The sequence below is a fragment of the Arthrobacter sp. Marseille-P9274 genome (genome assembly GCF_946892675.1).
GTDB lineage: Bacteria > Actinomycetota > Actinomycetes > Actinomycetales > Micrococcaceae > Crystallibacter.
In genome coordinates this window covers 1,829,353-1,887,023 of sequence record NZ_CAMPOV010000001.1, presented here as the reverse complement: position 1 = coordinate 1,887,023, position 57,671 = coordinate 1,829,353, and the positions used below count along the sequence as shown (strand labels likewise).

49 protein-coding genes and 2 tRNA genes (2 of these 51 only partly in view) are annotated in these 57,671 nt (G+C 69.1%); 35 read left to right on the top strand and 16 right to left on the bottom strand.

What is annotated here, in order from left to right; all coding sequences use genetic code 11:
* The 7 genes from OC550_RS08605 to metG form a co-directional block, all read left to right on the top strand.
* A protein-coding gene (locus OC550_RS08605; protein WP_262105162.1) for an acetolactate synthase large subunit crosses the window boundary here: on the top strand, positions 1 to 1,665 show its 3' portion. 237 nt of this gene lie to the left of the window's left edge; only the last 1,665 of its 1,902 coding nucleotides appear in the window; its start codon lies beyond the left edge, outside the window; its stop codon occupies positions 1,663 to 1,665.
* A gap of 3 nt (positions 1,666 to 1,668) precedes the next feature.
* The gene (gene ilvN / locus OC550_RS08600; protein ID WP_262105160.1) at positions 1,669 to 2,181 is read left to right on the top strand and encodes an acetolactate synthase small subunit; all 513 of its coding nucleotides are present in this window, start codon (positions 1,669 to 1,671) and stop codon (positions 2,179 to 2,181) included.
* 33 nt (positions 2,182 to 2,214) lie between these two features.
* Positions 2,215 to 3,240 carry a ketol-acid reductoisomerase gene (ilvC, locus tag OC550_RS08595; RefSeq protein WP_262105158.1) on the top strand — a complete coding sequence of 342 codons (1,026 nt, stop codon included), beginning with the start codon at positions 2,215 to 2,217 and terminating at the stop codon, positions 3,238 to 3,240.
* Positions 3,241 to 3,428: 188 nt separating this feature from the next.
* A complete protein-coding gene (serA, locus tag OC550_RS08590) occupies positions 3,429 to 5,018 on the top strand; it encodes a phosphoglycerate dehydrogenase (protein WP_262105156.1) in 1,590 nt (529 codons plus the stop codon).
* Between the two features lie 103 nt (positions 5,019 to 5,121).
* Entirely contained in the window at positions 5,122 to 7,929 is a 2,808-nt protein-coding gene (locus OC550_RS08585) for an ABC transporter permease (protein WP_262105155.1), read from the top strand.
* On the top strand, positions 7,926 to 8,630 hold the full coding sequence (locus OC550_RS08580) for an ABC transporter ATP-binding protein (protein ID WP_262105154.1): 705 nt from the start codon (positions 7,926 to 7,928) through the stop codon (positions 8,628 to 8,630). The genes OC550_RS08585 and OC550_RS08580 overlap by 4 nt, the downstream gene beginning before the upstream one ends.
* 52 nt (positions 8,631 to 8,682) lie before the next feature.
* A complete protein-coding gene (gene metG, locus OC550_RS08575) occupies positions 8,683 to 10,245 on the top strand; it encodes a methionine--tRNA ligase (protein ID WP_262105153.1) in 1,563 nt (520 codons plus the stop codon).
* 80 nt (positions 10,246 to 10,325) lie between these two features.
* Here the strand turns inward: metG and OC550_RS08570 are convergent, their stop codons facing one another.
* The 6 genes from OC550_RS08570 to OC550_RS08545 form a co-directional block, all read right to left on the bottom strand.
* Positions 10,326 to 10,838, bottom strand: coding sequence for a hypothetical protein (locus tag OC550_RS08570; RefSeq protein ID WP_262105152.1), 513 nt, complete (start codon positions 10,836 to 10,838; stop codon positions 10,326 to 10,328).
* A 134-nt stretch (positions 10,839 to 10,972) separates the two neighbouring features.
* On the bottom strand, positions 10,973 to 12,379 hold the full coding sequence (locus OC550_RS08565) for an APC family permease (RefSeq protein WP_262105151.1): 1,407 nt from the start codon (positions 12,377 to 12,379) through the stop codon (positions 10,973 to 10,975).
* A gap of 245 nt (positions 12,380 to 12,624) precedes the next feature.
* Positions 12,625 to 15,138 carry an ABC transporter permease gene (locus OC550_RS08560; RefSeq protein WP_262105150.1) on the bottom strand — a complete coding sequence of 838 codons (2,514 nt, stop codon included), beginning with the start codon at positions 15,136 to 15,138 and terminating at the stop codon, positions 12,625 to 12,627.
* A 3-nt stretch (positions 15,139 to 15,141) separates the two neighbouring features.
* Positions 15,142 to 15,999: an ABC transporter ATP-binding protein gene (locus OC550_RS08555; RefSeq protein ID WP_262105149.1), complete on the bottom strand. Its 858-nt coding sequence runs from the start codon at positions 15,997 to 15,999 to the stop codon at positions 15,142 to 15,144.
* Between the two features lie 124 nt (positions 16,000 to 16,123).
* Entirely contained in the window at positions 16,124 to 16,864 is a 741-nt protein-coding gene (locus OC550_RS08550; RefSeq protein ID WP_262105148.1) for a response regulator transcription factor, read from the bottom strand.
* A gap of 1 nt (position 16,865) precedes the next feature.
* A complete protein-coding gene (locus tag OC550_RS08545) occupies positions 16,866 to 18,074 on the bottom strand; it encodes a sensor histidine kinase (RefSeq protein WP_262105147.1) in 1,209 nt (402 codons plus the stop codon).
* Positions 18,075 to 18,247: 173 nt separating this feature from the next.
* On the opposite strand from OC550_RS08545, the gene OC550_RS08540 reads away from it, so the two are divergent.
* The 6 genes from OC550_RS08540 to OC550_RS08515 all read left to right on the top strand — a co-directional run bounded on the left by OC550_RS08540 (position 18,248) and on the right by OC550_RS08515 (position 24,210).
* Complete coding sequence (locus OC550_RS08540) at positions 18,248 to 19,315, top strand: 3-isopropylmalate dehydrogenase (RefSeq protein WP_262105146.1); 1,068 nt, start codon at positions 18,248 to 18,250, stop codon at positions 19,313 to 19,315.
* Between the two features lie 55 nt (positions 19,316 to 19,370).
* Positions 19,371 to 20,474: a branched-chain amino acid aminotransferase gene (locus OC550_RS08535; RefSeq protein ID WP_262105144.1), complete on the top strand. Its 1,104-nt coding sequence runs from the start codon at positions 19,371 to 19,373 to the stop codon at positions 20,472 to 20,474.
* Positions 20,475 to 20,861: 387 nt separating this feature from the next.
* Positions 20,862 to 21,893 (top strand): M14 family zinc carboxypeptidase, encoded by a 1,032-nt coding sequence (locus OC550_RS08530; protein ID WP_262105142.1) that lies wholly within the window; start codon positions 20,862 to 20,864, stop codon positions 21,891 to 21,893.
* A gap of 89 nt (positions 21,894 to 21,982) precedes the next feature.
* The gene (locus OC550_RS08525; protein ID WP_262105141.1) at positions 21,983 to 22,765 is read left to right on the top strand and encodes an MBL fold metallo-hydrolase; all 783 of its coding nucleotides are present in this window, start codon (positions 21,983 to 21,985) and stop codon (positions 22,763 to 22,765) included.
* 71 nt (positions 22,766 to 22,836) lie between these two features.
* On the top strand, positions 22,837 to 23,610 hold the full coding sequence (locus OC550_RS08520; RefSeq protein WP_262105139.1) for a fumarylacetoacetate hydrolase family protein: 774 nt from the start codon (positions 22,837 to 22,839) through the stop codon (positions 23,608 to 23,610).
* On the top strand, positions 23,611 to 24,210 hold the full coding sequence (locus OC550_RS08515; RefSeq protein WP_262105137.1) for a hypothetical protein: 600 nt from the start codon (positions 23,611 to 23,613) through the stop codon (positions 24,208 to 24,210).
* An 18-nt stretch (positions 24,211 to 24,228) separates the two neighbouring features.
* Here the strand turns inward: OC550_RS08515 and OC550_RS08510 are convergent, their stop codons facing one another.
* Complete coding sequence (locus OC550_RS08510; RefSeq protein WP_262105135.1) at positions 24,229 to 26,025, bottom strand: ABC transporter ATP-binding protein; 1,797 nt, start codon at positions 26,023 to 26,025, stop codon at positions 24,229 to 24,231.
* A gap of 134 nt (positions 26,026 to 26,159) precedes the next feature.
* Between OC550_RS08510 and OC550_RS08505 the strand changes: the two genes are divergently transcribed.
* The 6 genes from OC550_RS08505 to OC550_RS08480 all read left to right on the top strand — a co-directional run bounded on the left by OC550_RS08505 (position 26,160) and on the right by OC550_RS08480 (position 32,149).
* Positions 26,160 to 26,603 (top strand): MarR family winged helix-turn-helix transcriptional regulator, encoded by a 444-nt coding sequence (locus tag OC550_RS08505; RefSeq protein WP_262105133.1) that lies wholly within the window; start codon positions 26,160 to 26,162, stop codon positions 26,601 to 26,603.
* Between the two features lie 32 nt (positions 26,604 to 26,635).
* Positions 26,636 to 28,138, top strand: coding sequence for a glutamate--tRNA ligase (gene gltX, locus OC550_RS08500; protein WP_262105131.1), 1,503 nt, complete (start codon positions 26,636 to 26,638; stop codon positions 28,136 to 28,138).
* A 152-nt stretch (positions 28,139 to 28,290) separates the two neighbouring features.
* Positions 28,291 to 28,362, top strand: a tRNA-Gln gene (locus OC550_RS08495).
* 121 nt (positions 28,363 to 28,483) lie between these two features.
* Positions 28,484 to 28,556, top strand: a tRNA-Glu gene (locus OC550_RS08490).
* Between the two features lie 195 nt (positions 28,557 to 28,751).
* Positions 28,752 to 30,512: a dynamin family protein gene (locus tag OC550_RS08485; RefSeq protein ID WP_262106295.1), complete on the top strand. Its 1,761-nt coding sequence runs from the start codon at positions 28,752 to 28,754 to the stop codon at positions 30,510 to 30,512.
* Positions 30,509 to 32,149 carry a GTPase family protein gene (locus tag OC550_RS08480; RefSeq protein ID WP_262105129.1) on the top strand — a complete coding sequence of 547 codons (1,641 nt, stop codon included), beginning with the start codon at positions 30,509 to 30,511 and terminating at the stop codon, positions 32,147 to 32,149. The genes OC550_RS08485 and OC550_RS08480 overlap by 4 nt, the downstream gene beginning before the upstream one ends.
* Here the strand turns inward: OC550_RS08480 and OC550_RS08475 are convergent.
* A complete protein-coding gene (locus OC550_RS08475) occupies positions 32,142 to 32,669 on the bottom strand; it encodes a DUF1697 domain-containing protein (RefSeq protein WP_262105127.1) in 528 nt (175 codons plus the stop codon). The genes OC550_RS08480 and OC550_RS08475 overlap by 8 nt on opposite strands.
* Positions 32,670 to 32,830: 161 nt before the next feature.
* On the opposite strand from OC550_RS08475, the gene OC550_RS08470 reads away from it, so the two are divergent.
* Positions 32,831 to 33,829 carry a thiamine-phosphate kinase gene (locus OC550_RS08470; RefSeq protein ID WP_262105125.1) on the top strand — a complete coding sequence of 333 codons (999 nt, stop codon included), beginning with the start codon at positions 32,831 to 32,833 and terminating at the stop codon, positions 33,827 to 33,829.
* Between the two features lie 58 nt (positions 33,830 to 33,887).
* Here the strand turns inward: OC550_RS08470 and OC550_RS08465 are convergent, their stop codons facing one another.
* A complete protein-coding gene (locus tag OC550_RS08465) occupies positions 33,888 to 34,607 on the bottom strand; it encodes an IclR family transcriptional regulator (RefSeq protein ID WP_262105123.1) in 720 nt (239 codons plus the stop codon).
* 159 nt (positions 34,608 to 34,766) lie between these two features.
* On the opposite strand from OC550_RS08465, the gene leuC reads away from it, so the two are divergent.
* The 6 genes from leuC to OC550_RS08435 all read left to right on the top strand — a co-directional run bounded on the left by leuC (position 34,767) and on the right by OC550_RS08435 (position 41,238).
* Positions 34,767 to 36,233 carry a 3-isopropylmalate dehydratase large subunit gene (gene leuC / locus OC550_RS08460; RefSeq protein ID WP_262105121.1) on the top strand — a complete coding sequence of 489 codons (1,467 nt, stop codon included), beginning with the start codon at positions 34,767 to 34,769 and terminating at the stop codon, positions 36,231 to 36,233.
* Between the two features lie 15 nt (positions 36,234 to 36,248).
* Complete coding sequence (gene leuD, locus OC550_RS08455) at positions 36,249 to 36,848, top strand: 3-isopropylmalate dehydratase small subunit (protein ID WP_262105118.1); 600 nt, start codon at positions 36,249 to 36,251, stop codon at positions 36,846 to 36,848.
* Between the two features lie 113 nt (positions 36,849 to 36,961).
* Positions 36,962 to 38,278 (top strand): UDP-N-acetylglucosamine 1-carboxyvinyltransferase, encoded by a 1,317-nt coding sequence (gene murA / locus OC550_RS08450; protein ID WP_262105116.1) that lies wholly within the window; start codon positions 36,962 to 36,964, stop codon positions 38,276 to 38,278.
* A gap of 16 nt (positions 38,279 to 38,294) precedes the next feature.
* Positions 38,295 to 39,059 (top strand): 1-acyl-sn-glycerol-3-phosphate acyltransferase, encoded by a 765-nt coding sequence (locus tag OC550_RS08445; RefSeq protein ID WP_262105114.1) that lies wholly within the window; start codon positions 38,295 to 38,297, stop codon positions 39,057 to 39,059.
* The gene (locus OC550_RS08440; protein ID WP_262105112.1) at positions 39,056 to 40,093 is read left to right on the top strand and encodes an NAD(P)H-dependent glycerol-3-phosphate dehydrogenase; all 1,038 of its coding nucleotides are present in this window, start codon (positions 39,056 to 39,058) and stop codon (positions 40,091 to 40,093) included. The genes OC550_RS08445 and OC550_RS08440 overlap by 4 nt, the downstream gene beginning before the upstream one ends.
* On the top strand, positions 40,090 to 41,238 hold the full coding sequence (locus tag OC550_RS08435) for a D-alanine--D-alanine ligase family protein (RefSeq protein ID WP_262105110.1): 1,149 nt from the start codon (positions 40,090 to 40,092) through the stop codon (positions 41,236 to 41,238). Before OC550_RS08440 ends, OC550_RS08435 begins: the two co-directional genes overlap by 4 nt.
* Positions 41,239 to 41,345: 107 nt before the next feature.
* Here OC550_RS08435 and OC550_RS08430 read toward each other — a convergent pair whose 3' ends face one another.
* Positions 41,346 to 41,831, bottom strand: a complete 486-nt coding sequence (locus tag OC550_RS08430) for a DUF3515 domain-containing protein (RefSeq protein WP_262105108.1) — start codon at positions 41,829 to 41,831, stop codon at positions 41,346 to 41,348.
* Positions 41,832 to 42,030: 199 nt separating this feature from the next.
* On the opposite strand from OC550_RS08430, the gene OC550_RS08425 reads away from it, so the two are divergent.
* The 3 genes from OC550_RS08425 to rsmD are packed head-to-tail and all read left to right on the top strand — an operon-like array spanning position 42,031 to position 45,760.
* A complete protein-coding gene (locus tag OC550_RS08425) occupies positions 42,031 to 42,969 on the top strand; it encodes a DAK2 domain-containing protein (RefSeq protein ID WP_262106294.1) in 939 nt (312 codons plus the stop codon).
* Positions 42,962 to 45,169, top strand: a complete 2,208-nt coding sequence (locus OC550_RS08420) for an ATP-dependent DNA helicase RecG (protein WP_262105106.1) — start codon at positions 42,962 to 42,964, stop codon at positions 45,167 to 45,169. Before OC550_RS08425 ends, OC550_RS08420 begins: the two co-directional genes overlap by 8 nt.
* Positions 45,170 to 45,172: 3 nt before the next feature.
* Positions 45,173 to 45,760: a 16S rRNA (guanine(966)-N(2))-methyltransferase RsmD gene (gene rsmD / locus OC550_RS08415; RefSeq protein ID WP_262105104.1), complete on the top strand. Its 588-nt coding sequence runs from the start codon at positions 45,173 to 45,175 to the stop codon at positions 45,758 to 45,760.
* On the opposite strand, the gene OC550_RS08410 is transcribed toward rsmD, so the two are convergent.
* Together OC550_RS08410 and OC550_RS08405 are read right to left on the bottom strand one after the other, a co-directional pair.
* Positions 45,741 to 46,508, bottom strand: a complete 768-nt coding sequence (locus OC550_RS08410; protein WP_262105102.1) for a spermidine synthase — start codon at positions 46,506 to 46,508, stop codon at positions 45,741 to 45,743. The genes rsmD and OC550_RS08410 overlap by 20 nt on opposite strands.
* Positions 46,509 to 46,511: 3 nt before the next feature.
* Positions 46,512 to 47,753, bottom strand: a complete 1,242-nt coding sequence (locus OC550_RS08405; protein WP_262105100.1) for an aminotransferase class I/II-fold pyridoxal phosphate-dependent enzyme — start codon at positions 47,751 to 47,753, stop codon at positions 46,512 to 46,514.
* A gap of 73 nt (positions 47,754 to 47,826) precedes the next feature.
* On the opposite strand from OC550_RS08405, the gene coaD reads away from it, so the two are divergent.
* From coaD to mutM, 5 genes are all read left to right on the top strand, one after another.
* Complete coding sequence (gene coaD / locus OC550_RS08400; RefSeq protein ID WP_262105098.1) at positions 47,827 to 48,306, top strand: pantetheine-phosphate adenylyltransferase; 480 nt, start codon at positions 47,827 to 47,829, stop codon at positions 48,304 to 48,306.
* 90 nt (positions 48,307 to 48,396) lie between these two features.
* Positions 48,397 to 48,996, top strand: a complete 600-nt coding sequence (locus OC550_RS08395; protein WP_262105096.1) for a DUF177 domain-containing protein — start codon at positions 48,397 to 48,399, stop codon at positions 48,994 to 48,996.
* A 2-nt stretch (positions 48,997 to 48,998) separates the two neighbouring features.
* On the top strand, positions 48,999 to 49,202 hold the full coding sequence (gene rpmF, locus OC550_RS08390; protein WP_055240805.1) for a 50S ribosomal protein L32: 204 nt from the start codon (positions 48,999 to 49,001) through the stop codon (positions 49,200 to 49,202).
* 11 nt (positions 49,203 to 49,213) lie between these two features.
* Positions 49,214 to 49,909, top strand: coding sequence for a ribonuclease III (gene rnc, locus OC550_RS08385; RefSeq protein WP_262105089.1), 696 nt, complete (start codon positions 49,214 to 49,216; stop codon positions 49,907 to 49,909).
* Positions 49,910 to 49,917: 8 nt separating this feature from the next.
* Positions 49,918 to 50,910 (top strand): bifunctional DNA-formamidopyrimidine glycosylase/DNA-(apurinic or apyrimidinic site) lyase, encoded by a 993-nt coding sequence (gene mutM / locus OC550_RS08380; protein ID WP_262105087.1) that lies wholly within the window; start codon positions 49,918 to 49,920, stop codon positions 50,908 to 50,910.
* 76 nt (positions 50,911 to 50,986) lie between these two features.
* On the opposite strand, the gene OC550_RS08375 is transcribed toward mutM, so the two are convergent.
* Genes OC550_RS08375 through OC550_RS08360 form a run of 4 tightly spaced genes read right to left on the bottom strand, consistent with a single transcriptional unit; the run spans position 50,987 to position 56,593 of the window.
* Positions 50,987 to 51,802 (bottom strand): serine hydrolase, encoded by an 816-nt coding sequence (locus OC550_RS08375; RefSeq protein ID WP_262105084.1) that lies wholly within the window; start codon positions 51,800 to 51,802, stop codon positions 50,987 to 50,989.
* A gap of 11 nt (positions 51,803 to 51,813) precedes the next feature.
* A complete protein-coding gene (locus tag OC550_RS08370; RefSeq protein WP_262105082.1) occupies positions 51,814 to 52,896 on the bottom strand; it encodes an NAD(P)-dependent oxidoreductase in 1,083 nt (360 codons plus the stop codon).
* Complete coding sequence (locus OC550_RS08365) at positions 52,893 to 55,574, bottom strand: alpha/beta fold hydrolase (protein WP_262105080.1); 2,682 nt, start codon at positions 55,572 to 55,574, stop codon at positions 52,893 to 52,895. The genes OC550_RS08370 and OC550_RS08365 overlap by 4 nt, the downstream gene beginning before the upstream one ends.
* Positions 55,568 to 56,593, bottom strand: coding sequence for a 3-oxoacyl-ACP synthase III (locus OC550_RS08360; protein WP_262105078.1), 1,026 nt, complete (start codon positions 56,591 to 56,593; stop codon positions 55,568 to 55,570). The genes OC550_RS08365 and OC550_RS08360 overlap by 7 nt, the downstream gene beginning before the upstream one ends.
* 239 nt (positions 56,594 to 56,832) lie before the next feature.
* Here OC550_RS08360 and smc point away from each other — a divergent pair, with 239 nt between their 5' ends.
* Positions 56,833 to 57,671 carry the 5' portion of a chromosome segregation protein SMC gene (smc, locus tag OC550_RS08355; RefSeq protein WP_262105076.1) on the top strand. Its footprint extends 2,800 nt past the window's final position, so 839 of the gene's 3,639 nt are visible here — the first part of the coding sequence; the start codon lies at positions 56,833 to 56,835; the stop codon falls past the right edge of the window.

The window sequence follows — 57,671 nt, the reverse complement described above, 5'->3', positions numbered from 1 at the left end:
ATCCTCCCCACCTACGACCCGCTCATGGATTCCGCCAAGATCAACCACATCCTGGTGCGCCATGAACAGGGAGCAGGCCACGCCGCCCAAGGCTATGCGATGGTCACCGGCCGCGCCGGCGTCTGCATCGCCACTTCGGGCCCGGGCGCCACCAACCTGGTCACCGCCATCGCCGATGCCCACATGGACTCGGTGCCGATGGTGGCCATCACCGGCCAGGTCTCCAGCGCCGTGATCGGGTCCGATGCCTTCCAGGAGGCGGACATCGTCGGCATCACCATGCCCGTCACCAAGCATTCCTATCTGGTAACCAAGGCCGCCGATATTCCGCGGGTGCTGGCCGAAGCCTTCCACATTGCGACCACGGGCCGCCCCGGTCCCGTGCTGGTCGACATCACCAAGGATGCCCAGCAGAGCAAGATGACCTTCTCCTGGCCGCCGAAGATCGACCTCCCGGGCTACCGCACCGTGGTCCGCGGCCACTCCAAGCAGGTCCGGGAAGCAGCCAAGCTGATCGCCGCCGCGGAACGCCCGGTGTTCTATGTGGGCGGCGGCGTCGTCAAGGCACACGCCTCGGCCGAACTGCGCGAGCTGGCCGAGTTCGTCGGTGCCCCGGTCACCACGACGCTGATGGCCCGGGGCGTCTTCCCGGATTCGCATCCACAGCACGTGGGCATGCCGGGCATGCACGGTTCGGTGAGCGCGGTGACCGCGCTCCAGCAGGCGGACCTGCTGATCACCCTCGGCGCGCGCTTCGACGACCGCGTGACCGGCGTGCTGAGCAGCTTCGCCCCGGGCGCCAAGGTGATTCACGCGGACATCGATCCCGCGGAAATCTCCAAGAACCGCACGGCGGACGTGCCGATCGTGGGCTCGGTCAAGGAGATCCTGCCCGAGTTGATCCAGGCATGCCGCGAACGCTTCGCCGAGGAGGGCGCGCCGGACCTGACCGACTGGTGGACGCAGCTCAACCGGCTCAAGGAGACCTACCCGCTGGGCTTCACGGAACCGGAAGACGGCCTGATGGCGCCGCAGCGGGTCATCGAGCGGATCGGCGAACTGACCGGCCCTGAGGGCGTCTACGTGGCCGGCGTCGGCCAGCACCAGATGTGGAGCGCGCAGTTCATCAAGTACGAGCGTCCGCATGCCTGGCTCAATTCCGGCGGGCTGGGGACCATGGGCTACTCGGTGCCCGCGGCCATGGGCGCGAAGGTGGGAAACCCGGACCGCGTGGTCTGGTCCATCGACGGCGACGGGTGCTTCCAGATGACCAACCAGGAACTGGCGACGTGCGCGCTGAACAACATTCCGATCAAGGTCGCCGTCATCAACAACTCCTCGCTGGGCATGGTGCGGCAGTGGCAGACGCTGTTCTACGACGGCCGCTACTCGAACACGGACCTGCACACCGGCCATGAGACCGTCCGGATTCCGGACTTCGTCAAGATGGCCGACGCCTACGGCTGCGTCGGGCTGCGCTGCGAGCGTGCCGAGGACATCGACGCGACCATCAAGCAGGCCCTGGAGATCAACGACCGGCCAGTCGTCATCGACTTCGTGGTCAGCCCGAATTCGATGGTCTGGCCCATGGTCCCGGCCGGGGTCAGCAATGACTTGATCCAGATCGCCCGCAATATGACCCCGGACTGGGAAGAAGAGGACTAGCCCATGGCACGCCATACCCTTTCTGTGCTCGTTGAAGATGTGCCGGGCGTCCTGACCCGCGTTGCCAGCCTCTTCGCGCGGCGGGCCTTCAACATCCATTCTTTGGCCGTCGGCCCGACGGAAGTAGACGGGTTCTCCCGCATCACCGTCGTGGTCGAGGCCGAGGGCGACCTGCTCGAGCAGGTCACCAAACAACTCAACAAGCTCATCAACGTCATCAAGATTGTCGAGCTTGTTCCAGAATCTTCCGTGCAACGCGACCACATCTTGGTCAAGGTTCGCGCGGATGCCGCAACACGGCTGCAGGTAACCCAGGCAGCAGATCTGTTCCGCGCTTCAGTGGTCGACGTCTCTACCGACTCGTTGGTCATCGAAGCCACCGGCACCGCCGAAAAGCTCAATGCACTGCTCTCAGTGCTGGAGCCCTTTGGCATCCGCGAGATTGTCCAATCCGGAACGCTGGCCATCGGCCGCGGTTCACGGTCGATGAGCGACCGCGCCCTGCGTTCCGCCTAACCGCCTAACAAATCCACAACAGGAGAAATTCAAGTGACTGAGCTTTACTACGACGACGACGCCGACCTCTCGATCATCCAGGGGCGCAAGGTCGCCGTTATTGGCTACGGCAGCCAGGGCCACGCCCACGCGCTGAGCCTGCGCGATTCCGGCGTGGACGTGCGCGTGGGCCTCGCCGAGGGCTCCAAGTCCAAGGCCAAGGCCGAGGCCGAGGGCCTGCGCGTGCTGCCGGTGAACGAAGCTGCCGCCGAAGCCGACCTGATCATGATCCTGACCCCGGACCAGGTCCAGGCCAAGGTCTACGCCGAGTCCATCGCCGACAACCTGAAGGCTGGCGACGCGATCTTCTTCGGCCACGGCTTCAACATCCGCTTCGGCTTCATCCAGCCGCCGGCAGACGTCGACGTCGCACTGGTCGCACCCAAGGGCCCCGGCCACATCGTGCGCCGCGAATTCGAAGCCGGCCGCGGTGTGCCGGACCTGATCGCCATCGAGCAGGACGCCAGCGGCAAGGCCAAGGACCTGGCCCTGTCCTACGCCAAGGCCATCGGCGGCACCCGCGCGGGCGTCATCGAGACCACCTTCACCGAAGAGACCGAGACCGACCTGTTCGGTGAGCAGGCTGTGCTCTGCGGCGGCGCTTCCCAGCTGATCCAGTACGGCTTCGAGACCCTGACCGAGGCCGGCTACAAGCCGGAGATCGCCTACTTCGAGGTGCTGCACGAGCTGAAGCTGATCGTCGACCTCATGGTCGAAGGCGGCATCGCCAAGCAGCGCTGGTCCGTCTCCGACACCGCCGAGTTCGGTGACTACGTCTCCGGGCCCCGCGTGATCGATGAGCACGTGAAGGAGAACATGAAGGCCGTCCTCGCCGACATCCAGTCGGGCGCTTTCGCCAAGCGCTTCATGGATGACCAGGCCGCGGGCGCTCCGGAGTTCAAGGAGCTGCGCAAGAAGGGCGAGCAGCACCCGATCGAGGCCACCGGCCGCGAGCTGCGCAAGCTGTTCTCCTGGATCAAGTCCGACGACGATTACACCGAAGGCTCCGTAGCCCGCTAGCGCGCGAGGCGGGTTCCCGCGCCGCAGTCCGGCACGGGAACCCGCCTGCGGGCCAATACCCTGGCCCGCGTCCGGAAGGAGCATGGCCGGATTCACACTGGGATGATCAGTAACAGTGTGAGTGCGGAGGTGCTCCGTCCTACACTTGATGCATCCCCCACCTGCGACGCTGCGAAGGAATACGCTCCGTGGAAAAACCAGTAGTTCTCCTTGCCGAAGAACTCTCACCTGCCACCGTCGAGGCCCTCGGTCCCGACTTCGAAATCCGCCAGACCGACGGGGCTGACCGTTCCCAGCTGTTGCCGGCTATCGCGGACGTCGACGCCATCCTCGTGCGCTCGGCCACCAAGGTCGATGCCGAGGCCATCGCCGCGGCCAAGAACCTGAAGGTGATCGCCCGTGCAGGCGTGGGCCTGGACAACGTCGACATCAAGGCCGCGACCCAGGCCGGTGTCATGGTGGTCAACGCGCCCACATCGAACATCGTCTCCGCCGCCGAACTGACCGTGGGCCACATCCTGTCGCTGGCCCGCCACATCCCGGCCGCCAACGCCGCCCTGAAGAACGGCGAATGGAAGCGCTCGAAGTACACCGGTACCGAACTCTACGAAAAGAAGATCGGCATCATCGGCCTCGGTCGGATCGGCGCCCTGATCGCGGCGCGGCTGCAGGCCTTCGAGACCCAGATCCTCGCCTACGACCCCTACGTCACCAGCGCACGCGCCGCGCAGCTGGGTGTGCAGCTGGTCGGCCTGGACGAGCTGCTGGAGCAGTCGGACTTCATCACCATCCACATGCCCAAGACCCCCGAGACGCTGGGCATGATCGGCGACGAGGCCTTCGACAAGATGAAGGAAAGCGCCTACGTCATCAACGTCGCCCGCGGCGGCCTGATCGACGAAGGCGCGCTGTACACGGCGCTGAAGGAAGGCAAGATCGCCGGCGCCGCCATCGACGTCTTCGTCGCCGAACCGAGCACCGACCTGCCGTTCTTCGGCCTCGACAATGTGGTCGTCACCCCGCACCTCGGGGCGTCCACCGATGAGGCGCAGGAGAAGGCCGGCATTTCGGTCGCCAAGTCCGTCCGCCTCGCGCTGGCCGGCGAACTGGTGCCCGACGCCGTCAACGTCGCCGGCGGCGTCATCGCCCCGGACGTGCGCCCGGGCATCCCGCTGATCGAAAAGCTGGGCCGCATCTTCACGGCCCTCACGCACGATTCGGTTACCCAGATCGACGTCGAAGTTGCCGGCGAAATCGCGGAGCTGGACGTCAAGGCACTGGAACTGGCGGCGCTCAAGGGCGTGTTCAAGGACATCGTGTCCGAGCAGGTGTCCTACGTGAATGCCCCGGTCCTCGCGGAGCAGCGCGGCATCAACACCCGGCTGATCACCACGACTGAGTCGGAAGAGTACCGGAACGTGCTCACCGTCCGGGGCGCACTCTCCGACGGCAGCCAGATCTCGGTGTCCGGCACTTTGACCGGACCGAAGCAGATCCAGAAGCTTGTGTGCGTCAACGGCTATGAAGTCGAGATCCCGATCAGCGAGCACCTGGTCGTCTTCATCTACGAAGACCGCCCGGGCGTCATCGGCACCCTCGGCCAGCTGATGGGCGCGCATGACATCAACATTGCCGGCATGCAGGTCTCCCGTAACGAGGACCGGAAGCAGGCCCTGGCGCTGCTGACCGTGGACAGCTCGGTTCCGCAGGATGTGCTGGAAAAGCTGCGCGATACGGTCGGAGCATCGCTGGCCCGAGAGGTCGACCTCCAGGACTAGACTGGATGGGGTCAAGGCCCGTTGAGCCAAAGAAGCTTCCTTCGGCTCAACGGGCCTTCATTCTTGTGTTTCTTGTCAGTTCCTGGCTTAGGGGATTTTTTCGTTGAATGCAGCAGCACGCTTCCTACGCAGCCGCTCGCTTGTCATCACAGTCGTTGTCCTGGTCGCCGCTATGCTGCTTTCGGTCTTCATCCAGGACCGCGCCCAGTCCTCGTTGGGCCGGGTCGTCGACACCAATTCGCGTGGCCTCTACGACATCCTCGTGCTCCCCGAGGGCAAGGGCGGTGAAGGCCAGACCCTGAAGCAGCCGGACTACCTCTCCGGCGCCGGCGGCATCACCAACGACCAGCTGGAACAGATCCGCAGCCTGTCGGGAATCGGCGTCGCCGCCCCGGTGAGCCTGGTCTCCAAGGTCGTCCAGGACATCGAGTTCCCGCAGCTGAAGGCGACGGACTACGTCGGCTACAACGAAAACATTGCCACCTACCTCGAGCAGCAGAACATCAAGGATGCCACTCCGGCGTCGGAATGGCCGGAACCGGATTCCGTCCTGAGCGAGGAGCCGAAGAAGTACCGGATCACCGCCAAGGCGGTCACCTCCGACGGCGTCGAGGACACCGTGCTCTTCGAAACGGCAGCGGAGGGCTCGCTCGGCCAGGCCAAGCTGCAGGAGCTCGACGTGCCGGGCGGCAAGAGCCTGCGCACCGTCGCCCCGGAGGGCGAGACCGGCATCAAGTTCCCGGACCCCGCCGGCGGCAGCTCGCACGGGGATTTCGACGTGACCATTGCCCTGCCCATGCTGCCGCAGATCAGCGAAACCGTCGTCGCCGTCGACCCCGCCGCGGAGCAGGCCCTGCTGGGCGATGCCGGCGGATTCCTGGCCCCGCTGACCGAGGCGCCCAGCGCCGCGGGACGCAACGCCATGGAGGTCGGCCAGGAGTTCTCCAGCCAGATGACCCCGGGCTTATTCAGCGAGGGCACGGAATCCGCGAAGATCGACGGACACCCGTTCGCGTTCTGGAGCCCGTTCGTCATGCAGTACCAGTCCGCCATGGAGGCCGGCTCCCTGACCGAGGACTCCCAGGTCATTCCGCTCGTGGTCCGCTCCGGCACTGCGCTGGACCTCACCTACTCGGTGCAGATCGAGGAAATCGACGACGCCGGCAACAAGGTCGCGGACGTAGGTACCGTCAGCAAGGCGCTGGGGGAGGAATACCTGCCCTTCGCCTCGACCAAGCCCTTCCAGCTGCGCTGGCCCGGCGGCGAGGACTACAACAACCTGCTCGGGTCCGGCGGCGTGCAGGTCGTTGCCGGCCTGCACCAGCCGGCCAGTTGGAGCACGGACTTTGTCTCCACGCCGGAGTACCTGGCCGGTGCGGCCAACCCTGACGGCAGCGTCGAGCAGACAGTGACTCCGCAGGGCTGGGTCCAGGTGAACAAGCTGCCGGAGAAGACCTTGCAGTGGCAACTGGAGCCGGACCAGAGCCAGCGCGAGCCTGTTAACGAGCAGTCCTACCGGACCAACCTCGACGGCGCGGGGGATGCTGCCGCGCCGCTGCCGTTCGTCTACGGCACTTTCAATGCCAACGCTGTCCGCGACGCCGCGGGCGACGTCAACTACCTTCCGCTCGGCGGCTACGACCCCACGCCCGTCAAGCTCACCAAGGACGCAGACGGCAAGGCCGTCGATCCGGTCGAACTGCAGCCGGGCCTGAGCGGCGCGGGACTCTCCGTCCAGTCCGCCGGTGCCATCACGGATTACAGCGGCCTCGCGGCCGTGCGCGGCACCTCTGCCGAGGACGCGGTCATCGACGCCGTCCGGGTCAAGGTCGACGCCGGCGGCAGCTGGGCGGACGCAGCGGGCCAGATCGATGCCGCGGCGGCGGCGATCGAAAAGCTCGGCCTGGACGTCCAGGTCGTCGCCGGTTCCGCCCGCGAAGACGCTTCCATCTACGTGCCCGAGTACCGGCAGGACGCCTCCGGTGCGGCATCGGACCTCGGCACCGTCAGCCAGTCCTGGTTCCGCCAGGGCGCCGCTTCGGCGGTGCAGACCTCGCTGAGCCAGGCGAGCTCGGTCCTGCTGATGCTCACCCTCGGCGGCGCCGCCCTGCTGACCGCGGCGAGCACCGTCGCCTTCACCCGGGCACGGCGCACGGAAGCCGTAACCTTGCGGGCCATGGGCTGGAACCGCCCGCGGATCCGTTCCTGGTTCCTCTCGGAGCTGCTGGTCGGGGCCGCCGGACTGTTTGTCGTTGCGATCATCGTCAACGCCTTTAGCCGGACCCTGACCACGCTGCTGGTGTCCGCCGTCGTACTGGTGATCTACCTGGCCGCTTCCTTCATCTCCGCCGCGCTGCTGAAACCGCATCCGCCCGCCGCGGACGGGCTGCCGGGCGCCACCGGCGTTCCGCTGGTGGACTCGCCGCTGAAGTTCGCGGCGCGGCAGCTGCGGACCAACCGGTTCAACACCGGAGCCGTAGCAGTCGGCGTCGGAGTGCTGGGTGCTGCCGCCGGTGCGCTGGTGGCGGTCGTCCTGGACCTGCCGCGCGCCGCCGGCAGCACGGCCCTTGGGTCGCTCGCGCTGAGCCAGGTGGGCGGGGTGAACGTGGCCCTGGCGGTGCTCGGCGTCGTCACGGCCCTGGTCCTGACGCTGATCACCAGCCGGTTCGACCTGGCCCGCAAGCGCGAGCAATGGGACATCCTCGAAGCCATGGGCTGGGGGCCGGGACTGCTGCTGGGCCTGCGCCGCAGCGAGGCCGGCATCCTGGCCGGCATGGCCCTGCCGCTGGCCATCCTCGGGGCCGTCGGCGTGTCCCTGGCCGTGGCGCCGCACGCCGCGTTCCGGGCCGCGATCGCGGGCGTGCTGGCAGTGATTCTCTGGTTTATCTTGATGACAAGGACACGGAAATGATTGAAGAGCCCCAGACACGCGCCGAGAAGATCGGCCGGACGGCGGACCACGCCATGCCGCTGGAGCTTCGCGGCATCACCATCCGCTACGACGGCGGCGGGGGAGAGCCTCTGGTCGTGGCGCAGGATTTCGATCTGGGCCTCGAGGCCGGCACCATGCACTGCCTCGCCGGCCGCAGCGGTTCCGGCAAGACCAGTATCCTGACCGTCGCCGCGGGCCTGACGCTGCCGACGTCGGGCGAGGTCTTCTGGCAGGGGGATTCGCTGGATGCCATGTCGGATGACGAGATCTCGGAGCGTCGCCGCGCCCTGATCGGCTACGTGGACCAGGGCGGCGCGCTGATCGACGGGATGAGCGCGCTGGAGAACGTGCTGCTGCCCGCGGTGCCGGACAAGCAGGTCGAGGCCAAGACCGAGATGGCCAAGGACCTGCTGGACCTGGTCGGATTGGGCCGCCGGATGCGGCACCGCCCGGCGCAGCTCTCCGGCGGTGAGCGCCAGCGCGTCGCGATCGCGCGGGCTCTGATCCTGGGCACCAAGGTGCTGGTCGTCGACGAGCCGACCGCCAGCCTCGACCGCGAGCACGCCAACCAGATCATCGGCATCCTGAAGGACACCACGAAGGACGGCATCGCGGTCCTCGTCGCCACCCACGACCAGGAGCTCATCAACGTCGCGGACAGCCGCACCTTGATGAACTAGGAAGGCCGCGTGCGTTTCGACATCCGCCGAGCGCACGCGGTAACTTCTATAGGTGACGTTTGAAGTTTCCCAGCCCCCGTATTACATCACCACGGCGATTTCCTACCCCAACGGCGTGCCCCACATTGGCCACGCCTACGAGTTCATCGCCACCGATGCGATGGCCCGCTTCAAGCGGCTGGACGGTTACGACGTCTTCTTCCTGACCGGCACGGACGAGCACGGCCAGAAGATGCTGCACACCGCGCAGAAAGAGGGCATCACGCCCCTCGAGCTGGCCAAGCGGAACTCGGACCTCTTCCAGTCCACGCAGGACGGGCTCGGGATCAGCTACGACCGGTTCATCCGCACGACCGACGCCGACCATTACACCGCCGCGCAGGCGATCTGGACGCGGATGGAAGAGGCCGGCGACATCTACCTCGACAAGTACGAGGGCTGGTATTCGGTCCGCGACGAGGCCTACTACGGCGAGGATGAGACCGAGGTCCGCGAGGACGGCAAGCGCTACTCCATCCAGACCGACACCGAGGTGACCTGGACGGAGGAGGAGTCCTACTTCTTCCGGCTCTCGGCCTACCAGGACAAGCTGCTCAAGCTCTACGAGGACCAGCCGGAGTTCGCCGCCCCGCGCACCCGCTTCAACGAGGTCATCAGCTTCGTCAAGCACGGCCTCACCGACCTGTCGATTTCCCGGACCACGTTCGACTGGGGCGTCCCCGTGCCGGGCAACCCCAAGCACGTGATGTACGTCTGGGTCGACGCCCTGACCAACTACCTGACCGGCGTCGGATTCCCTGACACCGAGGCCGCATCCTTCCGCAAGTGGTGGCCGGCCGACGTCCACGTCATCGGCAAGGACATCTCCCGCTTCCACGCCATTTACTGGCCGGCCTTCCTGATGTCCGCCGGGCTGGAACTGCCCCGCCGCGTGATGATCCACGGACACCTGTACAACCAGGGCATCAAGATGTCGAAATCCCTGGGCAACGTCATCGCCCCCTCGGACTGGGTGGACCAGTACGGACTGGACCAGATGCGCTTCTTCCTGCTGCGCGAGGTACCCTTCGGCGCGGACGGCTCGTACAGCCACGACGCCATCGTCGGCCGGATGAACTCCGACCTGGCGAACAACCTCGGCAATCTGGCCCAGCGCTCCCTGTCCATGGTGGCCAAGAACTGCGAGGGCAAGGTCCCGCAGCCGGGCACGCTGGCAGCGGAAGACCACGAGCTGCTGGCCCGGGCGGAACGGCTGCTCGAAAAGTCCCGCTCGGCCTACGAGGAGCAGGACTTCCATGCTTCGCTCGAGGCCATCTGGACCGTCCTCGGGGACACCAACGCCTACTTCGCGGAGCAGGCGCCTTGGGTGCTGCGGAAGACGGACGTGGAGCGCATGAACACCGTGCTGTATGTGACGCTCGAGGTGCTGCGGATCGTCGCGATCCTGGTCCAGCCCGTGATGCCGGGTTCCGCCGGCAAGCTGCTGGATGTATTGGGCCAGAACGACGGCGGCGCCCGCGACTTCTCTGCCATCGGCACGGCTATTGTGCCGGGTACGGTCCTGCCCGCCCCGACGCCCATCTTCCCCAAGTACGAGGAACCCGCCGCGAAGTAGCGGACGCAGGACGGTGCGGGGCCTGTGAAACGCCCCGCACCGCCGTCGTTGTAGTCCGCGACCGCTCCGGGCAGGACCTGCTACTGCAGGAACCGGGCCTCGGCCGTCTCGTCCATGATCTCCGCGACGGTGCCCAGCTGCCGCTGCACCTGCTTCTCCAGCTGGGCGAGCCGTTCCCGGTCGAGCCGCGGCTCGTGCTCGGCGAGAAGCTGGAGCGTCCGCCACAGGCACTCCTGGCCCCGCAGCATCGACTGCAGCGTCTCGAGTTCCAGCTGCGCCCCCGCATGCCCGCGCGTGCGAAGCGGGTTGAGCGGATTGAGCTTGCCGGCCAGCGCGCCCAGCAGGCCCGAGACCTTCTTCGGGGCGCTTCTGCGATAGCCCAAGCGGTCGAACAGGACCTTCAGCTCCCGGCGCGCCGAGACCACCTCGTCCTTGATGTGCCGGAGCCTATCCGCTTGTCCGGTACCTTCCAGGGAACCGACGGCCGAATCGAAGAAGCGGATGCCCGCCTTGGCCCCCAGGAGGTGGGCATCCAGGTAGGAGGCCAGATCATGGTGGTTGAGCCTTCCCTCGCGGGAACTCGAGTACGTCACGCCAACTCCTTCACACGTCAACAGCCACGAGGGAACCGCCCCCAAGTCCAGCTTTCAGTATGCTTGGCCTCCCCGCAGATAGGAACCGCCGGACCGGATTCCGCTGGCAGGCGAAGACTCTGGCCGGGGCAGGATCAGCCGCCCAGATCCTCCGGGTGCCGGATGCGGGTCTGCTTGGCCCGGACGGCCCGGTTCCAGATCCAGGTGAGCGCCCACAGCAGGACGCCCAGGCCGATGAGGAAGCCCGCGATCTGGTACTCGACGGGGTCCTGGGCCCAGGGGCCGACCAGATAGGCGCAGGTAAGGACGCCCAGGTAGGGAAGGAACCGCGGGGCACGGAAATGGTCGCGGTCCACCGGTGTGCGCCGGAGGACGAGAACGGCGATGTTGACGATGGTGAAGACGCACAAGAGCAGGAGCGCCGTGGTGCCGCCGAGCGCGGCGACGGTTTCCTCGCCCATGAAGTTCGTGACGGTGATGATCAGCGCGAAGGCGATGAGCGTGGTGAAGATGATGGCGCTCCACGGGGAGCGCCTGTTGGGCAGGACTTTTCCGAGGGAGCGGGGGAGGACGTCCTGGTGCGCCATGCCGTAGAGGAGCCGGCTGGCCATGAGCATGTTGATGAGCGCGGTGTTGGCCACCGCGAACATGGACAGGAACGGGTAGATGACGTCCATGGGCAGGTCCGGCGCCCCGGCCCGAACCACCTCGAGCAGCGGTGTCTGGCTGTCCGCGAGGGTGCCGACCGGGACAATAGCGACGGCGGCGATAGAGACCAGTACGTAGACAACGGCGGTGATGCACAGGCCCGTCAGCATCACCCGGGGGAAGACCTTGACCGGATCCTTGGTCTCTTCAGCCATATTGACGGAGTCTTCGAACCCGACCATGGAGAAAAACGCCAGGGACGTGGCGGCGGTCAGGGAGAGGAAGACGCCCTTGTCCTCGGCCGTCTCGAAGATCATGGTGCGGCTGAAGTCGACGTTGCCTTGGGCCATCGCCCAGAAGCCGATGAAGATGACGATGAGCAGGCCGGTGAGCTCGACGAGAGTCAGTACCACGTTGAACTTCAGGCTTTCGCTCACGCCCCTGAGATTGATGAGCGCCAGGAGCGCCATGAAGATGATCGCTATCCACGTGACGCCGCCTTGGTCCCAATCCAGGTTGAACCCCACGATGAAGTTCTCGGCCAGGAACTTGGAGGCGGTCGAGGCAGAGGTAATGCCGGAACTCAGGACGGCGAACGTCACCAGGAACGTCAGGAAGTGGATGCCGAAGGCCTTGTGCGTGTAGAGGGCGGCGCCAGCCGCCTGCGGATACTTGGTCACAAGTTCGAGGTAGGAAAAGGCCGTGATCGTCGCGACGGCGAAGGCCAGCAGCAGCGGAGCCCAGGCAGCTCCGCCGACTTCGCCGGCGACCTGGCCGGTAAGCGCGTAGACGCCGGTTCCGAGGATGTCGCCGACGATGAACAGGAGCAGGAGCCTGGGCCCAATCGCCCGTTTCAGCTCGGGCTGGTCCCTGGTGATTGTGGGTTCCGTCATCACTAGTCTCCGTCCGGCCAGGCTCCGATGCCGCACCATACCGCGGAGCTAACAGGGATGAGGAATGGCAGGCACTCCGGCGCGGTCTCGTCTCCCACGCCGTCTCGGCCAACCTAGCATTCGGGCGCCGCCGTTGTCTCCAGACAAGGGCAAGAAGGCCCGTGCAGGCGGCTGCCATCAGCGCGAGTCCACCTGGTATCCGGCTGGCGGTGCGGGCCGGTGGCCGGCGCCGCACACTGACCTGGTTAGGCGATGGCCAGTCCTTCCACCGGCGAAAGCCGGGCGGCGCGGCGTGCCGGCAGGACCGAGGCGAGCAGGCCCGCGATGACCGCGACGGCCAGCACCGAACCCAGCTGGAGCCAGGGAACGTCGGGGGTCACGGTTGCGAAGGCGCCCAGGGCGGACTGCGCGCCGAGCCAGCCGTACAGCACACCGAGTGCGATGCCGATCAGGGCCGCGACGCCGGCGATCAGGACGGCTTCCAGCGCCAGCATTCCGCGCAGCTGCCCGCGGGTCAGCCCCAGCGCCCGCAGCAATGCGGACTCCCTGGTGCGCTCGAGCACGGACAGGGACAGGGTGTTGGCCACACCGACCAGCGCAATCAGCACGGCGACGGCGAGCAGCCCGGTCACCACGAGGAGCAGCACGTCAATCACCTGGTTGAAGGCCGCGCGTTCGATCGCGGCGCCGCTGAGCTGGTATTCCTCGACACCTAGGCCGGTGGCCAGGTCGGCACGCAGCTGCATCAGTGCGGCTGGGTCCAAGTCCCGGTCCACGGCGAGCCAGAGCTGCGGGAGCGCGTCAGGCGAGGCGCCGCCCGGCGCGCCGATCTCTTCGGCCGCGGCCGCGGAGATCAGCGGCGGAAAGGCCATGCTTCCCGTTTCCACCACGGTCAGTTCCTTCTCTCCGCGGCTGCCCGTGACCGTTAACGTCTTGAGGCCGGACCCTTCCGCCATCAGCACCGACTCGTCGTCCAGCGCCAGCGTCTGGTCCTGCAGCAGCCGCTTCTGCTCCGGCAGCAGCCGGTAGACCCCGGTGCGCATGCCATCGACCTCCGCGAAGCCGCCGGGCGTGACCAGGCCGGCGGCAGCAACGCCGTCGTACTCCGCGGCCGCCGCCGCATCCCGGGCGTCCAGCGCGGTGCCGTCCATGGCCGGGCCCGCAATGCTGACGTCGACCGGGTACTGCGTGGCCAGCTCTGAGTCGAAGGCTGTGCGCGCCGTCTGGGCACCGGTCATCATCATCGTCACGAGGGTCACGCCGATCAGCAGGGCGGTCGCCGTCGCGGAGGTGCGGCCGGGATTGCGGACGGCGTTGACGGCGGCGAGCTTGCCGGGCACACCGAATGCCCGCGCCGGGGCGCCGACCGCGCTCACCAGCGGCGGCACGAAGACGCTCGCACACATCAGCAGCCCGACGAAGGAAAGCAGACCCCCGGGGAGCGCCACGAGCAGGCTGGCACCGGCCGCGCCCAGGCCAAGTACGACGGTGCCGCTGGCCGTGAGTGCCAGGCCGATCCACAGCCTGGTCTTGCCTTTGCGGTTGCCGGCGCGGGGCTCTTCGAACGGGCGGAGCGCGGCCAGCGGTGCGACGGCGGTGGCGGCGCGGGCGGGCGGCAGGGCGGCCAGCACGGTCATCAGGATGCCGACGCCGGCTCCGAGGGGGACCGCAAACGGAGGGATTGCGAGTGCCGCGAAGCTGGTGTCCGGCTGTTGCCGGAGCCAGCCGACAAGGCCGGCCATCAGGGCGATGGCGGCGAGGACGCCGGCTGCGGACGAGAGCGTGCCGACCAGCAGCGCCTCGACCAGGACAGAACGGCGGATCTGTCGCCGGTCGGCGCCGATGCAGCGCAGCAGGGCGAGGTCGCGGGTGCGCTGGGCGACCAGCACGGAGAAGGTGTTCCCCACGACCAGGCCGCAGACGAGGATCGCGACGAGGGCGAACGCCAGCAATACGGGGGTGATCGGGTCCGAGCCGCCGGTGAGGCTGGCGACCAGCTCCTTGGTCTGCTCTGCCGCGGTATTGACCGTCGCGCCCTGGAGACCGGCCGCGGACAGCACGGCCGCGACGGAGTCCCGGACCTTCCCGGCGTCGGCGCCGTCGGCGAGCCCGAGTTGGATGGCGAGGACTGTTGCCGGAGCCTGCGCCGGGGACAGCTCGTTGAGGGTGGCGTCGGGCGCGAGGAACTGCGGCTGGCCCATGGTCAGCGGGTCGTTGGAGGGTTCGATAATGCCGGAGACGGTCAGGTCGCGGCCGGCGGCGAGGCTCTCGGCCGCGACGCTGCCGCCGGCGGGGGCCAGCCGGAGCGTGGCGCCTTCGGCCAGCTGCAGTCGTTCGGCGGTGGCCTCGTCAACGGCGACTTCGCCTGCCGCGGGCCAGGATCCGGTGAGCAGCTCGGCGGGATTCAGCCCGGCGTCCTCCGACAGGTTCTGCAGCACGCCGAATCCCGCCGTCCCGGCTGCGCCGAAGGCAATGTGGGCCTGTCGCTGGAGGTAGGTCTGCGCCACGCCGCCGGTGGCAGCGGCCGCGGCGGCGGCAGCCTCGGCCGCTGCCGGCTCCAGCGGCTTATCCGGCCCGGGCGCGATGATGAGGTCCGCGTTCCTGAAGCCCGCGCCGACGGTGTTCGCCAGCGACGCTTCGGAGGATGCGTTGACCATGAGGGTGGCGGTGAGGAAGCCTACGGCCACCATGACCGCAATTCCGACGGCGACAAACCGGCGTGCGTGCGCCTTCACCTCTGCGAGTGCGACTTTCAGCATCGGTCAGGCCCCCAGCCCGGCGAGCGCGGAGAGCACGCTGTCCGTGTCCGGCCTGTCCAGGTCCCCGACCAGGCGGCCGTCGTTCATGAGGACGACGCGGTCCGCATAGGACGCGGCGACGGGATCGTGGGTCACCATGATGATGCTCTGGCCCATCTCCTGCGAGGAACGCCGCAGCAGCGCGAGCACCTCGGCCCCGGAACGGGAATCCAGGTTGCCGGTGGGCTCGTCGCCGAAGAGCACGTCAGGCCGGGTCAGCAGTGCCCGGGCCACCGCCACGCGCTGCTGCTGGCCGCCGGAGAGCTCATGCGGCCGGTGCTTGAGCCGCTCCGCGAGTCCCAGCGTGGCGGTGATGTAATCCAGCCACTCCGTGTCGACCTTTCCGCCCCCGAGCGCGATGGGCAGCGTTATGTTCTGCTCGGCGGTCAGGGTCGGCACGAGGTTGAACGCTTGGAAGACGAAGCCGATGCGTTCGCGGCGCAGCCTGGTCAGCTGGGCGTCGCCCAAGGCGGTGATTTCGGTGCCGCCTACCCGGATGCTCCCGGAGTCGGCCGTGTCCAGCCCGGCCAGGCAGTGCATGAGCGTGGACTTGCCCGATCCGGAGGGGCCCATGATCGCGGTGAACTTGCCGCTTTCGAAGGAGACGGTCACCTCTTTGAGGGCCTGGACGCGGGTATCGCCGCTGCCGTAGGTCTTGCAGAGTAGGCTGGTCGCCGCCGCGGGGGCCGCCGCCCTGCCGGGGGAGCCGGGGCCGGATGCACCGGAAGGCGAAGTGCCGAAGGAATCCGGGCCGGAGGCGTCCGCGCGGGACCGGTCGGCGGGTCGGGGGAGATTGGATGAGTGCTCGGTTCTCGTGGTCATACCCCCACGCTATGGAGCGCCAGGGCGCCGGCGGATCGGACCCGGGGCTGGTCTTCGGCCGCCGGGACTCATACCTAGGGCGGAGGTCGGCCGCGGGAGACCCGCCGCAGAGGAGCAGCGCGGCCTACGGGATGACGACCCCGGTCTCGTACGCGATGAGCACGGCCTGCACCCGGTCCCGGGCGTTCAGTTTGGCCAGGATGTGGCCGACGTGGGTCTTGACGGTTGCCTCGGACAGGAACAGTTCGGCCGCGATTTCCGGGTTCGACAGTCCCCGGGCGATCAGCGTGAACACTTCGCGCTCGCGGGCGGTCAGCGACTCCACGGCGGCCGTGTGCCGGCTGACCTCGGGCGACGGCGTGCGCAGCAGGGGAGCCACATGGTCCAGCAGCCGGCGGGTGGTCGACGGCGCAATCACCGCGTCGCCCCGGTGCACGGTGCGGATGGCGGCGAGCAGTTCCTCCGGCGGCGCGTCCTTGAGCAGGAAACCGCTGGCCCCGGCCTGGATCGCCGAGAGGGCGTATTCGTCCAGGTCGAAGGTGGTCAGGACAACCACCTTCAGGTCCCTGCCGCCCGAACCCGCGGGCCTGCGGGCCGCCCGTTCCAGCAGCGCCCCGGTGGCTTCGATGCCGTCCATGCCGGGCATGCGGACATCCATCAGTACGACGTCGGCGCTCACCGCGGCCAGTGCGCTCACGGCTTCGTGGCCGTTGCCGGCCTCCGCCACGACTTCGAGGTCCGGCTGCGAATTGATGAGCATCTTGAAGCCGCCGCGGACCAGCTGCTGGTCGTCGACCAGGGCGACCCGGATGGGCCCGGTGCCAGGGTCGTGATGCTGGTCGTGCCGTGGCAGCGGGGTACTCACTTCAGGCCTCCGTGTAGGGAATGAACGCGTAGACGCGGAAACCGCCGCCGTTCCTAGGGGCCGCTTCCACCGTCCCATCGTAGAGCGCCAGCCGCTCGGCCATGCCCACGATGCCTTGGCCGCTGCCGGTCGTGGCCGGGTCGGCGCCGGCGCCGCGTCCGTCGTCGTTAATGTTTAATTGAAGCCCGCGGCCGGTCCACTCCAGGCGCACCACAGCCTGGGCGTCGGGGCCGGCATGCTTGAGGACATTCGTCAGCGCCTCCTGGACAACCCGGTAGGCGGTGAGCTCGGCGCCCGCGGGCAAGGGGCGGCGCGGGTGGCCGATCCACTCCAGGCTGACCTGCAGGCCGGACCGGCGCACCGCTTCGACCAGGGTTTCCACATCCGCCAAGGACGGCAGCGGCCGGGTCGAGGCAACTTCGTCGCCGCGCAGCACGCCCAGCAGCCGGCGCATCTCCCGCAGGGACGAGCGGCCCGTTTCCGCAATGGTCTCCAGCGTCTGCCCCGCGATGGCCGGCGTATGGGCACTGGCGTAGCGGGCACCGTCGGCCTGGGTAATGATGACGGAGAGCGAATGCGCCACGATGTCATGCATTTCGCGGGCGATGTGGCTGCGTTCGTCCGCGGCCGCGAGGTCCCGTTCCTGCTGGCGCTCGATTTCCAGCCGCCGGGCGCGGTCCTCGAGGGCCTGCACCGCAAGCCGGCGCGTCCGGGCGAGGTCGCCGAACGTCCAGCACGCCAGGACCACGGCGTCGACCGCGATCAGCCCGATGATGTAGACGGGGATCAGCACCTGGATGCCGGTGCCGGCAGGGTCGAACCCGTAGCCGCTCGGGATGAACCAGTAGCGGATGATGAACAGCAGCCCGCCGACCAGTGCCGCGATGAGTCCGCCGAAGCTGGCCCAGCGGGGTGCATAGGCGGCGAGTGAATAGACGGCGACAAGCGCCAGGACGTCGGCCGGCAGCGGCTCGGCGATCAGGAGTACCTGGGCCAGGCATGCGAGGGCCATGGCCAGGCCGGACTGCCAGGGCCGGGTGCGGCGCCACGCCAGCGGCAGCACGATGGCGGCGGAGAGGGCGAAGGCCGCCGCGTCGCCTACCAGCAGGAACGGCAGGACGAAGGCGACGACGGCGACCAGCATGGCAATCAGGTCGACCTTGCCCTGGTTGTCCTGGAGCCAGCGGTAGATTTTGTGGTGAACGCGCATGATGACACCGACTCTAGGGCCAGCCATGTGCCGGGCGCGTCATGCCGGAGTCTGACCTTTCCGCCAGGCCGGCGCCCTCCGCCCTGCTTCACGCGGCCTGCCGTTCCCGCGCGCTGTGTCCACTTAGTGAGATGCGTTGCTCAGGATGTGGGACGGGTTCCTAAACTAGGAGTATGAGCGCAGCAGATTCCAAGGTAATTTCCCTCGCAGTCATTCCCGGCGACGGCATCGGTCCCGAGGTCATCGCTGAAGCGGTCAAGGTCCTGCAGGCCGCCACGGCGCAGGAGCCCGTAGATTTCGACCTCCGGGAGTACCGGCTGGGAGCCGAGCACTGGCTGGCCACGGGGGAGACGCTGCCCGACGACACCCTGGACCAGTTGCGCAGCCATGATGCCATCCTGTTCGGCGCGATCGGTGCCGCCCCGGGCGACACTCGGATCCCGTCCGGGCTGATCGAACGCGAGCTGCTGCTGAAGCTGCGTTTCAGCCTCGACCACTTCATCAACCTCCGGCCGGCCAAGCTCTTCGCCGGTGTCCGGAGTCCGCTGGCCAACCCCGGCGCGATCGACTTCGTGGTGGTCCGTGAAGGCACCGAGGGTCCCTACGTCGGCAATGGCGGCGCGCTGCGGGTCGGAACGCCCCACGAGATCGCCACCGAGGTTTCGGTCAACACCGGCTACGGCGTCGAACGGGTGGTCCGCGATGCTTTCCGCCGCGCACAGCAGCGCCGCAGGAAGCTGACCCTGGTGCACAAGCACAACGTGCTGGTCCACGCCGGCCACCTGTGGCGAAGGACTGTCGAAGCAGTCGCGCGTGAGTACCCGGAGGTCGCCGTCGATTACCTGCACATCGATGCGGCAACGATCTTCATGGTGACCGACCCGTCGCGGTTCGACGTCATCGTCACCGACAATCTGTTCGGCGACATCATCACCGACCTCGCCGCCGCGGTGACCGGCGGCATCGGCCTGGCGGCCAGCGGAAACATCAACATGGAGGGCACCGCGCCGTCGATGTTCGAGCCGGTCCACGGATCCGCACCGGACATTGCCGGACAGCAGAAGGCGGATCCCACCGCAGCCATTCTGTCCGTGGCGCTGCTGCTGGAGCACCTCGGGCTCTCCGATGCCGCCGCCCGCGTGGAGCAGGCGGTCGAAAAGGACATCGCCGTGCGCGGCGCCGGGGTGCGCAGCACGGCGGAGTCCGGCGATGCGATTGCGTCTCTTTTGGCAGTACGCTAGTTAGCGATCATTAACTTTTCTGCACAACGTCGTGCTGTTCAGACGTGGAGGACCAATGACAACAACGCTGGAATTCACCCAGCAACTCTCCGATCATCCGAAGAGCGCCGAAGAACGTGCCGCCATCCTGGCCGACCCGGGCTTCGGAAACCACTTCACGGACCACACCGTCGTCGTCGACTACAAAGTGGACGTGGACGGCAACGGCGGATGGTCCAACGCGCGGCTGGAGCCGTACGGCCCCATCTTGATGGATCCCGCGGCCGCGGTCCTGCACTACGGGCAGGAAATCTTCGAAGGCATGAAGGCCTACAAGCACGCCGACGGTTCCGTCTGGACCTTCCGTCCTGAGGCCAACGCCAAGCGGATGAACCTCTCCGCGCGGCGGCTGGCGCTGCCGGAACTGCCGGAGGAAACCTTCCTGGAGTCGCTGCGCCGGCTGGTCAGCGTGGACAAAGCCTGGATCCCGAGCGGAGAAGGCGCAGCCCTGTACCTGCGGCCGTTCATGATCGCCACCGAGGCCTTCCTCGGAGTGCGCCCGGCCCGCGAAGTCTCGTTCCGCGTGATCGCCTCGCCGGCCGGCAACTACTTCGGCGGCGAACTCAAGCCGGTGTCGATCTGGCTGTCGGAGAACTACGCTCGCGCCGGCCGCGGCGGCACGGGGGAAGCCAAGTGCGGCGGCAACTACGCGGCGTCGCTGGCGCCGCAGCTGGAAGCCGAAGCCAACGGCTGCAAGCAGGTGCTGTTCCTCGATCCGTTCAACGACAATGCCGTGGAAGAACTCGGCGGCATGAACATCTTCTTCGTGTTCGCCGACGGGCGGCTGGTTACTCCCGAGCTCAACGGGAACATCCTGCACGGCGTCACCCGCGACTCGGTGATCCAGCTGGCCAAGGACCGCGGCCTGGACGTCCAGGAACGCAAGATCACCATCGACGAATGGCGCAGCGGCGTCGACTCCGGCGAGATCACCGAAGTGTTCGCCTGCGGCACGGCCGCCGTCATCACGCCCATTGGCGAACTGAAGACCAAGGACGGAACCATCGCCTCTCCGGGCAGCGGCGCGGGCGAGGTCTCGATGTCCATCCGGAAGCAGCTGCTGGGCATCCAGACCGGGGACGTCGAGGACACCTACGGCTGGCTGACCCGCCTGGCGTAACACCGCCGACTGGCCGGCCCCAGGCCGGAGTTCGCGGCACCTCGCCGCCTGACCCCTTCGAGGCCGGGCGAGTGGAGCGGGCGAAACGTAAGGCAGAGTTCCTGTCCGCGCAAGCGGGCGGGGGCTCTGCCTTTTCGTGTGCGGAACCCGGCTCGCGGCTCTCCGTGCGGCCAGCGCCTCCCGGCGCAGCGCAGCGTATCCTCCCATACCGGCTCCGGAAGGGCCAGAGCGGCAGAGCCTTTCGCGCCCGTTTGCAGCTGATCGATCGTTCTATCTAGCTTTGGGCCGGTGGCCCCCGGTAGCGTGCCAGCAGGGGGGATTGGGAAAGCCCAATCGGGCCGGTCTCCGGTCCGCTATTCGCTCGCACTGTCCACAGGAGGACCACCCATGAGGAAAACCCTTGCTGCAGCAGCCTTCGCCGGCGCGCTTGTCGTCACTGCCGGAACCGCGGGACCCGTCGCCGCCGTCGGGGAAGGCCCGGGCTACGGCGGCAACGAGACCGTGAACACGTCCATCTTGCATACCTATGACGAGCTGGTGGCAGAGCTCAAGACCCAGGACGCCCGGCAGGAGCGGCTGGACCTTGAAGTCATTGGCCAGAGCGTCAAGGGCCGCGACCTGTACCTGGCCAAGTACATCTCCAACCCGGACAACCCGACCATCCTCTACCTGACGCAGCAGCACGGCAACGAGCAGCTGACCACCGAGGGGGCCCTTGAGTTCATCAAGCACCTGGGCACCGGCAAGAACCAGGGCGTGCTCGACGGCGTCAACATCCTTGTCGTACCGATGCTCAACCCGGACGGCGCGATGGGCGATGTCGACTTCCCGCTGGAGGACTACATCGCCTCGGGCGGGAGGCACCTGACCCGCTACAACGCGAACGAGGTCGACCTGAACCGCGACCACGTGGCCAAGGTCGAGCCGGAGACCCGCGCGCTGCATGACAACGTCATGCGCAAGTACGGCATCGACTACATGATCGACCTGCACCATCAGGGCGCGCAGAGCGAACGCGACGGCCAGCTCGTCTCCGGCTCCATCCTGCATCCGACGACGCCGAACGTCGATCCCTCGGTCCTCGGGGGCTCCAAGAAGCTCGGCGCCGTGGTGTTCGACGCGATCGACCCGACCGGCTGGGGGCACCTCGGCAAGTACGTCGGCGGCAGCGCGGAAACCATCAGCCGGAACGGCATCGCGGTGGAATACGGCATCTCCACACTGCTGTTCGAGATGCGCGGCATGAGCGACCACTACCGGGAGGACTACGTTCTGGGCCAGAAGTCGAACGGCTACCTGATCAAGCAGACCGTCACCACCCTGGAGGCGACCGCCCGGGCCATCGCTGACGGCTCCATCGCCGACGCAGACACCTCGTTCTGGGACACGCTGGCCGAGCAGAACACCCGCAGCGAGTAACGGCGCCGACTCCGGGTCCTTGGAACCCGCTGCGGGCGCGGATCGCGAGGTCCGCGCCCGCAGCCTCCGCCGGGTGCCACAATAGAGCCGTGCATGCAGAGACGAACTCCGCCCTGGTCCGCAGCAGCGACCTGACCCGCTACCGGCTCGCGCCGAACCCGGGACCGATGTCCCTGGAGGGAACCCAGTCGTACGTCATCGCCGCCCCCGAAAGCGGGCGCGTCGCCGTCGTCGATCCCGGACCGCTGGACGAGACCCACCTGCAGGAACTCGCCGCCGCCGGCCGGGTGGAGCTGGTGCTGATCACGCACCACCACATCGACCACACGGAGGCCAGCGCCCGGTTCCACGAGCTAACGGGCGCACCGGTGCGCGCGCTGGACGCTGCACTGTGCCATGGCGGGGAGCCGCTGCGCGACGGAGAAACCATCGAGTCGGCGGGGGTCCGGATCGACGTGCTCGCCACGCCCGGCCACACCGCCGATTCGGTCTCCTTCCACCTGCCGGAGGACGGCGCCCGCGGTTCCGTGCTGACCGGCGACACCATCCTCGGCCGCGGCACCACGATCATCGCCTACCCGGACGGGCGGCTCGGGCCGTACCTCGACTCCCTCGCGCGGCTGCAGGCACTGGGCCCGGCCACGGTGCTGCCCGCGCACGGCGGGACCTTGCCGGACCTGGCCGCCGTCTGCCGCGAGTACTCCGACCACCGGTACCAGCGGCTCGAGCAGATCCGGGCCGCCCTCGGCGCGCTGGGCGGGGACGCCTCCGTGGCGGCCGTGACGGACCACGTCTACTTCGACATCGACCCGTCGGTCCGCGGGGCCGCGGAGGCTTCCGTGGCGGCGCAGCTGGATTACCTGCGCGGCTGACTTCCTCCAGCAGTCCTGCAGCAGTCTGCGCCGTCGCCGCGAATCGGACCGCCAAACGTTAGGCTAACCCCATGCGTATAGCCCGATTTGTAGTTGATTCCGACCCGGCCTTCGGCATTGTCGAAGGAGACGAAGGCAGCGAGGAAATCGCCGTCATCAGCGGCGACCCGTTCTTCACCGGCATCCAGCCCACCGGTACCCGCCACAAGCTCGAGGATGTCCGGCTGCTGGCCCCGATCATCCCGAGGAGCAAGGTGGTGGGCATCGGGCGCAACTATGCCGAGCACATCAAGGAAATGGGCAACGAAACGCCGCCGGCTCCGCTGATGTTCCTCAAACCCAACACCTCGGTCATCGGCCCGAACGAGCCGATGCCGCTGCCGGAGTTCTCGGACGAGGTCTCCTACGAGGCCGAACTGTGCGTGGTGATCGGCCGGATCTGCAAGGACGTGCCGGTCGACCGCGTCGACGAGGTCATCTTCGGCTACACCTGCGGCAACGACCTGACCGCCCGCGATGCCCAGCGCACCGACAACCAGTGGGCCCGCGCCAAGGGCTTCGACGGCTCGGCACCGATCGGTCCGTGGATCGAGACGGAACTGGACCCCGAGGACCTGGCCGTGCGCGGCCGGCTGGATGGCGAGCTGAAGCAGGACGGCCGCACGTCGCAGATGATCTGGGGCGTCCGCGAGCTGGTGTCCTATGTCTCGCAGGCCTTCACACTGCTGCCGGGCGACATCATCATGACCGGCACCCCGGCCGGCGTCGGCACCATCGAGGCCGGCCAGCGCTACGAGGTGGAGATCGAGGGGATCGGCCGACTCTCCAATACCGCCCGCCGTTAAATGACGACGGCGGTGCCCTCCCGGGTGCGCGCCGCGCGGCTGGTGGCGGCGGTGCTGTCGCCCGGTGTCGTGTGGGGTGCGGCGATGGTGCTCGGCGCCGCGACCGCTTCGTCCGGGGCCCGGGCGTTGGCATGGGGGATCGGTGCCGCCGTCCTCATCTGCCTGGTGCCCTGGCTCATCGTCACGAAGCTGGACCGGGACGGTCAGCTGCGCCAAGGGATCCGCCGTTTCGGGCTGACCCCGCTGGTCGTCTGCGCCGGCGCGCTGATGTACGGCACGCTGCGCGCCATCCGCTGGCTCGACGGGCCGCTGTCCCTGGCGGCGGTGATCTTCGCCGCCTGCGCGGGACTCGGGGCGGTCCTGCTGCTGTCCAGGGTGGTCCGGCTCGGCTGGCCGGCCGTGTCCTGCGGGGCGATGGCGGCGATCCTGCCGCTCATGCTTGGCCTGCCGGGGCTGGCGGCATGGCCGGCCGCCGCCGCGGGACTTTGGGCCCAGCACGTGCTCGGGCGCGGCACGGCGGCGGTTCTGGCCGGCTCGGCGCTGGCCGGTGCGGCGGTCTGCGGCGGGACGTATGCGTTGCTGCTGCAGGCCGTGCGCTGATCCTCCGGTCGGGGACCCTCAGGCCGCGAGCGCCGCGTAGCGCCCGCCGAACTCGAGCAGGGACTGGTGCGTGCCCGCCTCGGCGACCCTGCCGCCGTCGAGCACGGCGATCTGGTCCGCGTTTCGCACGGTGGAGAGCCGGTGCGCGATGGTGATAGTGGTCCGGCCGACGGACAGCTGCTCGAAGGCCTCCTGCACGGCCCGCTCGGTCCGGGTGTCCAGCGCGCTCGTGGCCTCGTCGAGGATCAGGATCCGGGGGTTGCGCAGCAGCGTCCTGGCAATGGCAAGGCGCTGCTTCTCCCCGCCGGAGAACCGGTGGCCGCGTGAGCCGACCATCGTGTCGTAGCCGTCCGGCAGGGACGCAATGAGCTCGTGGATCCGGGCCCCGCGGGCGGCCTCCATGATCTCCGCGTCGGTGGCGTCCGGCTTGGCATAGCGCAGGTTCTCAGCGATGGTGGCGTGCATCAGGTACGTGTCCTGGCTGACGACGCCGACGATCCGCGCCAGGTCGGCAAGCCGCAGGCTGCGGATGTCCACGCCGTCGATGGTCACCCGGCCGTCCTCGGGATCCTGCAGCCGTGCCAGGAGCGAGGCGAGCGTGCTCTTGCCGGACCCGGTGGCACCGACCAGGGCAAGCGTGCTGCCGGCGGGGACGTCGAGGCTGACGTCGCTCAGCGCCCTGCCGGTGCTGCCCGGGTAGCTGAAGCTGACGTCCTCGAAGCGGACATCGCCGCGCACCGCGGCCGGTTCGATGGCTCGGGGCGAGGGCGGGTCGGCGATCTCTACCGGCAGGTCGAGGTACTCGAAAATCCGGGCGAAGAGCGCCAGCGAGCTGATGACCTGGACACCGACGTTCAGCAGGCCCATGAGCGGTCGGAAGAGGCCCGTCTGCAGGGTAGTGAACGCAACGACGGTGCCGATCGACAGGGCGCCGGCGGTGGCGGGCAGCCCGGCCGCGAGGTAGATGACCGCGGGGACCGCCGCAAAGATGATGCTCATGGTGGCCATGCGCCAGCGGCCGGCCAGTTCCGAGCGCAGCTCCAGGTCGATGAGCCGGCTCGAGGAACGGGCGAAGCGGTCGGCCAGGGCCGGGCCGGTGCCCATGGTCTTGCTGAGCTGGATTCCGCTGATGGACAGGCTTTCCTCGACCGTCACGTTCAGGTCCGCCAGCTCGCGCTGCTTGGCAGCGGTGACGGCGAGCCGCAGCTGCGCGACCTTGCGGGTCAGCAGCACGGCCGGGGGCATGACGACCAGGGAGATCAGTGACAGCTGCCAGGACAGGGCCGCCATGGCCGCGGCGGTAGCAACCACGGTGGTCAGGTTCGCGGCGATGCTGGTCGCCGTGCTGGTCACGACCTGCTGCATGCCGCCGATGTCGTTGGTGATGCGCGACTGGATTTCCCCGCTGCGGGTGCGGGTGAAGAAGCCCACCGACTGGCGCTGCAGGTGGGTGAAAACCTCCGAGCGCAGCCGGTGCATGACCTGCTGGCCCACGCGCGTGCTGATCCAGGTCTGCACGACGCCCAGCACTGCGGTGAGGACGGCGACGGCGAGCATGCCGGCGACCAGCGCCGCGAGCAGCTCGAGGTTGCGGTCCGGCAGGGCGTCGTCGATCACTGCGCGGAGCAGGAACGGCGAGGCCATCGAGACGATGGATGACGCCACGATGACCACGGTGACGAGGGCGAGCGCGCCGCGATGCGACCTGAAGAGCGCCGCTATCCGGCGGAGGGGAACGTGCCGGGCCTGGTCGCGCTCCGCCGCGGTGACCGCGCGGGCATTCCGGCGGCCGGAGCCGCCGTCTGTCCCCGGCAAGGGACCTGGTGAGAAGGATTCCAAGCGGAATCACCCCCGTTCTGCTGAGGGGGAGCGGCGGACGGGCCGCCGCCGGTATTGATGAGGTGGCCTCACTATGAGGATACAACAGGCATTTCTGCTAGCCTATTCCCATGGCCGAAGAGAACCTACTGGATGCATTCTGGGCGGTGGCCCGGGCCCTGCGCGGCCGCTCCCGCAGCATGCTGCAGCCGTGGGGCATCTCGCCCTGGCAGTCCCGGGCTCTGGGAGAACTCGGGCGGCACGGCCCGATGCGTCTCGGCGTCCTGTCCGAAAGACTTCGCATCGCGGCCCGTTCCGCAACCGAGGTCGTGGATGGGCTGGAGGCCTTGGGCCTGGTAGCGCGCGAACCCGATCCAGGGGACCGCCGGGCCACCGTGGTGTCGTTGACGCCCGAGGGCGAACAGCGGCGCAGGGATATCAGGGCGGCCCAGCTGGCCGAAGCCGATGAATACTTCAGCGTACTCACCCCCGAGGAGCGGGAGTCGCTGGCGCTGTCGCTGCGGAAGCTTCGTCCGGAGCGCGGCGGGAACGGGGAGGATGCACCGTCCGGCTAGGAGGCGGCTCGTCCACTAAACTGGGTGGCACTATGACTACTGATGCTGCCCCCGCCTCCACCTCCGACGAAACGACTGTCCGTGTCCGGTTCTGCCCGTCGCCGACCGGAACGCCCCACGTGGGCCTTATCCGCACGGCGCTCTTCAACTGGGCCCATGCCAAGCACACCAAGGGTACGTTCGTCTTCCGCATCGAGGACACCGACGCGGCGCGGGATTCGGAGGAGAGCTACCAGCAGCTGCTGGAGGCGCTGAAATGGCTCGGCATCACGTGGGACGAAGGCGTGGAAGTGGGCGGGCCGCACGAGCCGTACCGCCAGTCCCGTCGGCTGGACCTGTACAAGGACGTCGTGGCCAAGCTGCTCGAGGCGGGCTATGCCTACGAGTCCTACTCGTCCCCGGACGAGGTCGAGGCCCGGCATAAGGCGGCCGGGCGCGACCCGAAGCTCGGTTACGACAACTTCGACCGCGACCTGACCGACGAGCAGGTCGCGGCGTTCAGGGCCGAGGGACGCGAACCGGTGCTGCGCGTCCGGATGCCCGACGAGGACGTAACCTTCACCGACCTGGTGCGCGGCGATATCACCTTCAAGGTCGGCAGCATCCCCGACTACGTCATTGTCCGTGCCGACGGTTCACCGCTCTACACGCTGGTCAACCCGGTCGATGACGCCCTGATGGGGATTACCCACGTGCTGCGCGGCGAAGACCTGCTCTCCTCCACGCCGCGCCAGGTCGTGCTGATCCGCGCCCTGATGGACCTGGGCATCGCCAAGTACATGCCGGAGTTCGGGCACCTGCCATACGTCATGGGCGAGGGGAACAAGAAGCTCTCCAAGCGGGATCCGGAGTCCAACCTCTTCCTGCTGCGGGACCGCGGCTTCATCCCGGAGGGCCTGCTCAACTACCTGGCGCTGCTGGGCTGGAGCCTCTCGGCGGACGAGGACATCTTTACCGTCGAGCAGTTGATCGAGAACTTCGATGTCCACGACGTGCTGGCGAACCCCGCACGCTTCGACCTGAAAAAGGCCGAGGCGATCAACGGCACCCACATCCGCATGCTCGAAGCCGAGGACTTCCGCAACCGGCTGGTGCCGTACCTGCAGTCGGCAGGCCTCGTCGGAGAGACGCTGACCGACCGCGAAAACGAGATCCTCACCGAAGCCGCCCCGCTCGTCCAGGAGCGCATCGGCCTGCTGGGCGAGGCGCCCGAGATGCTGGCCTTCCTGTTCAAGGCCGACAACGAAATCGACGTCGCGGCCGATGCGCGAAAGGGTTTGCCGGAGAACCTGTCCGAGGCGCTGGACGCCGCGCTGGCAGCGCTCGAGCCGGTCGGGGAGTGGACGGCGGAGAACATCCAGCAGGCGCTGCGCAGCGCCCTGGTGGACGGCCTCGGGCTCAAGCCCCGGCTGGCGTTCGGGCCCGTCCGCACCGCCGTTTCCGGCCGGCGGATCTCGCCGCCGCTGTTCGAGTCCATGGTCATCCTGGGCAAGGACTCGTCGTTGGCCCGCATCAAAGCCTTCCGTAACGCCTGATGAGCGGCACTCCCGGGCAGTGTGACGCACGGCTCAGCCAAAAAGGCCCTTCCCGTTTTGAAAAACGGCGGGGACATCCGGTAGAGTAATTACTCGTGCTGAGGGGCTCAGCCGGTCAGGAAGGCCTGGCGGGCAAGGTCCGGAAGTGCCATTGGGATATGGTGTAATTGGCAACACAACGGTTTCTGGTACCGTCATTCTAGGTTCGAGTCCTGGTATCCCAGCGCTGGCAAGTCCGCTGTTTTGCGGCGGATTTGAACCAAATCCAAGGATTTGGCAGCCGGGCAGAAGGTATGAAATACTCTTCTAGCCCGATCGGCGGAAGCCGGTTAGGAAAAAGTGCAAGGCCCCATCGTATAGCGGCCTAGTACGCCGCCCTCTCACGGCGGTAACGCGGGTTCGAATCCCGCTGGGGTCACCGATAGCCGGTCCCGGACAGGAATGTCCGGGACCGGCTTTTTGTATTCGGGGTGCCTTTGCCGGCCGATAGCTTATCGGCCGGGTTATAGGCCAAAATTGTCCCGACCCCCGTTTTCCGCGCTCCTGTTTGCCTGTTTTCCGTGACGGCTGTTTTCCGGCCTGTTCCCGGATCGCGGCACCCTTGGCTGGCATGATGGTGTCCGTGGACAGTACGACGGAAGCTGGGACGGCCCCCGGGCCGGAGGGCGCGGCGCTGCTGCAGGAGGTTCGGGACAGGCTCGACGCCGTGGAGCTGCCCCTCGACCTGCCGGACGCGGCAGCCGCCCGCAACAGTGCCCGCGCCGCGGCCGTCCAGCTCGACGACTACATCCTGCCCCGGCTGCGCAGCCTGGATGCCCCGCTGATCGCCGTCGTCGGCGGATCGACCGGGGCGGGCAAGTCGACCCTGGTCAACGCGCTGGTGCAGCGGCCAGTCTCCCGGGCCGGAGCCATCCGGCCCACCACCCGCCAGCCGACCCTGGTCCACCACCCCGCCGACCGGCGGTGGTTCGAGGACCAGCGCATCCTCCCCGGACTGAGCCGGCTCACGCCCGCCTCCGGAGACAAGGGCGCGGCGTCCGACGACGGCGGTTCCCTGCGCCTGGTCGCCGACTCCGTGGTCCCCAGGGGTATCGCGCTGCTGGACGCCCCGGACATCGACTCCGTTTCCGAGCAGAACCGGCTGCTGGCGGCGCAGCTGCTCTCTGCCGCGGACTTGTGGCTGTTCGTGACCACGGCCAACCGCTATGCCGACGCCGTGCCCTGGCACCTCCTCACGGAAGCCGCCGGACGCAGCATCACGGTCGCCGTCGTACTGGACCGCGTGCCCGCGGGGGTGGAGGAGGAGGTACGGGAGGACCTGGCCGATATGCTGCAGCAGCGCGGCCTGGGCGCGGCCAGGCTTTTTGTCGTTGGGGAGACCGAGCTGGACGAGCGGGGGATGCTGCCGCTGGAGGCCGTGGCGCCGATCCGCGAGTGGCTCGCCCAGCTGGCCGCGGACGCCCCGGTCCGGGCCGGGGTCGCGCGGCGGACGCTCGGCGGCGCGGTGGGACTGCTCGGTGCCAAGGTCGCAGACGTGGCCCGGGCCGGGTCGGAGCAGGCCGCGGCCGCCGAGCGGCTCCGCTCGGACGCCCTCGGCGCCTACCGGGCAGCAACGGCGCGGGCACTGGCCGCAACCGAGGACGGCACGCTGCTGCGCGGAGAGGTGCTGGCGCGCTGGCAGGACTTCGTGGGCACCGGGGAATTCTTCCGCTCGCTGGAAAGCGGCATCGGCCGCGCGCGCGACCGCATAGCGGCATTCTTCAGCGGCCGCCCGGAGCCGTCCGCCACGGTGGAGACGGCCATCGAATCCGGCCTGCAGTCGGTGATCGTGGAGGAGGCCGAGAAGGCGGCCGAAGACACCCAAGCCCGCTGGCGGGACGACCCGGCGGGCCGGCAGCTGCTGGCCGGCGCGGACCTGGCGGGCGCCGGAGAGGGCTTCGCGGACAAGGCCGCCGCCCAGATCCGCGCCTGGCAGGGGGACCTGCTGGAGCTGATCCGGACCGAGGGGACGGACAAGCGGTTCAAGGCGAGGATGCTCTCTTTCGGCGTGAACGGCCTGGGGGTGGCGCTGATGATCGTGGTCTTCGCGGCTACCGGAGGGCTCACCGGCCTGGAGGTCGGCGTGGCCGGCGGCACCGCGGTGGTGGGCCAGAAGCTGCTGGAGGCCGTGTTCGGCGACGATGCGGTGCGCAGGCTGGCCCGCACGGCGCGCGCCGGACTCCAGCAGAGGACCCAGGAGCTGATGGACGAGGAGGCCCGGCGCTTCCTGGACAGGCTGCCGGCCCTGGCCGAGGGTACTCCCGCGGAATGGCGGGAGCTTCGCGCGCGGCTGGACGAGCTTGCCGCGCGCATCGGAGCGGGGGACGCGGTATGAGCCGCCACCGCGGGGCCGCGGAAACCTCGACGCTGCAGCAGCGGCTGGAAGCGCTGTCCGAGGCCCGGGAGCTGGCCAGGGACAGGCTGCAGGACGAGGAGCTTGCGCCGGTCCTGGGTGTCCTTGAGCGGGCGAGCGCGCGGCGGTCGCTCTCTGCCGATCACACCGTCGTCGGCTTCTTCGGCGCCACCGGAGGCGGAAAGTCCTCGCTGTTCAACGCCGTGACCGGCGGCGACATCGCCGTCGCGGCCGCCCGCCGGCCGACGACCGCGGAGCCGCTGGCCGGCATCCGCACACCCGAGGGGAGCGGGCCGCTGCTGGACTGGCTGGAGGTAAACCAGCGGCACGTCCTTCCGGATGACGGATCCGCGGACAGCCCGCCCGGGCTCATCCTGCTGGACCTTCCGGACTTCGATTCCACGGCGGCCGACCACCGGCGGATCGTGGAACGGCTCGTGGGACAGGTGGACGTCCTCGTGTGGGTCGTGGATCCGCAGAAGTACGCAGATGCCGCGCTGCACCACGGCTTCCTGCGTCAGCTGGCCTCGCACGAGGCCGTGACCATCGTGGTGCTGAACCAGATCGACCGGCTCGCTCCTGACGAGGTGCAGCCGGTGCTGGCCTCCCTCCGGGAGATCCTCGCCGCGGACGGCCTGGCCAAGGTGCAGATCCATCCGGTGTCTGCGGCAACCGGCGCCGGGGTGGACAGGCTGCGCGCGGGGATCGGCGAGGTAGTGCGGCAGCGCGGGGCTGGCACCGAGCGGCTCCTTGCGGACGTAGCGGCCGGCGCCGACGCCCTGGCCGGGGCCGCCTCGGACTCGGACCTGCCCGCGCCGTCGAAGGAGGCCCGGCGCCGGCTCTCCAACGCGCTTTCTTCCGCAGCCGGCGTGGAGCGGGTCGCCGAAACGGTCGGCCGCTCGTACCGGCGGCAGTCGCACCGGCACACCGGCTGGCCGCTGACCCGCTGGCTCGGGCGGCTGCGCAGTGACCCGCTGAAGCGGCTCAACCTCGACCGCCGGGACATCGATCCCGCGCTGAGCCGGTCCTCGCTGCCCGCGCCCGGCCCGGCCCAGCGCGCCCAGGCCGATGCCGCGCTGCGCGAGTTCGCCGACGCGGCCGGCCGGGGCGCCCCCGAGGCCTGGCGCGCATCGATCAGGCGGGCGGCTCGCTCCAGTGCGGACGTCCTTCCGGACGCCCTGGATCAAGCCGTGGCACACACCGATCTGGGATCGAACCGGAAATCCTGGTGGTGGCCGGTGGTCGGCCTGCTGCAATGGGTCGCCCTGGCCGCCGCGCTGGCCGGCGCGCTGTGGCTGCTGGGCCTGGCGGTGCTCGGCTACCTGCAGTTCGATGTGCCGCCGGCGCCGCGCGTCGAGGGCTTCCCCGCGCCGACCCTCATGCTCGTCGCCGGCGTGCTGCTCGGCGTGCTGCTGGCGCTGCTCTCAGCGGCCGTGGCCCGGGCCGTGGCGGGATCCCGGACGGCGAAAGCACGACGGCGGCTGCGCGCCAGCGTGGACGAGGTGGCGCAGACGCAGGTGGTCACCCCGGTAGCGGACGAGGTCGAGCGCTGCAACCGCTTCAGGCAGGCCGTGGCGGCCGCGCGGAATGGCAGCGCCGCCAAGGCCGGGCTCAGGTGATGGCGGCCAGCACCTTGTGCAGCGTCCGCACGTTGCGGGTCGTCGTCGTGCTCTTGTAGCGCTGCTTGGCGCTCAGTTTGTTCACGGGGCTCTCCAACGTGCTTCCCTTGGCCACCGTCCACGCGCTGGCCTCCGGCCCGAGCAGGTGCTGTTCGGCGCCCGCGGCCGCGGCGGCGTCGTAGAGCTCCTTCAGCGCCGCGGGATCGGACGCCAGGGTGATGTAGGCGTGCACGTCCGGCGTGTCCGCTGGGTACGGGCAGTCGGCCACCAGCTCCGCCAGCCGCTGCGCAGTGAGCACGATGACCCAGGCGTCGTAGCCGAAACGCTCGCGCAGCTTCGCCTCCACCAGCGCCTTGACCTCCCCGGGCGGCGCATCGCTGGAACAGACGACGTTCCCGCTGGCGAGCAGCGTCTTCACGTCGGCCAGGGGCAGCTCGGCCAGGGCCTGCCGCAGGTCCGCCATCTTGAGGTTGATGCCGCCGACGTTCACGCCGCGCAGGAATACCGCATAGCTCGTCATGGGCCGGATCATACCGGGGCGCCGGCGGAGGTGTCAGCGCCTCGCCGGACGCTGCCTGCCGGGTCCCCGGCTCCCGCCGCGTGATAGGTTCCAGTGCGGAAGCCAACCAGGCCGACGACGTGAATAGACGACGTGAATAGATGCGGACAAGGGAGTGACGGGTGTCCGATGACCGGGGCACGGTAGCCGAACTGGATGAACGCGGGCTGCTGGAGCTGATCTTCCCGCGGCTCGGCCCGGATGGCGCGCTGGTCGGTCCGGGCGACGACGCCGCCGTTGTCGCTGCCCCGGACGGCCGCACCGTGCTGTCCATCGACACGCTCGTGCAGGACCAGGATTTCCGGCTGGACTGGGCCGGCGGCTACCGCAGTTCCGGGTTCGACGTCGGCTGGAAGTGCGCGGCGCAGAACGTTTCCGACATCAACGCCATGGGCGCGGTTCCCACCTCCCTGGTCGTCAGCCTGACGCTGCCGGGTACGACGCCGGTGGGCTGGGTCGAGGAGCTTGCCGACGGCCTGCGCGCGGCACTGGAGGGCCTGGGGGCGGACCGCTGCGGAGTGGTCGGCGGAGATCTGGGCAAGGGGCCGGCCGTCGTCGTGACCGCGGCGGTCACCGGTGACCTCGAAGGCCGCGCGCCGGTGCTGCGCTCGGGGGCGAGGCCGGGAGACATCCTGGCGGTGGCCGGAGCCCCGGGCCGCGCGGCCGCAGGCCTCGCGCTGCTCGAGAAGGCGCCCGACTACGCCGCCCTGCCGTCGGCGCTGCGCCGGCTGACCGGACTGCAGTCCCGGCCGGTGCCGCCCCTGGCCGCGGGGCCGCTGGCCGCACGGGCCGGCGTGCACGCCATGATGGACATCTCCGACGGGCTGGTCCGCGACGCCGGCCGGTTGGCCCGCGCCGGCGGCGTCGCCCTTGACCTGGACGGCGCCCTGCTCCGGGACTTCGAAACGGAGCTGCTCCCGGCCGCCGAACTGCTGGGCGCCGACCCGCGGAACTGGGTGCTCGGCGGGGGAGAGGACCACGGGCTGCTGGCGGCCTTCGGCCCGGAGGCGGAGCTGCCGGAAGGCTTCCACGCGGTCGGGTCGGTGCAGGCTGGAGCGCCGGCCGTTACCGTGGACGGCGCCGTGCCGGAAGTGCTCGGCTGGGACCACTTCCGCGGCTAGCGGCGGCCCCGAGGCGGGCTGCCGGGCCCGAGGCTCAGCCCAACACCCGGCCCCAACCTCAGTCGTTGCTCTTGCGCAGGGCTTCGGTGAGCTGCTGGGCGGCCTGGACAACCACCTCGGCATGGATCCGGCCCGGCTGCCGGCTCAGCCGCTCGATCGGCCCGGAGATGGAGACGGCGGCGATGACGCGTCCTGAGGGGCCCCGCACGGGAGCCGAGACGGAGGCCACGCCGGGCTCGCGTTCGCCCAGGCTCTGGCCCCAACCACGCCGCCGGACCCCGGCGAGCACAGTCGGCGTGAACCGCGCGCCCCGCAGCCCTTCGAGCAGCCGTTCGTGGTCCTCCCAGGCCAGCAGGACCTGGGCCGCGGAGCCGGCCTTCATGGACAGCTGCGTTCCGACCGGAATCGTGTCGCGCAGGCCCACGGGCCGTTCCGCCGATGCCACGCAGACGCGAGCGTCTCCCTGGCGGCGGAAGACCTGGGCGCTCTCGCCGGTGGCGTCGCGCAGGCTGAGGAGTACCGGCCCGGCCGAGGCGATGAGCCGGTCCTCGCCGGCCGCTGCGGCCAGTTCCACCAGCCGCCGGCCCAGCACGAACCGCCCCTGCATGTCCCGGCTGACCAGGCGGTGGTGGACCAGCGCCAGCGCCAGCCGGTGCACCGTCGGCCGCGCGAGGCCGGTGGCCGCGACCAGCTGCGCGAGCGACGTCGGTCCGGCTTCGAGGGTATCCAGCACCATGACGGCCTTGTCGATGACTCCGACGCCGCTAGTATTGTCCATAAAATGATATTGACGTCTCATTATCTGAGATGCAAGTCGGCTCGCTAGCGCGCAATCGGGCGTTGCTGACAGAGTTTAACTACATACTTCTGCGGTCTGAGCCGATGCGGCAATCCTGTCCTCGAGCGGCCGCGCTGTCACTGACGGAGGGAGCTGGCTATGGCCGGTACGACTGCGGGCAAGACGCTCGCCGAGAAGGTTTGGAATGCGCATGTCGTGCGCCGGGGCGAAGGCGAAGGCGCCGCACGCCAGCCCGATCTGATCTACATCGACCTCCACCTCGTGCACGAAGTGACGTCCCCGCAGGCCTTCGAGGGGCTGCGGCTGACCGGCCGCAAGCTGCGCAGGCCCGACCTGACTATCGCCACCGAGGACCACAACACCCCGACGCTGGATATCGACAAGCCGATCGCGGATCCGACCAGCCGCACGCAGATCGAAACCCTGCGCACCAACTGCAAGGAATTCGGCGTGCGGCTGCACTCCCTCGGCGACGCGGAGCAGGGCATCGTCCACGTGGTCGGCCCGCAGCTCGGCCTGACCCAGCCCGGCCTCACGGTGGTTTGCGGCGACTCCCACACCTCCACCCACGGCGCCTTCGGGGCGCTGGCGTTCGGCATCGGCACCTCCGAGGTCGAACACGTCATGGCCACCCAGACCCTCTCGCTGAAGCCGTTCAAGACGATGGCCATCAACGTCGAAGGCTCGCTGCGTCCGGGTGTCACTGCCAAGGACATCATCCTCGCCGTGATCGCCAAGATCGGCACCGGCGGCGGCCAGGGCTACGTGCTCGAGTACCGTGGCTCGGCCATCCGCTCGCTGAGCATGGAAGCGCGCATGACCATCTGCAACATGTCGATCGAAGCCGGCGCACGCGCCGGCATGGTGGCGCCGGACGAAACCACCTTCGACTACCTCAAGGGCCGCCCGCACGCGCCCGAAGGCGCAGACTGGGACGCCGCCGTCGACTACTGGCGCACCTTGCACTCGGACGATGACGCCGAATTCGACGCCGAGGTCTTCCTGGACGCGGACACCCTGGAGCCGTTCGTGACCTGGGGAACCAACCCGGGCCAGGGCGTCTCGCTGTCGCAGGCCGTACCCAATCCGGACGACTTCGCGGACGAGAACGCCAAGGCCGCCGCCCGGCGTGCGCTGGCCTACATGGACCTGGAAGCCGGCACGCCGATGAAGGACATCCGCGTGGACACAGTCTTCCTCGGCTCCTGCACCAACAGCCGGATCGAGGACCTGCGGATCGCCGCGGACATCATCCGCGGCCGGAGCAAGGCCCCCAACGTGCGGATGATGGTGGTCCCCGGCTCGGCCCGCGTGCGGCTGGAAGCCGAGGCCGAGGGGCTGGACAAGGTCTTCAAGGAGTTCGGCGCCGAATGGCGGTTCGCCGGCTGCTCGATGTGCCTGGGCATGAACCCGGACCAGCTCGCCCCGGGGGAGCGCTGCGCCTCCACCTCCAACCGCAACTTCGAGGGCCGCCAGGGCAAGGGCGGACGCACTCACCTGGTGTCGCCCGTGGTCGCCGCCGCGACCGCGGTCCGCGGCACGCTGAGCTCGCCTTCGGACCTGGACCCCATTAACGACGACGCCGTGTCCCGGCCTGCTGCCTAAGGAGCTTTGAGGATTATGGAGAAGTTTTTGACCCACACCGGCATCGGCGTTCCGCTGCGCCAGTCCAACGTGGACACGGACCAGATCATTCCGGCCGTCTACCTGAAGCGGATCACCCGCAGCGGCTTCGAGGACGCCCTCTTCGCCGCCTGGCGGAAGCAGGAGACCTTCATCCTGAACCAGGAGCCGTTCAGCCGCGGTTCGGTCCTCGTGGCCGGCCCGGACTTCGGCACCGGCTCCTCCCGGGAGCACGCAGTCTGGGCCCTGAAGGACTATGGCTTCAAGGTGGTCCTCTCCTCCCGGTTCGCCGACATCTTCCGCGGCAACTCAGGAAAGCAGGGCCTGCTGGCGGCCGAGGTCGCGCAGGACGACATCGAGCTGATCTGGAAGGAACTGGAGAACCACCCGGGCACCGAGGTCACCGTTGACCTGCAGGCCAAGACCGTGGTCTGCGGAACCCTCACCGCGCCGTTCGAGATCGACGATTACACCCGCTGGCGCCTGCTCGAGGGCCTGGACGACATTGGCCTGACGCTGCAGCACGAAGAGGAGATCACGGCCTACGAGCAGACCAGGCCGGCCTGGAAGCCGAAGACGCTGCCGGCCCGGACCTAAAGCGCCACGGTGGTGAACGCCACTGTATTTCGAGATGATTGCGGTAGCTTCTATGCTTAGCTGAGGCCTTCGCGAAGTCTCGAGGGCCCTGCCAATTTAAGGAACAGGTGTTTATGGCAAGCGTTTTGACCATTCGCGGTGGAGTCCCGCTCACGGGAAAGGTAACCGTACGGGGAGCCAAGAACCTTGTCCCCAAGGCGATGGTCGCCTCGCTGCTCGGCAACGAGCCGTCGGTGCTTCGGAATGTGCCGGAGATCAAGGATGTCGACGTCGTCACCAGCCTGCTCCGCCTCCATGGCGTAGAGGTTGCGAAGGACCCGGTCTCGGGTGACCTGACGCTGGATCCGTCGCACGTGAAGACGGCCCAGATGAAGGACATCGATGCGCACGCCGGCGATTCCCGGATCCCGATTCTGTTCTGCGGGCCGCTGATCCACAGCATCGGCGAGGCCTTCATCCCGGATCTCGGCGGCTGCCGCATCGGCGACCGGCCGATCGACTACCACCTCGAGGTGCTGCGCCAGTTCGGCGCCGTCGTGGACAAGCGCGAGGGCGGCATCTCGATTTCGGCGCCTAAGGGCCTGAAAGGTGCGAAGCTCTCGCTGCCTTACCCGAGTGTCGGCGCCACGGAACAGGTCCTGCTGACCGCCACGCGTGCCGAAGGCATCACCGAGCTCAGCGGCGCGGCGATCGAGCCGGAGATCATGGACCTGATCGCGGTGCTGCAGAAGATGGGCGCGATTATCAGCGTCCAGACGGACCGCGTGATTCGGATCGAGGGCGTGGAGCAGCTGCGCGGCTTCAACCACCGGGCCCTGCCGGACCGCAACGAGGCCGCCTCGTGGGCATCGGCCGCGCTGGTGACCGAGGGGGACATCTATGTCGAGGGGGCGAACCAGTCCGACCTGACTGCGTTCCTGAACACGTTCCGCAAGATCGGCGGCGAATTCGATATCGACGACAACGGCATCCGCTTCCGCCACACCGGCGGCAAGCTCTCGCCGCTCGTGCTCGAGACGGACGTGCACCCGGGCTTCATGACGGACTGGCAGCAGCCGCTGGTGGTCGCCCTGACCCAGGCCGCCGGCGTGTCGATCGTGCACGAGACGGTCTACGAGAACCGCTTCGGCTTCACCCAGGCCCTGGTCCGGATGGGCGCGAACATCCAGCTGCACCGCGAGTGCCTGGGCAGCGTGCCCTGCCGCTTTGGCCAGCGCAACTTCCTGCACTCGGCCGTCATTTCCGGCCCGACGCAGCTGCGCGGCGCGGACATCGACATCCCGGACCTCCGCGGCGGCTTCAGCCACCTCATCGCGGCCCTGGCAGCCACCGGAACGTCCCGCGTGACCGGCCTGGAGCTGATCAACCGCGGTTACGAACGGTTCCAGTCCAAGCTGGAAAGCCTCGGCGCGGATTTCGACATTGTCTGAGGCGCCGGCGAGAGGAATGAAAGCGGGACGCAAGGAACGCGCCACCCTCGGAACGGTGGCCGTGCTGGTCCGGCCGGTCCTGGACCTGGCGCTGGGACGGAAATGGAGCGGGGGCGAGCACCTGCCCAAGGACCGCGGCTTCATCGTCTGCCCGAACCACAACACGGAGATCGATCCGCTGGTCGTGGGGCACTACGTCTACAACCACGGCCATCTCCCGCACTTCCTGGCGAAGGCGTCGCTGTTCAAGATTCCCGTGGTCGGCCCGATCCTGGGCGCGTCCCGGCAGATCCCGGTGGAGCGGAGCAGCGCCGGAGCCAACAGCTCGCTGGAGACCGCCCGCAGCGTCATGGACGAGGGCGGCGCCGTCATCATCTACCCGGAGGGCACGCTCACCCGCGATCCCGATCTCTGGCCTATGCGCGGCCGGACCGGGGCAGCGCGGCTGGCGCTGCAGACGGGGGCGCCCGTAGTGCCGGTGGCGCACTGGGGCGCCAACGAGCTCCTCCCGCGCTACGCGAAGAAGCTGCACCTGTTCCCGCGCAAGACCGCACGCGTCGTCGCGGGTCCCCCGGTGGACCTGAGCGAGTTCGAGGGGCTTCCGGTGACCAAGACGGTGCTTGACGCGGCCACGAACAAGATCATGGATGCCATTACCGTGCTGCTGGAGGGGCTCCGCGACGAGGAGGCTCCGGCCATCCGCTGGGATCCGGCGCAGCGCGGGCAGAGCGCCACCGGCCGGGACTTCGAGCAGCGGGCGCTGCCGGAGGACCAGGCGTGAGCGCGCGGGCCGGCCTGCCGGCCGCGGTAGCCGTGCTCGGCGCCGGCAGCTGGGGCACCACGTTTGCCAAGGTCGTTGCCGACGCGCATCCGGAACTGGAGGTGCGCCTCTGGGCGCGCCGGGCCGAGGTCGCGGAGGAGATCAATACCAGCCACCTCAACTCCAAGTACCTCAAGGACATCGTCCTGCCGGAGAACCTCGGTGCCTCCGCGGATGTGGCCAAGGTGCTCGCCGGCGCGGACCTGGTGGTCCTGGCCGTTCCGGCCCAAACCCTGCGCCCGCAGCTGGCGGGCTGGAAACCCCTGCTGGGGGACACCGCCGTCGTTGTTTCCCTGATGAAGGGGCTGGAACGAGGCACGGACGCGCGCATGAGCGAGGTGATCAAGGAGGAGCTCGGCCTGCCGGACGAGCGGGTGGCCGTCATCTCGGGACCGAACCTGGCGATGGAGATCGCCCGGAAGGAACCCACCGCCTCCGTGGTCGCGTGCACGGACCGCGAGGTCGCCCAGTGGATCGCGAACACCTGCACCGCCCGCTACTTCCGGCCGTACACCAACACGGACGTGGTCGGCGTGGAGATCGGCGGGATCGTCAAGAACGTGATCGCGCTCTGCGTCGGCATCTGCGACGGCAAGCACATGGGCGACAACACCAAGGCCTCCGTCATCACCCGCGGCCTCGCCGAAACCACGCGGCTGACCCTCGCCCTGGGCGGGGAGGTCGAAACCATGGCCGGACTCGCCGGCCTGGGCGACCTGGTGGCGACATGTTCCTCGCCGCTTTCGCGCAACCACACCGCCGGCCGGCTGCTGGGCGAGGGGCTGAGCCTCGATGAGGTCACCCTGCGCATGACCCAGACGGCCGAAGGCATCAAGTCCGGCCGCGCGGTGCTTGACCTGGCCAACCACATGGGCGTGGAGATGCCGATTACCGAAAGCGTCGTGGCCGTGCTGGAGGGGGAGATCTCCGTCGAGGACCTCGCACCGCGGCTGCTGACCCGTGAACTCAAATCAGAAGGCGAACAGGACCAGTGACTTTGACTTCTTTCGACGCGACCGAGCCGGAATCCGGCACCAAGCCCCGCGTGGCCGTGCTGTTCGGCGGCCGTTCCAGCGAACATTCGGTCAGCTGCGTGACCGCGGCGGGCGTGCTCGCCGCCATTGACAAGGACAAGTACGACGTCGTTCCCGTGGGGATCGCGCGGAACGGCCAGTGGGTGCTGGTCAGCGGAAATCCGCAGGAGTGGACGCTTACGGCCGGTCAGCTGCCGGAGGTTCCGGACTCGGCGGAGCATGTGATGCTGGCCGCGCGGGATTCGGCCGCGGAGCTGCTGGTTCGGACCGGCCCCGAATCGACCCGGAGCATGGGCCGGATCGACGTGGTGCTGCCGCTGCTGCACGGCCCCTTCGGCGAGGACGGCACGCTGCAGGGCATGCTGGAGATGGCGGACGTCCGCTATGTCGGCGCGGGGGTGCTCGCGTCCGCCGTGGGGATGGACAAGCACTTCATGAAGCTGGCCTTCGCCGCCGCCGGGCTCGAGGTCGGACCCTACGAGGTCATCACGGACCGGCAGTGGCAGCGGGACCCGGAGGCGGCGCTGCAGCGCGCCGCCGCGCTGGACTTCCCGGTGTTCGTCAAGCCCGCCCGGGCCGGTTCCTCCATGGGGATCACCCGGGTGACGGAGCCCGCGCAGCTGCGGTCCGCCGTCGAAACCGCCCGCGAGCATGATCCCAAGGTGGTCGTGGAAGCCGGAATCCCCGGGCGGGAGATCGAGGTCGCCGTCCTGCAGGGCCGCGGCATCGAGGACCCGCGCACCAGCCTGCCGGGCGAGATCGCGGTGCAGCCGGGCGAGCATGCGTTCTACGATTTCGAAGCCAAGTACGTGGACGGCGCGGCGGCCGCGCTGAGCTGCCCCGCCGAGCTGCCTGACGATGCGACCGCGCGGGTGCGGGAGCTGGCTGCCCGGGCCTTCGACGCCGTGGGAGCCGAAGGACTCTCGCGGGCAGACTTCTTCTACACACCCGACGGCGGGCTGATCATCAACGAGATCAACACGATGCCCGGCTTCACGCCGATCAGCATGTACCCGCAGATGTGGGCGAAGTCCGGGTTGCCGTACACGGAGCTGATCGACGAGCTGATCCACCTGGCGCTCAGCCGGCCCATCGGGCTGCGCTAGCCGGATCGTCCGGCTGGACCGGCCGGCGCCAGGCCGCGGGCGGGTTCTGCCCGTGCGCACCGGCGGCAGGCCTCGGGCAGGAGGCCCCGGCCCGCTGCGGGCGGGGCCTACGGAACGTCGAGGGTGTCGCCGGCGCCCAAGCACCGGTCGGTCTGCGGGATCTTCGCCGCGGCGTCCGCCAGGTCCACCAGGATGGTGCTTTCCGCCACCTCGTCCGGATTGAAGACCAGTTCGGTGGCCGGGGTACGTCCGTAGGTGACGGCGGTCCAGGAGCCGTCGCCTTCGCGCAGCACCCAGTCGATCCCGTTGACGTTGACGCACTGGTCCGTCGTCGGACCGGGGGCCGGAACACCGCACCTGAGGATCACGCGGGACGGGTCGCCCCAGGCGGCCGTCGCCTGGCTGGAGGTCTCGCGGCGCGGGAAGTCGGCAACAAACTGGGGGAGTATGACCATCATGGGAGCGCAGGCCGGGTTGGCCGCGTCTTCGGCCGGATCGACATCCACGATCGGGGAACACGCGGAGGCCGCCAGGATCACCCCGGCACCGAGGAGCAGGAGGGGCACGCGCTTGACGGACGGATTTCGGGGCATGGATCCAGCCTATCGGCTGCCGGATGCCGAAGAATTTGGCCGCCGTTCCGCGCGGCTTGCCAAAACGTTATCCCCGCCGCAGATTCTCTGCTGTAGGCTCGGTTAACGCCTCAGAACTGAAAGACGCCGCGGGCCAGCGCGCCGGCGGCCACGGGAACGGACCGACTTGCAGACAAAAGTAGCCGCGAATGCGCAGGCGTTGAAACGCTGGCTCGGCAAAGCGGAAGTAGTACTGGGCAATCACAGCGACAGGCTGAACGCGATCAACATTTTCCCGGTCGCGGACGGTGACACCGGAACCAACCTCTACCTCACCGTCCGGTCCGCGGCCCTCGCGGCCGCCGAGGCGGAGACCACGGACGTGGGCGAGCTGCTGGCAGCCGCGGGCCAGGCGGCGATGGAGGATGCCCGGGGCAACAGCGGTACCCTGTTCTCGGTTTTCCTCTCGGCGCTGTCCGAGCCGCTGCACGGGACCACCCGGATGACCGGCCCGCTGCTGGCCGCGGCGCTGCAGCGGGCGGAGATCCGCTGCTGGTCGGCCCTGAGCGACCCGGTGCCGGGCACCATGCTGTCCGTGATCGAGGCGGTCTCCCGCGCGGCCAATGCCGGGGACCCGGTGCATGCCGGCGACCATTCGAACCATGCCCTGGCCGCCACGCTGGAGGCGGTTGTCGGCGCGGCCCTGGAAGCGGTGGTGGAGACGGAGGACCAGCTGGGCCCGCTGGCCGCCGCACAGGTGGTGGACGCCGGCGCCGTGGGCTTCCTGCTCATCCTCGATACCCTCCGGGCGAGCGCCCTTGGCCAGGAGCTCCAGCCGGAACTGCTGGACGGGCTCCACGGGTACAGCGTGCAGGACCCGCACATCCACCTGGACCATGCCCACGAGGGTGTCGAGGTCATGTGCACCATCAACCTCAGTCCGCTGGACGCCGCGACGCTGCGGCTGCAGCTGGACGAGCTGGGGGACTCCGTGATCCTCAGCGCCGTAACGGAGGTGGAGGGCGGCTACCGCTGGCGGATCCACGCCCACGTTCCCGCCGCTGACCCGGCGCTGGCCGCCATCCGGTCCTTCGGGGAGCCGAGTAACCTGTCCGTGACGGACCTTGCGGCCGCGCCGGCCTACGAGGCCCATGACTGATCGGCAACCCCCGGAACTGGCGCTGCCCCTCGAGCGCCGGGTCGGCAAACGCACCGCCAGTATCCTGGAGAAGCACCTCGGCCTGCGGGCCACCGCGGACCTGCTCAACTACTTCCCGCGCAAGTACCTCAAGCGCGGGGAGCTGACGCCTATTGCCGACCTCCCGATGGACGAAGACGTAACCCTCGTGGCGCGCGTCCTGAGCAGCCGCTCCCGCCAGATGCGCGCCCGCAAAGGGTCGATCACCGATGTTGTTGTCACCGACGGCCTCGGCGGCAGGCACAGCTCGGTCGCGCTCACCTTCTTTAACGCCTACCGCGCGGCCAAGGAGCTGACGCCCGGCACGCTGGCCATGTTCGCCGGCAAGGTCTCCACCTACCGGGACAGCCTGACGCTGACCAACCCGGAGTACGTGCTGCTCGGCGATGAATCCGAGTTCGACGCCGAGGCCGTCCGCCGCCCGGTGCCGGTCTATCCCGCGACGGCCAAGGTGGCGAGCTGGCGGATCAGATCGGCGGTCGAGGTCCTGCTGGACAGTGTCGACTTCGACAAGGTCCCTGACCCGGTGCCGGCCGACATCGCCATCCGGGACCGGCTTTACTCGCTGCGCGACGCCTACCGCAACATCCACCGGCCGGACGAGTTCGAGACCGCGCTGAAGGCCCAGGACCGGTTCCGCTACCAGGAGGCGCTGATCCTGCAGACCGCCCTGGCCCGCCGACGCGCGCAGGCGGCCGCGGAGGAGGCCACCGCCCGCCCGCACAAGCCCGGCGGCCTGCTGGAGCGGTTCGACGCGTCGCTGCCGTTCACACTGACGGCGGGCCAGCGCGAGGTCGGCGAAACCCTGTCCGGCGAACTCGCCGCCGACAACCCGATGAACCGCCTGCTGCAGGGCGAGGTGGGCTCCGGCAAGACGCTGGTGGCCCTGCGTGCCATGCTGCAGGTCATCGACGCGGGCGGGCAGGCCGCGCTGCTGGCGCCGACCGAAGTCCTCGCCGGCCAGCACTACGACTCGATCCGGCGCACCCTGGGACCGCTGGCCGAGGCCGGCATGCTCGGCGGCGACGCGGACGGGACCCGCGCGGTGCTGCTCACCGGATCGGTGACCGGCTCCGCCCGCCGGAAGATCCTGCTGGACATCGCCTCCGGCGAGGCCGGCATCATCATCGGAACCCACGCCTTGCTCTCCGACGAGGTGCAGTATTTCGACCTGGGCCTGATCGTCGTGGACGAACAGCACCGCTTCGGCGTCGAACAGCGGGACGCCCTCCGTTCCCGCGCCGTGCGCCCGCCGCACCTGCTCGTGATGACGGCGACCCCGATCCCGAGGACCGTAGCGATGACCGTGTTCGGCGACCTCGAAACATCCGTGCTGCGCGAGCTGCCGGCGGGCCGGGCACCCATCAGCACCCACATGGTGGGCCTCGCCGAGCACCCGGCCTGGGGCACGCGCATTTGGGAGCGGGCCAGGGAAGAGATCGACGCCGGGCGGCAGGTCTACGTTGTCTGTCCCAAGATCGGGGACGGCGAGAGCGAGGATCCCGCGTCGCTGGAGCCGACGGCGGACGACGATGAGGAAGGGCGGCCGCTGGCATCCGTGCAGCAGACCGTCCAGTCGCTCGCCTCGCTCCCGGCGCTCTCCGGGGTGCGGATCGGGATGCTGCACGGGCGGCTCGACCCGGAGGATAAGAGCGCCACGATGGCCGCGTTCGCCGAAGGCCTGCTGGACCTGCTGGTTTCCACCACCGTGATCGAGGTCGGCGTCGACGTGCACAATGCCACGCTCATGGTGATCCAGGATGCGGACCGGTTCGGCATTTCGCAGCTGCACCAGCTGCGCGGCCGCGTGGGCCGCGGCGGGCTGCCGGGGACCTGCCTGCTGGTCACCCAGCTGGAGCCCGGCCATCCCAGCCGGGACCGGCTCCAGGCCGTGGCATCGACGACGGACGGCTTCGCCCTGTCGCAGGAGGACCTGAAGCTGCGCCGCGAAGGCGACATCCTCGGCTCGACGCAGTCCGGCGGCAAGTCCACGCTGAAGCTGCTGCGGGTCATCAAGGACGAACCCATCATCGAACAGGCGCGCCGGGATGCGGCGGCAATTATCGAGCACGACGCGCTGCTCGGAGACTACCCGGAACTGGCCGAGGCGATCGAGCTTTACCTGAACCCGGAGAAGGAGGCGTTCCTTGAGCGGGGCTGACGTATGAGCCGGATCATTGCAGGCACGGCCGGGGGACTGGCGCTGGCGAACGTACCGGGTTCCGCGACCAGACCGACCACGGACCGGGTGAAGGAGGCGTTGTTCTCCCGGCTGGAGGCCTACGATGTCCTGCACGACGCGGTCGTGCTTGACCTCTACGCGGGCTCGGGGGCACTCGGCGTCGAATGCGCCAGCCGGGGCGCCGCACGGGTGGAGCTGGTCGAGCAGGCGGACAAGGCGGCGTCCGTATGCCGGCGCAACGCCGACCAGGTCAACACCGTGCTGCGGCGCCGCGTGGTCCAGGTGCACCGGACCGGGGTCGAAGGGTTCTTGACGAAACTGGACGCCGGGGGCCACTTCAACCTGGTGCTGATGGACCCGCCCTATCCGCTCACTGAGGACAAGCTCGCCCACGTCCTCGGGCTCCTGGTGCCGGTCCTCGCGGAGGGCGCAGTCGTCGTAGTCGAACGTTCGTCGCGCTCGCCGCAGCCGCAATGGCCCGCCGGGCTGGAATGCTTCTCCGACCGCAAGTACGGGGAAACACAGCTGTGGTTCGCCGAACCCGCCGGGGTCAGCCCGCAAAACTCCTGAGCTCGGCTCCGGTCAGTACGCCGGCCGGATGCGGCCCGGCCGCGAGCAGCGCCGCCGTCCACTCCTGCGGCCAGGGTTCGCGCCGCGCCGCGACGACCACGTTCCCGGGGTGGCGGCAGCTGAACATGGAGGCGTCCGCCAGTAGTGCGGCATGCGGCGTGGACTCGAGCACCGCGCCGAGCTGGCGCTTGGCGAAGGCGAGCGGCGGGTCGTCGCCGATGTTCACCAGCAGCACGCCGCGCGGCGACAGCAGTTCCAGAAGTTCGGCGTAGAAATCCGCCGTCGCCAGGTGCTCCGGTGCATCCTCGCCCGCGAAAACGTCCAGGACGACCAGGTCGAATGGACCGTCGACGTCGCCGAACGCCACCTCGTGCCGGGCGTCGCCAATGTACACGGTCAGGTCCGTGCCCTCGGGCAGGGGCAACTGGTCGACGACGAAATCCAGCAGCTCGCGTTCGAGTTCCACCGCGTGCTGTTCGGAACCCGGCCTGGTCGCCTGCAGGTAGCGCGCCAGCGTCAGCGCCCCGGCGCCCAAATGCAGGCAGCGCATGGGCGCCCCCGGCGGCGCCGCGAGGTCCGCGACGTTGGCGATCCGCCGCAGGTACTCGTAGAAGACCTCCCGCGGGTGCTTCAGGTTCACATGCGACTGCTCGGCGCCGCCGATCGCGAGGATGTAGCTGCCGGGAATCCGTTCGTCGGGAAAGATCTCTGCATGCAGCCCCGCGCCGCGCAGGAAGCGCCCGGCCACCGGTTAGAGCCGTTCCCCGAGCCCGGCGAGCCGGGACGCGGCTTCCTCGAGGACTTCCGTGCGCTTGCAGAAGGCGAAGCGCAGCAGCGACTTGGTGCGTTCTGCTCCTTCCGGGTGGCAGAAGACCGGGACCGGAATGGCGGCGACGCCGACCAGTTCGGGCAGCCGGTAAGCCAGGGCGGTGGCGTCCGTGACGCCCAGCGGTGCGGCGTCGACGTTGATGAAGTAGGTGCCGTCCGGCAGGAAGACCTCCAGGCCGGCGGCGCGCAGCCCCTCGGCGAGGATGTCCCGCTTGGCCTGCAGGCTCGAGGAGATGCCGCTGAAGAAGTCCTGCTCCAGGGCCAGCCCCGCTGCCACCGCGGGCTGGAACGGCGTGCCGGAGGAATAGCTCAGGAACTGCTTAACGGTCCGGACGGCCGCAACGAGTTCGGCGGGGCCGCTAATCCAGCCGACCTTCCAGCCCGTGAAGGAGAAGGTCTTCCCCGCGGAGGAGATGGTCAGGGTGCGTTCGGCGGCTCCGGGCAGGGTGGCTACCGGGACGTGCTCGACGCCGAAGGTCAGGTGTTCGTAGACCTCGTCCGTGATGATGATTGCGTCATGCCGGTTCGCCAGCTCTACGATCCGGGTGAGTTCCGCTCGCGTGAAGACGCTGCCCATCGGATTGTGCGGGTTATTGACCAGGATGACGCGGGTACGGCCGCTGACTGCTGCCTCCAGCGCCTCGAGGTCCGGATGGAAGTCCGGGGCGGCCAGCGGGCTGGTGGTGTGGGTGGCGCCGCTGAGCCCGATGACCGCGCCGTATGAATCGTAGAAGGGCTCGAAAGTCAGGACTTCGTCGCCCGGGCCGGTGAGCGCCAGCAGCGCCGCCGCGATCGCCTCGGTAGCGCCGGTAGTCACCACGACCTGGTTGTCGGGGTCGAGGTCCAAACCGTAGAAGCGCTGCTGGTGCGCGGCGATGGCCTCGCGCAGCGCGGGGATGCCCTTGCCCGGCGCATACTGGTTGGCACCGGAGGCGATGGCGTCGCGGGCCGCCTCGGACATGATCCGGGGACCGTCCTCATCCGGAAACCCCTGCCCCAGGTTGATGGCCCCGGTACGGACGGCCAGCGTGGTGATCTCCTCGAAGATGGTCGCGTCCAGGCGTCCGTCGGCGCCCAGCAGGTTGGCACCGGCGGCCGCCCGCCGCCAGGGTGCATCGGTGGTGGCGGGGCGTCCCTGGGCCAAAGTCCTGTCGGTTCTGCTCATGCTTCCCAGTAATACCACTGGTATGGGCCCCGGCTGCTGCAGCTTGCCGGTTGGATGGGCTAGATTCGTAGATATGCGCCGCGCCGTCTGCCCCGGATCCTATGACCCCCTGCACAACGGACACGTCGAGATCATCGCCCGTGCCGCCAGCATGTACGACGAGGTCATCGTCGCCGTCTCGACCAATTACGCGAAGAAGTACCGCTTCGACCTGCAGACCCGCCTCCAGATGGCGACCCAGACCCTCTCCTACCTGCGGGGCGTCACGGTCGAGCCCATGGGGGAGGGGCTGCTCGCCGAGTTCTGCCGCAGCCACGGCGCGAACGTGATCCTCAAGGGCCTGCGGACCACGCAGGACTACCACTACGAACTGCCGATGGCGCACATGAATCGCCACCTCACCGGCGTCGAGACCATCTTCCTGCCGGCCGAGAGCAGTTACACCCACCTGTCCTCGACCCTGCTGAAGGAAGTGGCGGCGCTTGGCGGAGATATCTCGGAGTTCGTGCCGAAGGCCGTGCTGGAGCGGATCCGCCAGGAGAAGGACGAGTAGCCCGGTGCGCCCATTTGGGACTGCGCCGCAGTTCGGGCTATGATGGTTCGTCGGTCGTATGTTCAGTAGGGAGTTCGCATCAAAGTGGTCATGAGTCATGATCAGAATTCACGATTGATCATCGGAGTCAATGATGTCGGGCGCAGCCCCGGCAGCATGCGGACCCTGAATGAACATGTACCAACGCCGAAGGATTTCGGTGTGGCACTCATTGGCGTGGAGGAAGGCTCCGACATGGAGCTGGATCTCAGGCTTGAGTCTGTCCACGAAGGTGTCCTGGTCTCCGGCACCGCCACCGTCACCGTCAAAGGTGAATGCGGGCGCTGCCTGGATCCCATCGCCTACGAGCAGGCCGTTCGGGTGCAGGAACTCTTCTACTTCGAGGGATTTGATTCTCAGGATCAGGGCCCGGATGATGAAGAGGCTGAAGAGCAGCGGCGGGTTGAGCACGATTCCATCGATCTCGAACCGGTGTTGCGGGACGCAGTGGTGACAGCCCTGCCGTTCCAGCCGGTGTGCCGGGAAGACTGCCAAGGCTTGTGCCCTGAATGCGGGATGCGCCTTGAAGAGGATCCGGGTCACCACCATGAGGTCTTGGATCCTCGCTGGGCAGCCCTCGCCGGGCTGGCCGGCACGGTTGCCGACAAGGCACCAACAAGTACAGAGTCAGACGAGAGAGAAGAGAGTTAGCCGTGGCTGTTCCCAAGCGGAAGATGTCCCGCTCGAATACGCGCGCACGCCGTTCCCAGTGGAAGGCTACCGCCCCCAACCTGGTCAAGACCGTCGAAAACGGCCGCGTGACCTACAGCTTGCCGCACCAGGCCAAGGTTGTCACCGATTCGGCCGGTACTGCGCTGTTCCTTGAGTACAAGGGCCGCAAGGTCGCCGACGTCTAATCCCGTCCGGCATGCCTTCAACTGAAGAGCTTTTGGAGCGTCTCGGCGTCGATATCGACGCCGAGACGCTTCGTCTTGCCCTCACACATCGTTCCTACGCCTACGAGCACGGCGGCCTGCCCACCAACGAACGGCTGGAGTTCCTGGGGGATTCGATCCTCGGCTTCTCCGTGACGGACGCGCTCTACCGCGACAACCCGGAACTGCCGGAAGGCGACCTGGCCAAGCGGCGCTCCGCCGTCGTCAGTACCCGCGCACTGGCCGGGATCGCCCGCGAGCTGGGCATCGGCCAGCACATCCTGCTGGGCCAGGGCGAGAAGCTCACCAATGGAGCGGACAAGTCGTCGATCCTGGCCGACACCGTGGAGGCGCTGATCGGGGCCACCTACCTCACCAGCGGCATCGAGGTGGCCCGGCAGATGGTCATGCGGCTCATTGCGCCGCTGCTGGCGGACGCCGAAGCCCTCGGCGCCGGCACGGACTGGAAGACCAGCATCCAGGAGCTCGCCGCGGCCAGGAAGATGGGCGGCGTTGAATACGCCGTCCAGGGCTCCGGCCCGGACCACGCCCGCACCTTCGTGGCCACCCTGCACATCGGCGGCACCGCCTACGGGCAGGGCACGGGCCACTCCAAGAAGGAAGCGGAGCAGGAAGCCGCGGCAGTCTCCTGGCGCCAGCTGCGGGCCGCTGAAACCGCCGATGCCTGAACTGTCCGATGCCTGAACTGCCCGAGGTCGAGGTCGTCCGCCGGGGCCTCGCCCGCTGGGTGCGCGGCCGCACCATCACCCGGGCCGAGGTTCTCGACGAGCGCTCCGTCCGCCGCCACGTCCTCGGCGCCGAGGACCTGCGCGGCAACCTCGAAGGCGCCACCGTGGTCGACGCCGTCCGGCGCGGCAAGTTCCTCTGGCTGCCCCTGTCCGCGGACGGTGATCCCTGCGGGGACGCCGGGGACGGAAATAACGACGGCGGTGCGCCGCGCCTGGCGCTGATGGCCCACCTGGGCATGAGTGGCCAGCTGCTGGTCGAAGACGCCGACGCTCCGGACGAAAAGCACCTCAAGGTCCGCCTGGACCTGAGTCCGGCCCTGGACGCCGAGGGCCGGGCCATGCCGGCCGAGCTCCGGTTCGTGGACCAGCGGATCTTCGGCGGGATGTTCCTGGCCGACCTGGTGCCCACGGCGGACGGCCACCCCGGCGGGCTGGCGGAGACGCCGCTGCCTCTGGTCCCCGCGGAAGCCGCGCACATCGCCCGCGACCCGCTGGACCCGGCCTTCTCCTTCGACGATTTCTACCGGCGGCTCCGGGCCCGCAAGACGGGCATCAAGCGCGCGCTGCTGGACCAGGGCCTGATCTCCGGCGTGGGGAACATCTATGCCGACGAGGCGCTGTGGGCCGCCAAGCTTCACTTCGCCCGCCCCACGGATACACTGCGCCGCAAGGAGGCCCTGGCGCTCGTCGAGGCGACCCGGGACGTGATGAACCGGGCGCTGGAGGCCGGCGGAACAAGCTTCGACTCGCTCTATGTCAACGTCAACGGGGCCTCCGGCTACTTCGCCCGGTCCCTGAATGCCTACGGCCGGGAGGGCCTGCCCTGCCAGCGCTGCGCCGGCCTGGGCCTCGACACGAGGATCCGCCGCGACTCCTTCATGAACCGCTCGTCCTACACCTGCCCGGTGTGCCAGCGCCGCCCGCGCAACGGCCGCTGGTGAGCTGCTGACCGCCTCCGCCGGCAGGACGTGCGCCGCCGGCGACCTGGCTCCCGTACCCGGGCGCCGCCGTCGTAGTTCAGTTGGCGAGGTCCGCGAGCAGCGCGTCGGTGTACGTCGGCCAGGCCTCGGCGGCCCACGGTCCGAAATCCCGGTCCGTCAGCACCACGCACGCAGCACCGGCTTGCGGATCTACCCAGAGGAAGGTCCCGGACTGGCCGAAGTGTCCGAACGTCGCCGGCGAGCTGGCTGAGCCGGTCCAGTGCGGATCCTTGGCGTTGCGGATCTCGAAGCCGAGCCCCCAGTCGTTGTGCGGCTGGCGGCCGAAGCCGGGCAGGACGCCCGCGAGCCCCGGGAACACGACGGTGGTGGCCTCGGCCAGCGTCGCCGGGTCCAGGAGCTTCGGCTGCTGTAGTTCGGCCGCGAAGATGGACAGATCCCCCACCGTTGACGTTGCACCGGCGGCGGGTGAGCCGTTGAGTTCCGTGGCGCCCATGCCCAGTGGCTGAAGGACTCCTTCGCCCAGGTAGTCGGCGAACGGCATGCCGGTGGCCCGCTCGAGCGTCTCGCCGAGCACGTCGAAGCCCGCGTTCGAATAGAGCCGGCGGGTGCCCGGGGCGAAGCGGACGGTCCGGTCGCCGAAGTCGTAGCCGCTGGAGTGGGCCAGCAGGTGGCGCACGGTCGAGCCCTCCGGACCCGCCGGCTGGTCCAGCTCGAGCGCGCCCTCCTCGATGGCGACCAGCACGGCGTACGCGCTGAGCAGCTTGGTCACGGACGCCAGCCGGTAGGGCCGGTGCTGGTTGCCGTGCGCGTCCAGCACCGTGCCGTCCCTGCCCACGAGGGCGGTGGAGGCATTCGCCACCGGCCACTGGTCGATCTGCGTGACGCTGTCCATGCGTATCCTCCTCAGGCCGTCCGGCCGGGACGGTTGTAGTGTTCGGCAAGCCGGCGCAGGCCGTCGTCGATGCTCACGGCGGGAGACCAGTCGAGCACCTCGCGGGTCCGGCGCTGGTCGAACCAATGCGATGTGGACAGCTGCTCGGCCAGGAACCGCGTCATGGGCGGCTCGTCCCGGACCAGCCCGCGGCGGCCCGCGGCCAGCCAGGCCCGCTCGAGCACGGCCCCGGCGCCGCGTGCCACCCGCCCGGGGACGCGCCAGGCCGGAGGCTTGACGCCGCCCGCAGCACAGATGCCGGCCAGCAGCTCGCCCACCGTCCGGGGCTCCCCGTTGGTCACCACCAGGGCCTGCCCGTGGGCGTGCTCCATCCGGTGCAGGGCCCGGACGGTCGCCGCGGCGGCATTGTCGATGTACGTGGTGTCGATCAGGGCGGCGCCGTGGTCCAGCAGCGGCAGCCGGCCGGCCTTGGCGCGTTCGAGGACGCGTTCCACGAGCTGCGTATCGCCCGGGCCCCAGACGACGTGCGGGCGGATGGCCGCGACCCGGAAGCCGGGGGCGTCGGCGCCCAGGGCGAGCAGCTCGGCGGACGCCTTGGACCGGGCATAGTAGCCGCGGGCGCGTTCCGGGTCCGCCGCCCCCGCGCCGGCCCCGGCGATCGGCTCGCCGAAGTGCGCCACGGAGGGGGAGGAAACGAAGACCAGGTCCGTGACGCCGGCGGCCCGGGCACAGTCCAGCAGGGTGCGGGTGCCCTCGATGTTTACCGCGACGAACTCGTCCCACTCGCCCGTGAAGGAGACCTTGGCGGCCAGGTGGATCACCGCGTCCATGCCCTTCACGGCGCGGGCGACGGCGGCCGGATCGGCGAGCGAGCCGAGGACCTGCTCGGCGGCGGGAGTGCCGCCAGTCCCGGCCTGGCCGCCAACTCCCGCGGTCCCGGGTATGGGACCGGCAACGGCGGCTGGCCGGCGCTGGAAGGTGCGGACGCGGTGGCCCTGGTCCAGCAGCAACCGGGCGACGGCGCCGCCGAGCATGCCGCTGGCGCCGGTGACCAGGATGCTGCGGCGGTTTGTCCCTTCCACGCCGCCGCTCATGGCGCGGAGATCCTGCCGCCGGCCAGGGCCCGGGACGCCCAGGCGGACAGCTTCGCCCGGTCGATCTTGGAGTTGTGCCGGATGTCGGTGGGCAGTTCCGGCAGCACCAGCACGGCGGTGAGCTCCACGCCGGTGGCCCGCGCCACGGCGGAGCGGACCGCCCGCGTCAGTTCCTGCGGGGCGGGGCCGGGCCGGCGCACCCGGGGCACGGTTTCGAGGACGGCCACGGGAACCTGGGCGCCCGCGGGACCCACGCCGACGACGGCGGCCAGCCGCACGCCGTCGTGCGTTTCCGCTGCTTGTTCCGCGGCGACTGGAGTGATGACGCCGCCGGACGAGGTGATAACGTGCGCGAGGCGGCCCTCAACCCAGAGCCGGCCGTCGGCATCGAGGTGGCCGACGTCGCCCGTGCGGTGCCACCCGGGCAGCGAGGCCGAGTGGGCCTGCGTGATCCACAAGCGGTCGTAGCGGTCCTTGACGTGCGGGGCGCTGACCAGGATCTCGCCGGTGGTTCCCGGTTCGGCGGAGGGCTCGTCCCCGGGCACGCCCAGGGCGTCCAGCCCGGCGATGGCCACGCGCGCCCCGACCACCGGGGTGCCGACGCAGACGCCGTTGCCGGCACCGGCCGCGCGGATCCCGGGGAGGCTGATGTCGGTGACGGGCAGCGCTTCGGTCATCCCGTACGGCGTGTGCAGCGAGGCGGCCGGGACCAGCTGCTGTACCCGGGACAGCAGCGGTTCCGGGATGGGAGCGCCGGCCGAGAGCAGCAGTTCCACTTTGTCCAGCGCGGCGCGGTGTTCCGGGCGCAGGCCGTCCGCGGTGGCCAGGACGTTGGCCAGCGCGGCGGGCGAGGCGAACACGGCGGTGGCCTGCACCGCGGCCGCCGCGTCGGCCAGCGCGGCCGCGGTCAGCGTTTTCGGTGCGGTCACGTCCATGGCCGGTGTGACGGAGGTGGCGCCCAGCGCCGGACCGAGCAGGGCGAACGGCGCGAAGCCGGCGACCAGGGCGGTCCCGGCCTCAAGTTTGTAGGTGTCCTTGAGGGTATCCCGCATCGCCGCCAGCTGCCGGTGCGTGTAGGCCACGCCCTTGGCCGGGCCGGTGGACCCGGAAGTGAAGAGGACGGCCGCGTCGTCGTCCGGCGCCGGCGTTCCATCCGTCGCGGCCGGGCGGCCCTCGGAGGCTCCCGCGGCCAGCAGTTCGGCCAGCGTGGCCCCGACGTTGTACAGCCGCCGCTTGCCCGGCGGCAGCTCCGCGACGCTGATGCGCCGGCCGGGCCAGTTGAGCAGGCGCGCACCCCCGAGGGCCCGCTCGATGCCGATGAGGAAGGCCGGGCCTGCGCCCTTGATGGCTCGGCTGAGCCCGGTGGTGCCCAGGCCGGCGTCCGCCACGACCACGACGGCACCGATCCTGAGGCAGGCGTAGATGAGCGAGGTCAGCTCGATCCCCGGGGGGACCAGCAGGCTGATCCGGTCGCCCGGGCGGACGCCGTGGGCCCGCAGGCCCCGGGCGAGCAGATCCACCTGCCCCGCCAGCTCGGACCAGGAGAGGGTTCGCGGGCCCGCGTTCGGAGCCTCCAGCGGGGCCATATCGACGACGGCGGGGGAGCTATCCGTGCGGCGCTCGTCGAGTTCGGCGAGCATCGGGCGGTAGGTCTCCTCGCGACCGGCTTCCGCGGTTTGCCCCGCGGCGTGGATTCCGGCGCGGCGATCGGTACCGCGGTCCATTTCGGCCGCAGAGCCGGAGCGCGCGGGAACCACGGTGCCTTCGAGCCAGTCGAAGACCGGAGCCGCGATGTCCCGGTCTTCGGGCAGCAGGTGGCCGGCGCCCTCGAAGCGGTGCACGGCGGCGTGCGGCATCCGCTCCAGCAGGTCTCGGAGGTAGCGGTCGGAGAACACCGGGTCCTTGGGACCCCACAGGATCAGCGCCGGGACGTCCAGGCCGCGGATGCCTTCAGAGACCTCGGCCAGGGCGGGCCAGCTGGGTGCGGACGGATCGGCGGGGATGTCGGCTACGAAATTGCCGACGCCCTCGCGGCGGGCGGCGTTCAGGTAGGGAGCCATGAAGGTCCGCCGGACGCCCTTGTCCAAGGCAGGATGCGCCAGGGCGTGGGTCACGCGCAGGAAGGCCGCCGACGTCGTCGTTCCCCACTGGTGGACGGCCGGATGCAGCGCCAGCTGCAGGGGTGCCGGCACCTCGAAGCCGCCCGGGTGCACGGCCGTGTTGGTCAGCACCACGGCGGCCAGCTGGTCGCGGTGCCCCAGCGCCCAGCCGAGCGAGATGAGGCCGCCCCAGTCGTGGCCGACGGTGACGACCGGGCCCTCCAGGCCGAGTTCCGCGGTCAGGTCGCCCAGGTCCGTGATGCGGTCCGCGAGGCGGCGGAAGCGGCCGGTCCGCCGGGAGAAGCCCATGTCCAGCTGGTCGACGGCGACCACCCTCCACGGCTTGTCCCGCTCCCCGGCGGCGGCGAGCACGGTACGCCAGAGATAGGACCAGGTCGGGTTGCCGTGGACGCACAGCAGCGTCCCTTCGGGCGTGATGCCGCGCTCGGCCAGTTCGGCGCCGTTGTCGAGCAGGTGCCACGCGTGGACGGTGCCGGCGGGGTCCGCGGCGGCGGTGGACGGGACGCGGACACGGCGGGACCAGGCGGCCGGTACGCCGGGCCAGAGCTCTGCTACCACGCAATCTCCATCATCGTGGTGTTCAGACCCGAACCTACGCCCATGCAGAGCACGCGGTCGCCGGGGCGGAGGGTCTGGGACTCCTGGGCGAGGGTCATCGGCAGCGAGGCAGGGCCGACGTTGCCCCACTTCGGGAAGGTGGTCGGCACCCGGTCGGGGGCCAGGTTGACCGCGTTGATGATGGCATTGGTGTAGGAGGACGAGACCTGGTGGGTGACGTAGCGGTCCATCGAGGTCCAGTTCCAGCCGCCGTCGTGGGCCTCGTGCCAGGCGTTGAGCACCAGTTCGAGGCCGTTGTCGAGCAGGCCTTTGGTATCCGTGAACATGCCATCGTGGCCGCCGACGCACAGGCCATGGTGCTCGGTGCCGGCGCGGGAAACGCCGCCGAGGATGCGGTGTGATCCCGGGTGGCCTTCAGCGGGGCCGATGACGGCGGCCGCTGCGCCGGAGCCAAGGGTCAGCGTGGCGAATTCGCGCAGGTAGTCTTCGCGGGTCGAATCGGGGCTGTTCAGCCGCCGGAAGGTGGTTTCCTGGGTGTACTGGGCGTCTTCGCCGGCGACGATGAGGGCGTATTTGATCTGGCCGGAATCGATCATGTTGGCGGCCAGCGTGATGCCGTTGACGAAGCCGAGGCAGGCGTTCGCCAGGTCGAAATTCATGGCCGACGATGGCAGGCCGAGCCCATGGTGGATCTTGACCGCGACCGAAGGCTCGAGATTGCGGCGCGTCACGGAGGTGTTGATCAGCAGGCCGATCTGGCCGGGTTCGATGCCGGCTTCCGCCATGGCCTTGGCGCCGGCCTCGATCGCTCCGTCGTCGAAGGATGACCCCGGGGCCCACCAACGGCGTTCGCTGACTCCGGCGACGCGCTCGAGGAGCCGCTTGGAAAGCTTCAGACGCTTGAGGCTGGGGGCCAGCCGCTCGTCGAACTCGGCCGAACTGACGGCTATTGGTGCCTCCACGCTCGAGACGGCCAGCAGCGCCGTGTTGTCATGTCGAAACGTCGCGTTTCCGCTCAATATCCAGCCTTTATTCGTGTGTCTGCCCGCCCCGCCGGTCCTAGCACCGATGAAGCCCCGAATCCTTAACTATGCACCCAAGGGCCTCGTTCCCGCATATGCCTGCCCGGATATGGAAACGGCCTGTCCTCCACAGTGCCACTGAGGCAGGGGTTTGTGTACAGGCCGGGCCAAGTTCCCGGGAATACTGCGGAAACAAGATAGATTGTGTCAAGGAAAAGTGCTGCGGGAGACACAATTTGCATCTGAAATCTCTGACTGTGCGCGGCTTCAAATCATTTGCGTCTGCCACGACGTTCGAATTCGAGCCCGGCGTCACGGCGGTAGTGGGCCCCAACGGCTCCGGCAAGTCCAACGTCGTCGATGCCCTGGCCTGGGTGATGGGGGAGCAGGGGGCGAAGACCCTGCGCGGCGGCAAGATGGAGGATGTGATCTTCGCCGGGACCGCCGGCCGGGCCCCGCTGGGCCGGGCCCAGGTGTCGCTGACCATCGACAATGCCGACGGCGCCCTGCCGATCGAGTATTCCGAAGTCACCATTTCGAGGACCCTGTTCCGTGCAGGCGGTTCCGAGTACGCCATCAACGGCAGCAACTGCCGGCTGCTGGACATCCAGGAGCTGCTCAGCGATTCCGGCCTGGGCCGCGAGATGCACGTCATCGTGGGCCAGGGACAGCTGGACCGCATCCTGCACGCGACGCCTGAAGATCGGCGTGGCTTCGTAGAGGAGGCCGCCGGCATCCTCAAGCACCGCCGGCGCAAGGAAAAGACGGTCCGGAAGCTGGAGGCCATGCAGGCCAACCTGACCCGCCTGACCGACCTCACCAGCGAGATCCGGCGCCAGCTGACTCCGCTCGGAAAACAGGCCGCGGTGGCGCGCCGCGCGCAGCAGGTCCAGTTCGAGGTCCGCGACGCGCGGGCCCGGCTGCTGGCCGACGACCTGGTCCAGCTGACCGATGCGCTGGAGCAGGACGTCGCGGACGAGGCCGCGGCAAAGGCCCGGCAGGCTGAGGTGGAGCGCTCCCTCGAGGCCAAGCGCCGCCGGCTGGCCGAGCTGGAGCGGCTCGCCGCTGAAGCGAC

Coding starts and splice junctions, on each gene's coding strand:
- OC550_RS08480 (WP_262105129.1), top strand. CDS start 30,509: ATGAGCCGCCACCGCGGGGCCGCGGAAACCTCGACGCTGCAGCAGCGG.
- rnc (WP_262105089.1), top strand. CDS start 49,214: ATGCCTTCAACTGAAGAGCTTTTGGAGCGTCTCGGCGTCGATATCGAC.
- OC550_RS08445 (WP_262105114.1), top strand. CDS start 38,295: ATGAAAGCGGGACGCAAGGAACGCGCCACCCTCGGAACGGTGGCCGTG.
- OC550_RS08430 (WP_262105108.1), bottom strand. CDS start 41,831: ATGCCCCGAAATCCGTCCGTCAAGCGCGTGCCCCTCCTGCTCCTCGGT.
- OC550_RS08540 (WP_262105146.1), top strand. CDS start 18,248: ATGAGCGCAGCAGATTCCAAGGTAATTTCCCTCGCAGTCATTCCCGGC.
- ilvN (WP_262105160.1), top strand. CDS start 1,669: ATGGCACGCCATACCCTTTCTGTGCTCGTTGAAGATGTGCCGGGCGTC.
- mutM (WP_262105087.1), top strand. CDS start 49,918: ATGCCTGAACTGCCCGAGGTCGAGGTCGTCCGCCGGGGCCTCGCCCGC.
- OC550_RS08555 (WP_262105149.1), bottom strand. CDS start 15,999: ATGACCACGAGAACCGAGCACTCATCCAATCTCCCCCGACCCGCCGAC.
- gltX (WP_262105131.1), top strand. CDS start 26,636: ATGACTACTGATGCTGCCCCCGCCTCCACCTCCGACGAAACGACTGTC.
- OC550_RS08580 (WP_262105154.1), top strand. CDS start 7,926: ATGATTGAAGAGCCCCAGACACGCGCCGAGAAGATCGGCCGGACGGCG.
- OC550_RS08560 (WP_262105150.1), bottom strand. CDS start 15,138: ATGCTGAAAGTCGCACTCGCAGAGGTGAAGGCGCACGCACGCCGGTTT.
- OC550_RS08465 (WP_262105123.1), bottom strand. CDS start 34,607: ATGGACAATACTAGCGGCGTCGGAGTCATCGACAAGGCCGTCATGGTG.
- OC550_RS08545 (WP_262105147.1), bottom strand. CDS start 18,074: ATGCGCGTTCACCACAAAATCTACCGCTGGCTCCAGGACAACCAGGGC.
- OC550_RS08530 (WP_262105142.1), top strand. CDS start 20,862: ATGAGGAAAACCCTTGCTGCAGCAGCCTTCGCCGGCGCGCTTGTCGTC.
- OC550_RS08565 (WP_262105151.1), bottom strand. CDS start 12,379: ATGACGGAACCCACAATCACCAGGGACCAGCCCGAGCTGAAACGGGCG.
- coaD (WP_262105098.1), top strand. CDS start 47,827: ATGCGCCGCGCCGTCTGCCCCGGATCCTATGACCCCCTGCACAACGGA.
- OC550_RS08485 (WP_262106295.1), top strand. CDS start 28,752: ATGGTGTCCGTGGACAGTACGACGGAAGCTGGGACGGCCCCCGGGCCG.
- OC550_RS08395 (WP_262105096.1), top strand. CDS start 48,397: ATGAGTCATGATCAGAATTCACGATTGATCATCGGAGTCAATGATGTC.
- OC550_RS08405 (WP_262105100.1), bottom strand. CDS start 47,753: ATGAGCAGAACCGACAGGACTTTGGCCCAGGGACGCCCCGCCACCACC.
- OC550_RS08420 (WP_262105106.1), top strand. CDS start 42,962: ATGACTGATCGGCAACCCCCGGAACTGGCGCTGCCCCTCGAGCGCCGG.
- OC550_RS08505 (WP_262105133.1), top strand. CDS start 26,160: ATGGCCGAAGAGAACCTACTGGATGCATTCTGGGCGGTGGCCCGGGCC.
- leuD (WP_262105118.1), top strand. CDS start 36,249: ATGGAGAAGTTTTTGACCCACACCGGCATCGGCGTTCCGCTGCGCCAG.
- murA (WP_262105116.1), top strand. CDS start 36,962: ATGGCAAGCGTTTTGACCATTCGCGGTGGAGTCCCGCTCACGGGAAAG.
- OC550_RS08535 (WP_262105144.1), top strand. CDS start 19,371: ATGACAACAACGCTGGAATTCACCCAGCAACTCTCCGATCATCCGAAG.
- OC550_RS08370 (WP_262105082.1), bottom strand. CDS start 52,896: ATGAGCGGCGGCGTGGAAGGGACAAACCGCCGCAGCATCCTGGTCACC.
- OC550_RS08515 (WP_262105137.1), top strand. CDS start 23,611: ATGACGACGGCGGTGCCCTCCCGGGTGCGCGCCGCGCGGCTGGTGGCG.
- OC550_RS08520 (WP_262105139.1), top strand. CDS start 22,837: ATGCGTATAGCCCGATTTGTAGTTGATTCCGACCCGGCCTTCGGCATT.
- OC550_RS08475 (WP_262105127.1), bottom strand. CDS start 32,669: ATGACGAGCTATGCGGTATTCCTGCGCGGCGTGAACGTCGGCGGCATC.
- rsmD (WP_262105104.1), top strand. CDS start 45,173: ATGAGCCGGATCATTGCAGGCACGGCCGGGGGACTGGCGCTGGCGAAC.
- OC550_RS08375 (WP_262105084.1), bottom strand. CDS start 51,802: ATGGACAGCGTCACGCAGATCGACCAGTGGCCGGTGGCGAATGCCTCC.
- leuC (WP_262105121.1), top strand. CDS start 34,767: ATGGCCGGTACGACTGCGGGCAAGACGCTCGCCGAGAAGGTTTGGAAT.